This is a genomic window from Streptomyces sp. NPDC004658, assembly GCF_040609555.1.
GTDB lineage: Bacteria > Actinomycetota > Actinomycetes > Streptomycetales > Streptomycetaceae > Streptomyces.
In genome coordinates, this window is the sequence record NZ_JBEXKG010000046.1 from 1 (window position 1) to 53,104 (window position 53,104).

65 protein-coding genes are annotated in these 53,104 nt (G+C 70.0%); 53 read left to right on the top strand and 12 right to left on the bottom strand.

The window, feature by feature from the left end; translation table 11 throughout:
• Window positions 1-1,396 precede the first annotated feature (1,396 nt).
• The 7 genes from ABZV94_RS18085 to ABZV94_RS18115 form a co-directional block, all read right to left on the bottom strand.
• The gene (locus ABZV94_RS18085; protein WP_356341326.1) at window positions 1,397-1,678 is read right to left on the bottom strand and encodes a hypothetical protein; all 282 of its coding nucleotides are present in this window, start codon (window positions 1,676-1,678) and stop codon (window positions 1,397-1,399) included.
• A gap of 142 nt (window positions 1,679-1,820) precedes the next feature.
• On the bottom strand, window positions 1,821-2,399 hold the full coding sequence (locus ABZV94_RS18090; RefSeq protein WP_024127375.1) for a hypothetical protein: 579 nt from the start codon (window positions 2,397-2,399) through the stop codon (window positions 1,821-1,823).
• Between the two features lie 83 nt (window positions 2,400-2,482).
• Complete coding sequence (locus ABZV94_RS18095; protein ID WP_356341327.1) at window positions 2,483-3,025, bottom strand: hypothetical protein; 543 nt, start codon at window positions 3,023-3,025, stop codon at window positions 2,483-2,485.
• 152 nt (window positions 3,026-3,177) lie between these two features.
• Window positions 3,178-3,516, bottom strand: coding sequence for a hypothetical protein (locus ABZV94_RS18100; protein WP_356341328.1), 339 nt, complete (start codon window positions 3,514-3,516; stop codon window positions 3,178-3,180).
• A 160-nt stretch (window positions 3,517-3,676) separates the two neighbouring features.
• Window positions 3,677-4,144, bottom strand: a complete 468-nt coding sequence (locus ABZV94_RS18105) for a hypothetical protein (protein WP_356341329.1) — start codon at window positions 4,142-4,144, stop codon at window positions 3,677-3,679.
• Entirely contained in the window at window positions 4,141-4,869 is a 729-nt protein-coding gene (locus ABZV94_RS18110; protein WP_356341330.1) for a hypothetical protein, read from the bottom strand. The genes ABZV94_RS18105 and ABZV94_RS18110 overlap by 4 nt, the downstream gene beginning before the upstream one ends.
• Window positions 4,870-4,947: 78 nt before the next feature.
• Window positions 4,948-5,157, bottom strand: a complete 210-nt coding sequence (locus ABZV94_RS18115) for a hypothetical protein (protein WP_356341331.1) — start codon at window positions 5,155-5,157, stop codon at window positions 4,948-4,950.
• 325 nt (window positions 5,158-5,482) lie between these two features.
• On the opposite strand from ABZV94_RS18115, the gene ABZV94_RS18120 reads away from it, so the two are divergent.
• The 26 genes from ABZV94_RS18120 to ABZV94_RS18245 all read left to right on the top strand — a co-directional run bounded on the left by ABZV94_RS18120 (window position 5,483) and on the right by ABZV94_RS18245 (window position 22,892).
• Entirely contained in the window at window positions 5,483-6,061 is a 579-nt protein-coding gene (locus ABZV94_RS18120) for an LPD29 domain-containing protein (RefSeq protein WP_356341332.1), read from the top strand.
• 51 nt (window positions 6,062-6,112) lie between these two features.
• Window positions 6,113-6,349 carry a hypothetical protein gene (locus ABZV94_RS18125; protein WP_356341333.1) on the top strand — a complete coding sequence of 79 codons (237 nt, stop codon included), beginning with the start codon at window positions 6,113-6,115 and terminating at the stop codon, window positions 6,347-6,349.
• Window positions 6,350-6,375: 26 nt separating this feature from the next.
• The gene (locus ABZV94_RS18130) at window positions 6,376-7,047 is read left to right on the top strand and encodes a hypothetical protein (RefSeq protein ID WP_024127381.1); all 672 of its coding nucleotides are present in this window, start codon (window positions 6,376-6,378) and stop codon (window positions 7,045-7,047) included.
• Between the two features lie 113 nt (window positions 7,048-7,160).
• Window positions 7,161-7,433, top strand: a complete 273-nt coding sequence (locus ABZV94_RS18135; protein ID WP_356341334.1) for a hypothetical protein — start codon at window positions 7,161-7,163, stop codon at window positions 7,431-7,433.
• Window positions 7,434-7,522: 89 nt separating this feature from the next.
• Window positions 7,523-7,765 carry a hypothetical protein gene (locus ABZV94_RS18140; RefSeq protein ID WP_356341335.1) on the top strand — a complete coding sequence of 81 codons (243 nt, stop codon included), beginning with the start codon at window positions 7,523-7,525 and terminating at the stop codon, window positions 7,763-7,765.
• A 67-nt stretch (window positions 7,766-7,832) separates the two neighbouring features.
• Window positions 7,833-8,066, top strand: a complete 234-nt coding sequence (locus ABZV94_RS18145) for a hypothetical protein (protein WP_356341336.1) — start codon at window positions 7,833-7,835, stop codon at window positions 8,064-8,066.
• Window positions 8,067-8,114: 48 nt separating this feature from the next.
• On the top strand, window positions 8,115-8,324 hold the full coding sequence (locus tag ABZV94_RS18150) for a hypothetical protein (RefSeq protein WP_356341337.1): 210 nt from the start codon (window positions 8,115-8,117) through the stop codon (window positions 8,322-8,324).
• Window positions 8,325-8,381: 57 nt separating this feature from the next.
• Complete coding sequence (locus ABZV94_RS18155; protein WP_356341338.1) at window positions 8,382-9,269, top strand: hypothetical protein; 888 nt, start codon at window positions 8,382-8,384, stop codon at window positions 9,267-9,269.
• 105 nt (window positions 9,270-9,374) lie between these two features.
• Window positions 9,375-9,974 (top strand): hypothetical protein, encoded by a 600-nt coding sequence (locus ABZV94_RS18160; RefSeq protein ID WP_356341339.1) that lies wholly within the window; start codon window positions 9,375-9,377, stop codon window positions 9,972-9,974.
• A 9-nt stretch (window positions 9,975-9,983) separates the two neighbouring features.
• Window positions 9,984-10,286, top strand: coding sequence for a hypothetical protein (locus ABZV94_RS18165; protein ID WP_356341340.1), 303 nt, complete (start codon window positions 9,984-9,986; stop codon window positions 10,284-10,286).
• A 480-nt stretch (window positions 10,287-10,766) separates the two neighbouring features.
• Entirely contained in the window at window positions 10,767-11,474 is a 708-nt protein-coding gene (locus tag ABZV94_RS18170; protein ID WP_356341341.1) for a serine/threonine protein phosphatase, read from the top strand.
• Between the two features lie 132 nt (window positions 11,475-11,606).
• The gene (locus ABZV94_RS18175) at window positions 11,607-12,128 is read left to right on the top strand and encodes a hypothetical protein (RefSeq protein WP_356341342.1); all 522 of its coding nucleotides are present in this window, start codon (window positions 11,607-11,609) and stop codon (window positions 12,126-12,128) included.
• 133 nt (window positions 12,129-12,261) lie between these two features.
• Entirely contained in the window at window positions 12,262-12,516 is a 255-nt protein-coding gene (locus ABZV94_RS18180) for a hypothetical protein (protein ID WP_356341343.1), read from the top strand.
• 88 nt (window positions 12,517-12,604) lie between these two features.
• Window positions 12,605-13,027, top strand: a complete 423-nt coding sequence (locus tag ABZV94_RS18185) for a hypothetical protein (RefSeq protein WP_356341344.1) — start codon at window positions 12,605-12,607, stop codon at window positions 13,025-13,027.
• A 177-nt stretch (window positions 13,028-13,204) separates the two neighbouring features.
• Window positions 13,205-13,651, top strand: a complete 447-nt coding sequence (locus tag ABZV94_RS18190) for a hypothetical protein (RefSeq protein WP_024127393.1) — start codon at window positions 13,205-13,207, stop codon at window positions 13,649-13,651.
• Window positions 13,652-13,742: 91 nt separating this feature from the next.
• On the top strand, window positions 13,743-14,219 hold the full coding sequence (locus ABZV94_RS18195) for a hypothetical protein (RefSeq protein ID WP_356341345.1): 477 nt from the start codon (window positions 13,743-13,745) through the stop codon (window positions 14,217-14,219).
• Between the two features lie 92 nt (window positions 14,220-14,311).
• The gene (locus ABZV94_RS18200) at window positions 14,312-15,178 is read left to right on the top strand and encodes a hypothetical protein (RefSeq protein WP_356341346.1); all 867 of its coding nucleotides are present in this window, start codon (window positions 14,312-14,314) and stop codon (window positions 15,176-15,178) included.
• Between the two features lie 111 nt (window positions 15,179-15,289).
• On the top strand, window positions 15,290-16,147 hold the full coding sequence (locus ABZV94_RS18205) for a hypothetical protein (protein WP_356341347.1): 858 nt from the start codon (window positions 15,290-15,292) through the stop codon (window positions 16,145-16,147).
• 147 nt (window positions 16,148-16,294) lie between these two features.
• Window positions 16,295-17,233 carry a DUF6884 domain-containing protein gene (locus tag ABZV94_RS18210; RefSeq protein WP_356341348.1) on the top strand — a complete coding sequence of 313 codons (939 nt, stop codon included), beginning with the start codon at window positions 16,295-16,297 and terminating at the stop codon, window positions 17,231-17,233.
• 51 nt (window positions 17,234-17,284) lie between these two features.
• A complete protein-coding gene (locus tag ABZV94_RS18215; RefSeq protein WP_356341349.1) occupies window positions 17,285-17,899 on the top strand; it encodes a hypothetical protein in 615 nt (204 codons plus the stop codon).
• Between the two features lie 177 nt (window positions 17,900-18,076).
• A complete protein-coding gene (locus ABZV94_RS18220) occupies window positions 18,077-18,754 on the top strand; it encodes a hypothetical protein (protein WP_356341350.1) in 678 nt (225 codons plus the stop codon).
• 190 nt (window positions 18,755-18,944) lie between these two features.
• Window positions 18,945-19,643 carry a hypothetical protein gene (locus tag ABZV94_RS18225; RefSeq protein WP_356341351.1) on the top strand — a complete coding sequence of 233 codons (699 nt, stop codon included), beginning with the start codon at window positions 18,945-18,947 and terminating at the stop codon, window positions 19,641-19,643.
• A 182-nt stretch (window positions 19,644-19,825) separates the two neighbouring features.
• A complete protein-coding gene (locus ABZV94_RS18230; RefSeq protein ID WP_356341352.1) occupies window positions 19,826-21,295 on the top strand; it encodes a hypothetical protein in 1,470 nt (489 codons plus the stop codon).
• 214 nt (window positions 21,296-21,509) lie between these two features.
• Window positions 21,510-21,773, top strand: coding sequence for a hypothetical protein (locus ABZV94_RS18235; protein ID WP_356341353.1), 264 nt, complete (start codon window positions 21,510-21,512; stop codon window positions 21,771-21,773).
• 147 nt (window positions 21,774-21,920) lie between these two features.
• The gene (locus ABZV94_RS18240) at window positions 21,921-22,340 is read left to right on the top strand and encodes a hypothetical protein (protein ID WP_356341354.1); all 420 of its coding nucleotides are present in this window, start codon (window positions 21,921-21,923) and stop codon (window positions 22,338-22,340) included.
• Window positions 22,341-22,496: 156 nt separating this feature from the next.
• Entirely contained in the window at window positions 22,497-22,892 is a 396-nt protein-coding gene (locus tag ABZV94_RS18245) for a hypothetical protein (protein ID WP_356341355.1), read from the top strand.
• Window positions 22,893-23,057: 165 nt separating this feature from the next.
• Here ABZV94_RS18245 and ABZV94_RS18250 read toward each other — a convergent pair whose 3' ends face one another.
• Both ABZV94_RS18250 and ABZV94_RS18255 read right to left on the bottom strand, forming a co-directional pair.
• A complete protein-coding gene (locus tag ABZV94_RS18250; RefSeq protein WP_356341356.1) occupies window positions 23,058-24,014 on the bottom strand; it encodes an endonuclease domain-containing protein in 957 nt (318 codons plus the stop codon).
• Window positions 24,015-24,060: 46 nt separating this feature from the next.
• The gene (locus ABZV94_RS18255; protein WP_356341357.1) at window positions 24,061-25,251 is read right to left on the bottom strand and encodes an endonuclease domain-containing protein; all 1,191 of its coding nucleotides are present in this window, start codon (window positions 25,249-25,251) and stop codon (window positions 24,061-24,063) included.
• A gap of 323 nt (window positions 25,252-25,574) precedes the next feature.
• On the opposite strand from ABZV94_RS18255, the gene ABZV94_RS18260 reads away from it, so the two are divergent.
• The 7 genes from ABZV94_RS18260 to ABZV94_RS18290 all read left to right on the top strand — a co-directional run bounded on the left by ABZV94_RS18260 (window position 25,575) and on the right by ABZV94_RS18290 (window position 28,562).
• Window positions 25,575-25,898, top strand: a complete 324-nt coding sequence (locus ABZV94_RS18260) for a hypothetical protein (RefSeq protein WP_024127407.1) — start codon at window positions 25,575-25,577, stop codon at window positions 25,896-25,898.
• Complete coding sequence (locus ABZV94_RS18265) at window positions 25,889-26,209, top strand: hypothetical protein (protein ID WP_024127408.1); 321 nt, start codon at window positions 25,889-25,891, stop codon at window positions 26,207-26,209. The genes ABZV94_RS18260 and ABZV94_RS18265 overlap by 10 nt, the downstream gene beginning before the upstream one ends.
• Before the next feature lie 52 nt (window positions 26,210-26,261).
• Window positions 26,262-26,792 (top strand): hypothetical protein, encoded by a 531-nt coding sequence (locus ABZV94_RS18270; RefSeq protein ID WP_024127409.1) that lies wholly within the window; start codon window positions 26,262-26,264, stop codon window positions 26,790-26,792.
• A gap of 73 nt (window positions 26,793-26,865) precedes the next feature.
• Window positions 26,866-27,096, top strand: a complete 231-nt coding sequence (locus ABZV94_RS18275; RefSeq protein WP_024127410.1) for a hypothetical protein — start codon at window positions 26,866-26,868, stop codon at window positions 27,094-27,096.
• A gap of 83 nt (window positions 27,097-27,179) precedes the next feature.
• Complete coding sequence (locus ABZV94_RS18280) at window positions 27,180-27,731, top strand: hypothetical protein (protein ID WP_024127411.1); 552 nt, start codon at window positions 27,180-27,182, stop codon at window positions 27,729-27,731.
• Window positions 27,732-27,787: 56 nt separating this feature from the next.
• A complete protein-coding gene (locus tag ABZV94_RS18285; RefSeq protein ID WP_024127412.1) occupies window positions 27,788-28,249 on the top strand; it encodes a hypothetical protein in 462 nt (153 codons plus the stop codon).
• A gap of 76 nt (window positions 28,250-28,325) precedes the next feature.
• Window positions 28,326-28,562 carry a hypothetical protein gene (locus tag ABZV94_RS18290; protein ID WP_024127413.1) on the top strand — a complete coding sequence of 79 codons (237 nt, stop codon included), beginning with the start codon at window positions 28,326-28,328 and terminating at the stop codon, window positions 28,560-28,562.
• A 39-nt stretch (window positions 28,563-28,601) separates the two neighbouring features.
• On the opposite strand, the gene ABZV94_RS18295 is transcribed toward ABZV94_RS18290, so the two are convergent.
• Complete coding sequence (locus tag ABZV94_RS18295; RefSeq protein ID WP_356341358.1) at window positions 28,602-29,309, bottom strand: hypothetical protein; 708 nt, start codon at window positions 29,307-29,309, stop codon at window positions 28,602-28,604.
• A gap of 379 nt (window positions 29,310-29,688) precedes the next feature.
• Here ABZV94_RS18295 and ABZV94_RS18300 point away from each other — a divergent pair, with 379 nt between their 5' ends.
• From ABZV94_RS18300 to ABZV94_RS18350, 11 genes are all read left to right on the top strand, one after another.
• On the top strand, window positions 29,689-30,561 hold the full coding sequence (locus tag ABZV94_RS18300) for a hypothetical protein (protein ID WP_356341359.1): 873 nt from the start codon (window positions 29,689-29,691) through the stop codon (window positions 30,559-30,561).
• Window positions 30,562-30,590: 29 nt separating this feature from the next.
• Window positions 30,591-31,142 (top strand): hypothetical protein, encoded by a 552-nt coding sequence (locus tag ABZV94_RS18305; protein ID WP_356341360.1) that lies wholly within the window; start codon window positions 30,591-30,593, stop codon window positions 31,140-31,142.
• A 16-nt stretch (window positions 31,143-31,158) separates the two neighbouring features.
• Window positions 31,159-31,488, top strand: a complete 330-nt coding sequence (locus ABZV94_RS18310) for a hypothetical protein (RefSeq protein WP_024127417.1) — start codon at window positions 31,159-31,161, stop codon at window positions 31,486-31,488.
• A 38-nt stretch (window positions 31,489-31,526) separates the two neighbouring features.
• The gene (locus ABZV94_RS18315) at window positions 31,527-32,711 is read left to right on the top strand and encodes a hypothetical protein (RefSeq protein ID WP_356341361.1); all 1,185 of its coding nucleotides are present in this window, start codon (window positions 31,527-31,529) and stop codon (window positions 32,709-32,711) included.
• Window positions 32,712-32,910: 199 nt separating this feature from the next.
• Complete coding sequence (locus ABZV94_RS18320; RefSeq protein ID WP_024127419.1) at window positions 32,911-33,162, top strand: hypothetical protein; 252 nt, start codon at window positions 32,911-32,913, stop codon at window positions 33,160-33,162.
• 78 nt (window positions 33,163-33,240) lie between these two features.
• Window positions 33,241-33,723 carry a hypothetical protein gene (locus ABZV94_RS18325; protein ID WP_024127420.1) on the top strand — a complete coding sequence of 161 codons (483 nt, stop codon included), beginning with the start codon at window positions 33,241-33,243 and terminating at the stop codon, window positions 33,721-33,723.
• 1,723 nt (window positions 33,724-35,446) lie between these two features.
• Window positions 35,447-36,442 (top strand): ParA family protein, encoded by a 996-nt coding sequence (locus tag ABZV94_RS18330; protein WP_024127422.1) that lies wholly within the window; start codon window positions 35,447-35,449, stop codon window positions 36,440-36,442.
• An 817-nt stretch (window positions 36,443-37,259) separates the two neighbouring features.
• Window positions 37,260-37,598 carry a hypothetical protein gene (locus ABZV94_RS18335; protein ID WP_356341363.1) on the top strand — a complete coding sequence of 113 codons (339 nt, stop codon included), beginning with the start codon at window positions 37,260-37,262 and terminating at the stop codon, window positions 37,596-37,598.
• 407 nt (window positions 37,599-38,005) lie between these two features.
• The gene (locus tag ABZV94_RS18340) at window positions 38,006-38,779 is read left to right on the top strand and encodes a hypothetical protein (protein ID WP_024127424.1); all 774 of its coding nucleotides are present in this window, start codon (window positions 38,006-38,008) and stop codon (window positions 38,777-38,779) included.
• A gap of 481 nt (window positions 38,780-39,260) precedes the next feature.
• On the top strand, window positions 39,261-41,744 hold the full coding sequence (locus ABZV94_RS18345) for a hypothetical protein (RefSeq protein ID WP_356341365.1): 2,484 nt from the start codon (window positions 39,261-39,263) through the stop codon (window positions 41,742-41,744).
• Window positions 41,741-43,060: a helix-turn-helix domain-containing protein gene (locus ABZV94_RS18350; RefSeq protein WP_356341366.1), complete on the top strand. Its 1,320-nt coding sequence runs from the start codon at window positions 41,741-41,743 to the stop codon at window positions 43,058-43,060. The genes ABZV94_RS18345 and ABZV94_RS18350 overlap by 4 nt, the downstream gene beginning before the upstream one ends.
• 86 nt (window positions 43,061-43,146) lie before the next feature.
• On the opposite strand, the gene ABZV94_RS18355 is transcribed toward ABZV94_RS18350, so the two are convergent.
• On the bottom strand, window positions 43,147-44,505 hold the full coding sequence (locus ABZV94_RS18355) for a hypothetical protein (RefSeq protein ID WP_356341367.1): 1,359 nt from the start codon (window positions 44,503-44,505) through the stop codon (window positions 43,147-43,149).
• A gap of 210 nt (window positions 44,506-44,715) precedes the next feature.
• On the opposite strand from ABZV94_RS18355, the gene ABZV94_RS18360 reads away from it, so the two are divergent.
• A complete protein-coding gene (locus tag ABZV94_RS18360) occupies window positions 44,716-45,087 on the top strand; it encodes a MazG nucleotide pyrophosphohydrolase domain-containing protein (protein ID WP_356341368.1) in 372 nt (123 codons plus the stop codon).
• A gap of 3 nt (window positions 45,088-45,090) precedes the next feature.
• Here the strand turns inward: ABZV94_RS18360 and ABZV94_RS18365 are convergent, their stop codons facing one another.
• Entirely contained in the window at window positions 45,091-46,320 is a 1,230-nt protein-coding gene (locus ABZV94_RS18365) for a helix-turn-helix transcriptional regulator (RefSeq protein WP_356341370.1), read from the bottom strand.
• A gap of 271 nt (window positions 46,321-46,591) precedes the next feature.
• On the opposite strand from ABZV94_RS18365, the gene ABZV94_RS18370 reads away from it, so the two are divergent.
• From ABZV94_RS18370 to ABZV94_RS18405, 8 genes are all read left to right on the top strand, one after another.
• Window positions 46,592-47,149, top strand: a complete 558-nt coding sequence (locus ABZV94_RS18370; protein ID WP_024127430.1) for a hypothetical protein — start codon at window positions 46,592-46,594, stop codon at window positions 47,147-47,149.
• Complete coding sequence (locus tag ABZV94_RS18375; RefSeq protein WP_356341371.1) at window positions 47,146-47,667, top strand: deoxycytidine deaminase; 522 nt, start codon at window positions 47,146-47,148, stop codon at window positions 47,665-47,667. The genes ABZV94_RS18370 and ABZV94_RS18375 overlap by 4 nt, the downstream gene beginning before the upstream one ends.
• Window positions 47,668-47,708: 41 nt before the next feature.
• Window positions 47,709-48,245 (top strand): dCTP deaminase, encoded by a 537-nt coding sequence (locus ABZV94_RS18380; protein WP_356341372.1) that lies wholly within the window; start codon window positions 47,709-47,711, stop codon window positions 48,243-48,245.
• Window positions 48,242-48,736, top strand: coding sequence for a hypothetical protein (locus ABZV94_RS18385; RefSeq protein ID WP_356341374.1), 495 nt, complete (start codon window positions 48,242-48,244; stop codon window positions 48,734-48,736). Before ABZV94_RS18380 ends, ABZV94_RS18385 begins: the two co-directional genes overlap by 4 nt.
• Before the next feature lie 9 nt (window positions 48,737-48,745).
• Complete coding sequence (locus tag ABZV94_RS18390) at window positions 48,746-49,657, top strand: class I SAM-dependent methyltransferase (protein WP_356341375.1); 912 nt, start codon at window positions 48,746-48,748, stop codon at window positions 49,655-49,657.
• Between the two features lie 114 nt (window positions 49,658-49,771).
• Window positions 49,772-50,716, top strand: coding sequence for a UTP--glucose-1-phosphate uridylyltransferase (locus ABZV94_RS18395; protein WP_181412012.1), 945 nt, complete (start codon window positions 49,772-49,774; stop codon window positions 50,714-50,716).
• Between the two features lie 61 nt (window positions 50,717-50,777).
• Window positions 50,778-51,917, top strand: coding sequence for a hypothetical protein (locus ABZV94_RS18400; RefSeq protein WP_356341377.1), 1,140 nt, complete (start codon window positions 50,778-50,780; stop codon window positions 51,915-51,917).
• Window positions 51,918-51,946: 29 nt separating this feature from the next.
• Window positions 51,947-53,104 (top strand): glycosyltransferase (locus tag ABZV94_RS18405; protein WP_356341378.1); only part of this gene is annotated, 1,158 nt, incomplete at its 3' end.

Genomic DNA, 53,104 nt, shown 5'->3' on the forward strand with positions numbered 1-53,104 from the left:
AGAGCCGACAGATCCCGTTGAGGACCCTGAGTCAGTCAGGCGTTGGGTCAGACCCCGCCGGGGAACGCTCACGTACATCCTCACTGTCAGGCGTGCTTCGGCGGACGTCCGGGGCGGGGGGCCATGTGGTGTAGCACGGTCGCAAGGTGCGCACTCCTCGACCTTGCGATCTACCCGCTCAAGCACGCGGCTGGACTGCTTCATGGGGACGTATGCAACCCCATGAGAAGTGAGCCGCAGTGGCCGGGGGACGCGGCAGAGCAGGAGTTCTGCGGAGCTCCGTCCCGCTGGCACCCCAAACTTCCGTCCACTCGCACAGGGAGGGCTAGGAGGAGCGACACAGGTACCGCAAGAGCAACGGCGCCAAGCAAAAGGCCGAGGAGAATCCCAGCCCGTCTGCTGATCAGTGGCTTGTTCATGAGATCTCCTGCTCATCGCGGTGAAAGCTTCGCGGGTGGTGGCGCCAACGGGAGTCGATCAGCCCTCCGACCCGCCATACCGCGCCGCTTCGACGCTTAAGAATATACTTCACTTTCACTCGACTCGAAACCCTTAAGCGTCATTGAGTGCAGCCGCCCCTCCATCAGGAACGGCCTCCAGAGCCCGAGGGCAGTCGGTGCCACTTGCTGGCACACAAGGGTGCCTCTGCGGTGGGCGCGAGCGGCCGGCACGCGGAAGTGACCGCGAGTTCATTTCGGCCGTCACGCTTCCTCAGGAACAGGAGCTCCCAGGAAGCGCGACGGGATCTCGGCGAGCGCGCCCTGGATGGACCCTCACCCCTGTGCACCGCCTGGCGGTGCGACAGCCGGCCGCCCCCGACTGTGGGCAGGGGAGACCGCGACGGGAGAGCCGGAGCGCCTCTACGCAGACTCGAACCCCGACTTCCGGAACCGGTCCGGCACCCTAATCGCAGGACGACAGGAGGCGGACCAGTTGCATCCCCATGACGGGGCGGCGCCGCAGGCCCCGGGGAGGGGAGGGGGCCTGCGGCAGGGTTCCTCCCGCCCAAGCGGGGGGGAGGGGGCGGGAGAACCCAGTGAGCCGACGGGATTCGAACCCGTTCCTCCCCCAATCGGGGCGTGCACGCCAGTCACTCCAGCTCCAGGAGGTAGCGACCCTCCCTTCAACCCAGACGCTGATCAGGCGCCCAGGTCCGCATGTGGCCAACAGGGAGGGGCTGCATCTGCCTTCCGGCGCGTCACCCCTTATCCCCGATGACGCTTAACACTATACACCCCCGCTGCGCGAACCGCAACCCTTAAGCGTCAAATAGCTGGATGCATGACCGTCCGCGGTCGAGTTGGCTGCGCGCTCAGCCGCGTCCAAGAGCCTCCTCAGCGCCCGCGCCGCGGACACGAGCTGGGCAGGCATGCAGGTCGGTGACCGTGGCCTGGCACTACGCCGCGCCCAGGATCTCTCCGGGGCGCAGAAACCGCCCAGTGTCGATGAAGTGCTGGCGGGAGGCCGATGACAGGGTGTCGTAGTCCCCGTAGGCGCCCGGGGTCGGGTCGCAGCCGCACGTACAGGGGGACATCGCCCCGCCCTGGCCGGATCGGGTGAGGTGGCAGCCACCACAGGCCTCGGTGCCGCTGGTATTGGTGAAAGCACAGGCGCACGTCCAAGGTGCCGGCTGCTGCCCTGCCGCGGTGGTGTGGTCGATCACGTGGACATCCTCCATTGCCGGATGGTTCTCGGTGTAGTGGTAGTCAGTGGGATGCCCCGGTGGGGGCCCGCCCGCAGGCTGCCCGTCGGAAGGTCACGGCCTGTTGGCAGCGGGCGCAGATTGGGTCGGGCCGCGCGCGCCACGCAGGGCCCCGGTGTCAGTCGGCCTCGGTTGTGTCGCACCGGGTGTAGGTGATCTCGATGGGCGGCTGATGCCGCTCACGGATGCTCAGCCGGACAATGCGGCCGTCAGTCGAGGCGAGCCGTCCCTCGCCCACGAGGTGGGTGGTGAGGTCCCGGTACATCTCACCGCTGACGACGGTGGAACGCATGTCCTGCCGGCCGGGCTGCCGGTGGATTTTGCGGAAGAGCGCGCGGTAGTAGGAGCCGTCGTTGGGAAGACCGAGCAGGCCTCCTCCGTCCTGGAGGGTCACCGGGGTGTGGGTGGGGTGGGTCGCAAGCAGTTCGGCCATGAACCGAAGGTGGTCGGCGCACTCGTTGTGGGTGACCGGGACCGGTGGCGGCCCATACATCCGGACCGGCTCGGGCAGCTGCAGGACCAGGCAAGGCTCGCGCTGGTCGCCTTCCGCACTGGCTCGGTCGGGATAGATGGCGCCGTCGCTGCCGCCGTCGTCGAGGCGGATGGCGACCCATCCGGAACGGGAGCTGCGCAGGAAGGCGTGCATCGTTTCGGACATGTGCGCGGCTTGCCGCGCGACCTGCTCACGGGTGTGCATGGGTGGTTCCTGTTGGTGCGGGTTGCCGGCCGGACGGTGAGGGGGCCGCCCGGCCGTCGGCGGATGGATGTTCGTGCCCGTTGCTAGTGCGGGAGCGATGCGGACGGCGGGTGCGGGCCCGCGATCACGATGACCTCGTGCGGGGCGCGCCCGTGGTGGGCGGCGATCTCCTCCTGGGCGGACGTCTCACTGCCGTCCGTCTCGAACAGCCCCTCGCGGATCCCGGAATCCATGGCCGGGATGGCGTAGCGGACGCGGTGGCCGAGAGCGTGGGTGCCCCACACGTCTCCCAGCGCGAGGTGGGTGAACGGGCGGTCCTGCGGAAGGAGATCGCTGCCGTTGCTGGCCCAGAACTTCTCGCGGCCGCCGTCGCCGGGGCGGATGCTCAGCCCGTCCCCCTTGGAGAACGAGGGGATGCCAAGGAAGCGGTAGTGCGCAGCGATCTCGCGATCAGTGCCATCCAACAGCTCCAGATCGCTGTTGAACAGGGTCACGGCGCGCTTGAGCTCTGCTTCGTGGGCACCGTCGTCGGTGGTGTACGAGAAAGTCCGCAGCATCGGGTGGCCCGGCAGGTAGCCATAGAAACGGCCGTCGACGTCCGTGTTGTGCCAGACGGTCAGTCGCATGCGCAGGCTCACTGAACGGTCCTTCCAGGTCGGGCTTCGGCGCGGACCTCGGCCGATTGACGCTTAAGACTATACTCCTTCTCGATATTCGACGCAAGTCTTAAGCGTCAACGGCGGTGAGGTCTCCCGGTCGGCGGGGAAACGGCCGGCCGTCAGCAGCCGCTGTCCGCTGGATCGGGCGGCACGGGCCTGGCCCGAAGGCCAAGGTGGGTGAGGTAGGCGGAGTTCCGGCCTCCGTGATCATGGGGCTGCACCCGCCCCTCAGCGTCGCGGTACTCGGCGAATCCGGCGCCCTGCAGGGCCTGCACGGCGGGCCAGGGGGTCGCTGCCGGGAGCTGGCCCTCGGCGGTCGCCTCCTGCAGGGCCTTCCACTGGGTGGCGGTGAACAGGGCGCGTCGTCCTGCCGAGTTGATGCGGTGGCCGGTGGCGTCCTGAGGGTCGGCCCCGGGTGGAGAGGTGATCCAACCGAGCGTCTTGAGCGAGGCAAGCACGCGCGAGTTGGTATCAGCGGGGAGGCGGCCCTCGTCGTCGGCGAGGGCCCCGGTCAGGGCGAGGCGCTGCGCCCGGGTGGGGGGCTTGGTGGTGTCGGGGGTTATGTCGGTGTCCTTCCGTGTGTGCGAAGCCTGGTGCCCGGCGTGGCCGGCTCCTGCGTCAGGGGAGCCGGGTGCCGGTCTCGGAGGCAATGGCATGGTGGTCGTGGACGACTTCGCGCGGCGGGTAGTTGCAGCTGCTGCCGTGCTCGGTCTCGCGGCAGTGCACGTGTCCGTTGCGGGCGGCGCGCACCACTCGGGCGGGGTACTCCTGGAGGATCCGGCCGTCCGGGGCCTCCTTGCGGATGGCGACGGGCTCGTCCGGCACAAGGACCCTGAGCGGTTCGCGCCCTCGCCAGTCGGCGCTGCGCAGCCGCGCCTTGCCGTCGGGGCCGCAGTCGACGGTGACTGTCCGGGTGGTCACGCTGGTGACGGTTCCGGTGCGCCGGTGTACGCCGCGGCCGCCGAATCCGGTGTCGCGGGTGAGGAAGCGGAGTCGGTCGCCGACGTGGACGTCGCGGAGGTCGACCGTGACGGCGATCTCGTACGCGTGCGGGGAGTTGAACATCGCGTCGAGGTCCTTCGTCATGCGGTCCGTGAGCGTACGGTGCGGTGTGCGAACACGGGGGCCAAGGCGTCGGCGACGGAGGCGGTGAACTGGTGCGCGGCCTCCCGCTCGGCCTCGGCGTAGGCGGCGGCGAACGTGTCCGCATGCTGTTCACCGCGGCTCGCCACCACCCGCAGGGCCTGGGTCAGTTGTGCTTCCGCCTGGCGGACGACCCGCTGCACGGCCTCCTGCTCTCCGTGCCCGGGCTCGTGCTCGACGCCGTCGACGCAGCCGGCGTAGAACTGGGCGCGGAAGACGGCGATGGCGTGCGCCTTGAAACGGCCGGCGGTGGGCAGCCAGGCCGGCCGGGGGCGGTGCTGGACGTCGTGGCTGCCCTCGAGCACGGTGGCAGCCGTGCTGGAGTTCTGGGCCTGGTCGTGCTCGGCCATGGCCCAGATCGCCGATGCGGCCCGGGCGGTGTAGTGGTGGTGCCGCTCCTCCCACGTCAGGGGCTCGGGTGCCTCGAAGGGGACGTTGCGGGCGCAGTCGAAGCGCTCGATGCGGAGTTGGCCGGGGGCGAGCAGGGGCACCAGGTCGCGGTCGCTGGCGCCGTAGAGGCGGGCGACGGCCTCGGCGACCGAGCCGACGGCGAACCGGCGTGCGCGGACGCCGCGGGGAAGGTCGCTGGCTTGGGGGCAGTCGCAGCCGATGGTGTGGACACCGAACCCGCCATCCATGGGGACGAGCGCAATGGGGAACTCCGGCATGCGCATGGTTCCTTTCTGATGAGTCGAAGCGCGGACCGAGGTCGATGGAGCGCGCTCAGTCCCGCCGCAGTGCGCCGGTCAGGTGGTCAGCGGGAGGTCGAGGCCAGCGTCCTCTTCGGCCACCTCGGCCCACGTGACGACCTCGTGCCGGTGCCCCGGCACGCACGCAGGCGCTTCCTCGCCGGGGGCGAGGTCGAAATACGGCTCGGTCTCTCCCGGTGAGGCGGGGCTGACCAAGGCACGTCCGCAGAACTGACAGAAGGGCAGGGTGACGGCGGGGGACGACACAGCGGGGTCTTTCGTGGCGGGAACTGGGTGCAGGCGACCGACACTGACCGGTCCGTCGACTGCGGCGGTGCAGGTGCGTTGAGTGCTCACGTTCAGGGGCTCCCGGGCGGGTCGTGGTGCGGTGCCGGCACTGTCGCCGACCCTCTCGTCTGACGCTTAAGATCTTACGTGACCCGAAGCCTGAGTGCAAGCCTTAAGCGTCAGAAGGCTCACACGGAGCGGGTTACCGCATTGACGCTTAAGGCTTGCATTGCACATCACCCTGCCTGTATAGTCTTAAGCGTCGCCACGGCGGGGGTCCCGCCACTGCACCAAAGGAGGAACCGTGTCTGTCGCCGCCTTCGCCACCAAGCCCCTGACCGCCGCCTACCTGGCGCTCCGGCTGCCTGCTGGCACCGAGGTGACGTACCACGGGACCGCCACCGAAGACCACGGCAGGTGGACCGTGCGACCCTGCTCCTGCGGCCGCTGCGTCCTGGCAGTCCTGCGTGGCCTTCCGGCCACCCGGTACGAGCTGTGGGCCAAGGGGGCCCAGCGCCCCGGCGTGACGCACGTGCGGCACACCTCCGTACGCCCGGTGGTCGGCGAGGACGAGCTGAACGAGACCGTGTGGGCCACCCTGCCGACCAAGTACGTCTCCGCACACCTGCGCACCGTGCTGCGCCAGACCTTCCCTGGCGTGAAGTTCTCCGTGCGCACGGGCCAGGGCAAGCACGCCCACGAGATCACCGTCAGCTGGAGCGGCGGGCCGGGCCGCACGGCCGTCAGCACGGTGACCGCTCCGCTCCTGGCGACCTACGGCGCCGGTCAGCGGCGCCGCCCGCGCGCCGTAACCGTGACCGTGGGCGGCCGCACCCGCAGCGGCATGCCGGTGGCGGCCGCCATCCACCTCAACCGCGCCTGAACGTCAGCCCGCGCACCGCAACCAGTGGACTACCGAAAGGGAACGCCCTTGATGAACCTCGGCTTCACCGGCCTGGCCCTGTACATCTCGATGTACGACACCGGCGCGCTCGTAACGCCGCACGAGGCCGACCGGGTGCGCGCCGAGGCCATCGCCCGCTACGGGTTCGACGGCCTGCGCGGCGAGGCCTTCAAGCGGGCGCTGTTCTGCTCCGCCGCTGAACCGGAGAACCACTGCGCCCGCTTCGCGTGGGCCCAGGCGGCAGCGTCGTTCGTCGACGTGGCCTGAAACACCACAGACAGGGAGTCGATGCCATGAACCGCAGCCTCACCCGCCAGATCCTCCGCGCAGCGCGGCAGACACCAGCCAGCGCCGAGCCGTTCCGGCACCTGGTCGAGGTGGACCTGGTCTTCAGCGAGGCGGCATTCGCGAGCGCTCCCGAGCCGTGGTCCCCGGGGGCCGGCTTCGTCGAGGTGATGGGCGGCGTATGGCTGAGGGACAACGCCGACGCCACACAGACGGCCGTGGTCGCGGGGGTGGGACCGAAGGAACTTCCGGCGGCCGACGGCGGCCTGTGGACCGAGGAGGAGGTATGGACGGTTACGTCCGCGGACCCGGATGTCTTCGCCTACCTGGATGACAAGCCGCACCGAGTTACGTGGGCGCTCGGGCGACCGGACGTGAAGATCGTGCGCGAATCGTACGCGACACACCCGCAGGCTGCGGTGGATGCGTACTGGGAGGGGTTCCACAGGAAGTGGCGGTTCCTGCCCGAGCTGCGCGAGGACGGCCGGTATGCGGTCACGCTGGGGTGCGCGCCGAACGATTCCTGGGAGCACGGCCCGTGGCCGCTTGCGAGGGCTTGCGGGCGCCTCATGGGTGCCCTCGGCGGGCGTGCCACGGTCCGCAAGACGGTGAATCCGGATGCGCACCGGTGGGTGGTGCCGGAGTGCGTGACGCGGATGGGCAGCGTCCCGGTTGGGTGACCCCTCCGAGCTATGACGCTTAAGGCTTGCACGCAGGACTCCTTGCGTGTATAGTCTTAAGCGTCAATAGGGCGGGGAACACCCCGCCCGCCACCTCTAGGAAAGGGCAGATCGTGCAGGAGCTGCGCCTCATCGACGACAACGGCTACCTCGTCATCGTCCCCGGTCACGACACCGTCATCGTCCTGGACGACGACGCCGACACCACCGAGGCCGAGGCGCAGCTGCGCAAGATCGCCGAGATCGACGCGGACATCTGGCGCGGCGTGGCCCGCGAGCACGCCATGACCCTGGGCGGTGAGAACACCGTCAACGGCCGCCTCGCCCTGGCCAAGGTCCGCCAGTACGACGCGCGCAAGTACACCATCCGCCGCACCACCGTCTGACCGGACCGGCCCCGCGCTCCGGCGCGGGGCCCCGGCCCGCCGCCCCCACGGCGGCTGCTCCACTCCGAATGACGCAAGGAAGGACGCAGATGAGCCCCGACGAGCGCCGCAAGACCATCCGCGAACTGGCCGCGAAGGCCAGCCGGGACCAGCTGCTCACGGCAGTCCTGGACGCGCTCGCGGACACCGAGTCGGCGCAGCGGGCCCTCGACTACGACGATTTCGGCATCGGCGGCTGTCGAGACGGCAGGGTCGTCGAGGCCGAGTACGCGGCGCGCTCGGGCGTCGGCGACGACGTCGAGCGGAGCATTCTGACCGCGCTCAGGGGATGAGGCGCGGGCTGCACACCGCGCCCCTCCCCCCTTGACCGCACTGCCGGTTTCGACCGTACGGAGCACCATGAACGCCCAGGACGCGACCGCGTACCGGCACATCATCGCCACCTCGCCCATCACCGTGGATCTCGGCAACGGGTACCAGGGACTCACCAATCCCGCCTGGTGCGGCTGGTACGGCAAGGGCATCACCGGAGCCCACCCGTACGGCGGCTACCGCAAGGTCGTGACCTGCCCGGACTGCCTTCACCTCGACGACTGCGCGGACTCCGGCTGCCCCGACCCCGCTCACGACTAGTCCCCAACCTCGCGCATCCCAGCGCCGCACCCGGAAGAGACAACCGCCTTGTCCAACGACCCGATGGCCCAGAACGTGCCCTGGGACGACTATCCGATGCGCCGCTCGGCCGACCCGGCCAAGAGGGACATGGAGCTGATCCATGACGCGTGCGGCGAGCACCTGTGCGATGTCGAGCACGGCGACACCCTGCCTGTGCTCGCGGGCGTGGTGACCGACCACGACGCGGCGTGCCCGCACAGCCGAACCATGCGATGACCGGTACGGCACCAGAGCCCGCCCACCCCTACGCCCTGCCCACCCCCGAGGAGTCCGTTGACAACCGCTCACACCACCGCCGCCGACCGGGTCGCCGCACTGCGTAAGTACGCGGCCGCCACCGGCGAGCCGCTCGACCACCTGTCCGACCTCGAGGTCCTCAACGCCGGATTCGACATGCTGCAGGCCGACCACATCGCCACACGCGACCGGTACATGGGCCTGCTCACCTCCCTGCGTCAGCACGACGAGGCCGTCCGTGACGCCGTCACCCGCGAATTGACGGACCGTGCCGACCTGGTCGTGGCGCAGGCCGTCCGGCACACGAGCTACGAGCTCACGCGGATCCTGGACGCCGTCGAGGCGCTGCCCGAAAGGCCCGGCACCGACCACGTCGCACGGGTGAAGCAGATCGCCGCGAGCGCCCGGCACATGATCCGCCTGCTGCGCGAGCAGGACGAGGCGGACGGACGGCCGTGGAAGCCCGACAGCAACCGCGACCTCGTGCACAACGCCCGCAACGTGCTCGGCGTGCTCGCCGAGCGGGACGGCATCCCGGCCGACGAGGTGATCCGGCTCGTCGGCGAGGCGTTGAGCCCGAACGGCAACCTCCGGGACCTGTTCACCGTCGCCGACCAGGGCACCACCGGGACCCGAAGGCGTGAGCCGGAGTTCATGGGCGAGGGGTGGCACGACCGCCGCAGCTACTACGCGTACGAGCCGGGGGGAGACGTCCGGGTGGTGGCCTACAGCCTCGGTGATGCCTGGCACCTGGACCTGTACGAGGGCGCGGGGCGGCTGTTGGCGTACGGCGTCGTCCCGGAGAACAAGGTCGCGGCGCTCGCCCCGGTGCTGGTGTCCCGGGCCCCCGCGTGGTCGGCCGAGAACTCCGGCTACCCCTGGCGCCGCTTCGCCGACACCGTGACCGCCCTCGGCGCTGCCTGATCCGGTCGCAGGCGCGGCCGTCGAAGCCGCCGCGCTGCCCGCCTGTCCCAAGCTGTACGCTGCCCGGCCTGCGCGCCGGGCAGCCCCGCCCCGGAAAGAAGCCCCATGAACCACCGCCCCGGCGTCGGCGTGACACCCGCAGCCACCCGGGCCGCTGCCCCTGAGCCGGCCGTCTGCTCCCGCGCTCCGCTCGTCCCCGGCGACGTCGTCACGCTCACCGCCCGTCCCCTCGCACAGCCTCCGGTGCCACGCCTGGATGCCGCGTTCTTCGCCGTCCCGGAGCGTGTACGGGCAATGGTCGCCCACTGGAGCCGCAGTGAACTGTGCATGGTCGGGAACGTGCTGATGTGCGAGGCGGCCCGGTTGATCGAGGTCGAACTGCTGGCTGTGCTGCGCACTATGTGCGCGCGCGAGCCCGGCGAACCGTCCGTGACACACGTGGAGTTCGTAACCAACCCGAATTACGACGACCAGGTGTACTGGGACGACGAGTCGGTCTACCTCCACGTCAAGGGGCGTGACAAGCCGGTGCCGATCGAGTTCGCGGACGTGAAGGACGGATCGAAGGAGGCCGCGCTGGATGCGCGCTTCTGTGCCCTGCTGGCCGACTACGCCCGCAGCGATCCCCCGAACCACGGTGACCACTTGGTGGTGAACCTCGCCACCGGCGCGTTCGAGCGGTCCGGCAAGTGGTCGCATCTCTGAGGGGGCGCCGTGACTGACCGCAAGGTGTGCGGCGCCCCCGGCCGCGATGAAGAAGAAGGCATCGACGTCTCGTGCGGCCTTCTGCCGCACGGTCCTGAGACGGACCACTACGCCGTGATCATCGGCCGGTACCTGCGCGAGCCGATCGGCGAGATGTGGTGGGCCGCTGCTCCGGCTGAGCCGCATGAGCGCATCCTGCAGATCATCGCCGACACGGTGAACGAGGCGAAGGACTCCGGCGGCATCGGCCTGAACGACGTGGTGGCCCGCCTGTCCGCCGAAGGATTCACGCGGCCGTCCGACGGTCCCTGACCACTGGGCGCACGGCCGCGCTCCTGCGGCGGGCGGGACGCTCCCCTGCCGAAATCCGGTGGCGCGGGTGCCCTGCCGGTCCGCGCACTGGCAGGGGCGTAGGACAGGCGGCGCCGTCGCAACCACCTGCGTCTGCGGAATGTCTCGAGGGTTGGCCGGCGCACACCGGCAACGGTGGCTCCGAATGCCGGACCCAGGTGGACCCAGGTGGACCCAGGACCCAGATGAACGTGTTCACCTGGGGAAACGGCCGGTTGAGGACCCAGGGACCCAGCTTGTACCCCTGCCGGCCGGGGCCGCCGCCCAGACTGCGGGCTATCACACCACCCACCATTCTGACGCTTAAGAGTTGCATCAACGCCAGCCCGCAAGTATTATTTTAAGCGTCACCAAGCCGAGGGGTGGACCGCCGGCTTCCCGTCACGCGGGCCGAGCCCCCCGTGCGTCAGACGACTTCCTCACAACTTGATCCGGAGAACCGTGACCACCTCGTACGCCACCGCACAGCGCATCGGTACCCGTAGCCACCAGTGCGACGCGACCGCCACCGCCACCGACGGCGGCAACCGCGCCTTCGTCCTGCTGGACGGGATCGGCTCGACGGCCAAGGTGCGCGCCTGGACCCGGGACAAGGCCCGCCTGCTTGCCCGGATCGCGGCGCAGACCGGCAGCCCGGCGGCCGCGCTCGCCGCGGTGCGCGCCGTCGTCGACCATGAGGGCCCCGAGCAGCGGCACGACCCCGACAGCGACGACGAGCCGAGCGCGGTGGCGGTCGTGGCGGTGTGGCTGCCCGGCGGGGTGCTGCGCGTCGCCTGGACCGGCGACGCCCGCGCGTACTGGAACGGCAAGCCGCTGACCGTGGACCACAACTGGGCCGAGATCGCGCGCGCCGAGGGCCGCAAGGCGCCGCGGTGGTACCGCAACCTGGTCGCCTCGCACCTCGGCCGCCACCCCGACGACGGCACGCACGGACCCTTGGGGGAGGCGGAGCCGGTCAAGGGCCCCGGACGGCTGGTGCTGCTCTCCGACGGCGTCTACTCCCCCTTCGAGGACCACAGCTGGGACCTGACCGGGGCACTGAGGGACGGGCAGCCGCGCGAGACCGCGGCGCGGCTCGTCAACCGGGCGGTTCGCTCGCCGGATCCCCGTCACGACAACGCCACGGCGCTCGTCGCTGACCTCGGCTGACCCGCTGGGGCGGGGTGCCTGCGCTCCGTACGGCACCCCACCCGCTCGCCGACGCCGGCCACACACGCCGGCGTCCGCTTGTGCTCGTCCGCCGCCTGCCTGCGGCTCTCCCCTCAGTTTGGAAGGTTCTGCATGTCCGTCCTGTTCACCGCCGAGCACCGTCAGGCTTTGGCATATGTGGTGACATGCGGCTGCGCACCGGCCACGGAACAGGCCGCCGTGCTCGGCAGCTACGGCGCGGCCGTACGGGCCGCCGAGGATGCCGAGCGCGCCGGGACGCGCAGGCCCCTGCCGGGCTGCGTCCTGCCGGACATCTGCCCGTACTCCCCACTCCTGGTCGAGCCGCTCGACCCTGACGGCCGCGCCCCGGAGGTCGAGGCGAACAGCGCCAACGCCCAGCTCCTGCTGTCAGCGCTCGGCCTGGACAGCGGCAAGGGTCAGGACGCGTGGGGCCAGATGGCGGCCGACCTCTTCCTCGGGCGCGTACTGATCGCCCTGGCGCTGACGCCCGAGGATCCAGGCGTGCCGTGGACGCAGTCCGGGCGTCACTACGACGGCGGCCGCTCAGCCGGATACCTCCGGCGGCGGCTGCTCGACCTGCACGCCCTGGCCGAGTGGTGCGCGGCTCACGGCCGGGAGGTCTCCTGGGCCTGACCGCCCGGTCCTGCCCCCACTCCCTAGCAATGACGCTTAAGACTTGCATCCGAGCAGCACCGCAAGTAATATCTTAAGCGTCAGCAGGCGGCACGGGGAGCGGCCGCCGGAACCATCCGCAGGGAGTGATCTCATGACCGCCGTCATCGCCGAGCAGACCAACATCCGGATGACGGTGACCGAGTTCGACTTCATCACCTGCGACCAGTGCGGCAAGCGCTCGCCGTTCTTCGACGACGGCGACGACGGCACTCACGACGCCCACGACGCGGGCTGGCACGTGTTCACCAGCGAGTGCGGCTGCCCCAACCTGTGCGGCGACTGCGCCGAGGAGATCTGCGGCGCAGTCGACACCAGCCCCCGCCTGTTCGGAATGCGGGTCATCTGACCCACCCGGGCGGGCCATGCGGCCCGCCCACCCTCGTCGGCCACCTGATCGACCGGCGCCTCGCCAACCAGTCTTAGGAGAACGCACCGTGCCCAGCAGCACCGTCACGACGCCCGCCGTCCCGCGACCGGCCGCACGCCCGTGCGTCACCCGTCACCGCTCACGCGCGTGCCGCCACGCGCTGCACCGTGCCGCACAGGCGTCCGCGCTGGCCGGGGCGGCGCTGTCTCTGGCGACGCCGGGCGCATGGCCGGTGCTGATCCTGGCGGGACTCGTCGTACTCGCGGCGCGCATGCTCCGCTTCGGCCTCAACCCCCGCGCCCGGCGCGGCGAAGCGACCCGCACCGGGTTCGGCTGGTCGGCTGCCGCGACGGTGGGCGATGTGGCGCTGGTCTTCGTGCTGGTGCCGCTCCTGATCGGTTCCCTTGCCTTCCAGGGCGGGCATTTGCCGCTGTCGGCGGTGGTCTGGGCGCTGGTGGTCTACGGCCTGCGCTCGGCCGCGCACCACTGAGCTCCCGCCAGGCCGCGCGGTCCGCCTCTCGGCGGGCGCGCGGCCACGGCTTTCCGGCGGGCCGCCGCGCCCCGGCCACTCCACCCCCGCATGACGCTTAAGACTTGCATACCACGTCGCGTTGAAGTACAGTCTTAAGCGTCAACATGGCAGGAAGTCGCCACCAAGGAGCACGCTTTGACCGCCACGCCGATCCCGCTGTACCGCGTCCACGTCACGGCGCCCGTCTCCTACATCCCCACCGGCCCGACCACCGGCGTGAAGGTCGGTACTCCTACCCCGGGCAGCTTCGACCCGGCCGCGGTTCGGGTCGTCCCGGCCGCGGACATCCGCCCCGGCGACGTGGTGCTGGGCACCTGCCAGCCCCACCACGACCGGCGGACCCTCGCCCCCCTTGACCAGCGCGCCCAGTGGGTCAGCTACTTCACCGGCACGCCCAAGGTCCAGCAGCACGGAGCCCGCCCGTTTGACGCCGGTCACTGCGACTGGTGCGCGCACAACGCCTTCTACATGGGCATCACCCCCGGCAGTGGCCACGTCGTGGTGGACGGCTGCACCGTCTACCCGCCCGGCGCCCTGCTGCTCGCGATCCCCCGCACGCCCGGATGCGCCCGGGCGTCCTGACTGCCGGGCCGCCCGCCCCGCCTGCGGCTGATCCTTCCCCGCCCGGCGGCACGGCCGCCGTCCACCCCCCGCCCCCTGCCGAAAGGAAGCCATGGCCGAGTCGCCCCTGCAGGTCTACATCTACGCCGCCGACGTCACCGACCAAAGGACGGCTCTGCAGATCCTGTCCGAGGCGGGCCTGGAGTTCGGATTCGACCGCACCGACACCCCAGCGACGCTCGCACTGGGCGAGCTCTACGGCACCTACGAGGAGTGGGACGGGCAGTGGGACGAGGTCGCCCGGCGACTGATCGAGCGAGCACCGAGCGCCGTGTTCGAGCTGTGGCAGGACCCATCGGAGGACCGGGACGGCTCTTACGTCGCCCACGTGCCGGCCGTCGGCACCGTGGAGACCGGGTGCGACCTCAACGGCATCCCGCACGTGAACCTGCCCGAGCTCCTCGACCGCTTGTCTGCGCTGCCCGAAGGCACGACGGTCGCCGACTGGCTGAGCGGGGACGGCTCCACCTTCCTCGGGTCGGCCGTACTGCACGCGCTGAAGCCGTACAAGGCCGTCGCCGGCCGCTGAAGCCGCCACAGCGCCGTCTCCTTCGCGTCCTTCCGTCCGCCACCGCCGAGCCAACCCCCAGCCCTGTCTTTGTGGAGATCACCGTGTCGCCCTTGTTCCTTCCCCAGCCCGACCCGTATCCCAGTGGTCCGGACGGCCAGGGGTGGAACCGTCTGTCGCTGAACGCGCACATGGACGTCCGCAACCAGTGCGGGCTGCTGCCGATCCGGTTCGCCTCGCTCTTCGAGAGCCGCACTGGGCGGCAGCGCTGGGGCGGCTACGAGCGCTGCCGTATGGGGCGCGCCTCGTGCAGCACCTGCCCCGTGCAGGAGGCGGCGCGAAAGCACGAGCCGATCGAGTGGCCAGCCGGCTCGCCGCTGTGCCTGGGCCGTATCCGACCGTGGCCGCTGACACCGGGGGCCCTACTGACAGATCCCGCGCAGGGGCGCAGCTACGTGGAGCTGCTGACGTGGCAGAACATGAGCACGGGCGTTTCGGTGAACTGGCCGGACCTGCGTGACGACTTCAGGGTCCAGTTCAGCTGGACGTTTGTCGATGCCGAGGGCGAGGCGTTCTGGTTGGTGCGCAGCGACCCCGACGCCCAGGACGTGCCCGTTCACACGAGCCGTTCGGGCGGCGTCACCGAGCACGCTGTGCACGGCCGGGCCGGGGGCCCGCCTGTGGCCACGCTGCGGTGCCACGACCTGTGCGCTCACGACGACTGGCGCCTCCGGTACCTGGCCGCGGACATCGCCGACGCCGCAGGCAACGCCCCCTCGGTGGAGACGGCCGAGCTTCCCGAGCGCCTTCCCGGCATCCCGCACACGGAGTTCAGCCACGAGGGTCAGCGCACGGTGCTCCGGCATGAGGACACGCGCTACCACCCCGCCTCAACCCTGGAGGTCACCTGGCACCAGCCCGTCACCCAGGCGTGCCTGACCGCACTGCTGGCGCACGTGGTCCGTCTCGTCATCTGGTGATCCGGCCCACGCGTCCCACGCCAAACGCCGCACCCGGCGTCCGTTCCCCACGCGGTGCCGCCAGCTCCCGGCCCCCGCCGGCTTCCCCCATCGTCCGACGAAAGGAATTGTGTGTCCTCTGCCTCCCTCCAGCTCCTCATCTACGCGATCAACGACGCGGAGCGGCCGGCCGCGCTGAAGGCCATCACCGAGGCCGATCTGCGGCTGGAGTACGGCCGCAGGCAGCCGACAACGCTGCAGCTCAGCGAGCTTTACGGAACCGACGACGCCAGCGTCGGCAAGTCGGCGGAGCTGGCCGACACACTGCGCCGCGACGCGCCCAGCGCCGCCTTTGAGATCTGGCAGGACCCCCACGCCACGGTCGGCCACTACGTCGCCCACGTGCCCGGCATCGGCAGCTACGACTCGGCCTGCGACGAGGACGGCACGCCCCTGGTCGATGTCCTGGACGTAGCGCAGCGCCTGACCGAGCTGCCGTCCGGCACGACCGTGGAGAGGTGGCTGGCCGCCGAGGGCAACAGCCTGCTCGGCCGGCTGGTGCTCGGCGCCCTGGACGCCTGCCGGAACATGCTGCAGGACGGTCCGCCGGCCGACGCTGACGGTGCCGAGGCCTGCCGTCCCGCACCCGCGCCGCGGCTGCGCACGCAGGTCGGAGCGTTCCATCTGCTCGATCACAGCGCCCTCGAGGAGTACGCGCGGGAGCACTACGGCCGCCCGTACTCCGCCGTGGTAGCGCTGGACGGCAGCAACGGCTGCTTGTACGAGGTCACCGCATCGCTCACCCACACCCGGGCGGACGGCGACGGCCGGCTCGTCGAGCAGCCCGGCCTGACTCCCAACGACCGCCAGGACCTCGACCTGTGGCTGTCGGGGGACGGCAGCGACCCGCACCCCGGCGTGATCCTCAGTGACCTCGCCCAGAAGGGCGTCGCCCCGGCCGGCTCCTACCTCGTGCGCGTCGCCTGGTAGGGGCGCGCCCGTCACGGCGGCCGACGCCACACCCGCGCCGCAGTCAGCCGGGCCCGGCTCACCACCGCTCCCCTTTTGCCCTTCATATCCCAGCCCGGTCGGCGCTCGCGCTGGTGTCGGCCGGGCCCCCCACGCGGAAGGAAACAGATGACGCTCAGCCCCACCGGCGCGCGCATCCTCGCCGAAAACGAGGACGGCATCGTCCGGGGCCACCCGGCCGCGCTGGCCCGCCTCCATAGCGACCGCCTGATCCGCTACAACGGCGGCACGCCCATCATGACCCCGGCCGGCCACCAGGCCCTGGCGGACTGGATCGCCCAGCACGGCCGACCCGCCCCGGCCGCGCCGGGCATCGCGCCCAAGCTGCCCGCCCGCCAGCACGAGGCGGTCCTGACCGCCGCACGCCGCCCCGACCAGCTGGTGCCCTCACGGGAGACCGCTGGGAACGGTGAGGAGTGGTTCAACGCCCGGACACTGGAGGGCATCCGGCGGACCGGCTTTGTCACCGCCTACCCGGGCGACCCGCGCTCGCTCTACCTCACCGCCGAGGGCCGGGCGTACGCCCGTCAGCGCGGCGGGATCGACGTGCGGCGCCGAAAGTTCGTGCTGGTCGCCTGCGGCCAGAACAAGCAGCCCGACCCCGATCGCTGGTATCCGGCCGGCGAGCTGTACACGGGCGGATATCACCTCTCCCTGCGCGGCGCGGCCGACGCCCTGACCTCCCCGCCACTGATCCGGATCGTCTCGGCGCTGCACGGGCTCGTCCCCCTGACGCGCAAGCTGCGCCGCTACGACGTGCGGCCGGGCGACCCGGAGGCGATCACCGCAGACGGTCTGAGTGTGCAGACGGCCGCGCTCGGCCTGGACGACGCGGACGTGATCTTTCTCGGCGGCCAGGACTACATCGACCTCCTCGTCCCGTCCGTCCCCCACCTGTTCACCCCGCTCACCGGCGGGATGGGCCAGCACAAGGGCCAGTGCCGGCAGGCCCGCGAGGACGCCTCGCTGCGCGAGCGGTGGTGGACACAGGCCGCCGCGCTCTTCGACCGCCACCACACCCCCGACGCCCAGCAGGTCTCGCCCTGAACCGGCACGCCCCACCGGCGCCCATCTCCCCTTCGTCACCGAAAGACCCAGATGACTCCGGCACTTCTCACGCCTGTCGACAAGCCCCTTCCCGCCCGGCCCCTGCGGTTCTGGGACCGAGACCGGATGTACTCCACGACCAGCGAGAAGGTGTGGCACCGCTGGAACGGGCAGTGGATCAACTACCTGTACGCCCAGGGCCTCGGGCCCTATACCGACGCCCAGGCACGCGCCGCTCTGGGACGACGGCGCGAGGACGGGCGCGCAGCGATGCGGTTCGTCCCCTGGCATCCTCCGCTCGACAGCGCCCTGCCGGGCTCGCCCGTGCGGGCGGTGGACGTCTCCCGCCTGGTGCTCGCGCCCGCCCACTGCGCACTACCGTTCCTGCGTCTGCCGCCCCGCGGCCCCAACCCTCGCTACGAGTTCGCCTCCCTGCGCGACCTCGCGCGGCAGCTGTCGCGTCAGGAGCTGCAGCGAGAGGAGGACTACCCGCCCGTCCTGACGGTGGACGAGGTCCGAGCCGCGCTGCTGACCATCCTGCGCGACGGTGACAGCGAGGCGTCCTACCACCGTGCCGCCGGGAGGCTGTTCGCCCGGCAGACCACCGAGCTGGGCACCACCTCGTTCGTCTGGGTCCTGGGCTCGAACTGCGGCAACACGGCCTGACAGCACCCCAATACGCCGCTTAAGACTTGCATTCGCCACACCCAATGCGTATACTCTTAAGCGTCAGAAGGTGAGGGTGTCGAGAACCCAGCCGAAAGGAAGCATGCCGCGCACCCCACCTTGCCCGCGTCCGTCCTGGAAGCCCTCGCTGCGGAATTCTGCGTTGGCGAGGGCGACTTGGACGAGGAGGTCGAGGAATACGCCCACGCCCGGGCCGCGAGCGCGTTCAACAACGGCGCCCGCCCCGAGCTGGACTTCTGGGCCGCACACGACGCGGTGCACGACGAGGCCGCCGAACTCGCCTCACGCATCAATGCCAAGGACGTCGCCGCTCAGCTGGCCTTTCTGACCGAGGGCTGCACACCCGACCAGGCACGGGCCTGGTTGCGCGGCGATCCCGCCTGCCCGTCCGTACAACGCAACACGTACGCAACCCGAACGACCGGAGCCTGTATGCCCCTTCCCGATCTGCTGCCGCTGGCCCAGCACTCCCTGCCGTCCGGCCTTCCCGAGCACGTCTACGAGGACCACAACCGTCGGCGCAAGGCGACGGCGATCGCGTTCGAGCTGGTCACGAGCTACAACGGGCGCATCCTGCCGTCCGACGTCGACCGCATCACCGCGGCCGACATGGATGCGGCAGCCGACCGCGCCGGGGTCAACCGCCCCGAGATCAGGCCCGAGGAGACGCGTCGGATCGTGCGCGACCTGCTGCGCGTGTATGCCGGAGCCCCCGCCTCCTCGCCGGACACGTCGGCGGCCGCGGTCGGCAACGGGTCGGCTGGCGAGCAGCTCATGAGCCTGCTGGTCGGCTTCTTCGAGCAGATCGCAAGCAACGCGGCCAAGCGCCAGTAGCAGCCATGCCCCGACCGGCGGCACAGAGCCGGTCGGGCCCTCCCAGCGGGCCCGGGGAGCGACACCTCCCCGGGCCCGCACTGCACCTCACCTGGTGTGGCGCCCCACGCCGCCCGTCATCTGGAGTCCAGTCGCTTGGCCAGGGTTTGGTCCGCAGGCCGGCCCGGTGACAGACACTGAGAGGAATCCCATGTCACCAACCTCCGGCGAGGCCCGCTTCCTCGTCACGTGCGCGAGCGTTCTCGCCAGTCCCGGCTACCGCGAGGACCGCATCTCGATTCGCCGACGCGGCGAGACGGACGCCTTCGCGCTGATCGCCCTGCCGCACGGGATCGCGAGCATGCGCGATGCTCTGGCCGCCTTCGGCTGGCGTCTGCTCGGGAGCCTGGAGTATGTCGCCGGCCCCAACGAGACGCGCGGTGAGGCCGAGCCGGCGCAGCCCGCCGCCGGTTCGGCGATGGAGGACCTGCGCGACATGGTCCGCAGCGAGATCCTCGCCCGCATGCTCGCCCTCCTGTGCGACTCCCGCTCCCGCCACTTCCAGGCCGTGCTGTCCGGAGGCGGCGACTCCCGAGTGCCGATCGGCTGGACGTTCCGCAACGGCCTCGGCCCCGCCGTCGCCTACGGCTGGGTTACTGCGAAGGGCCGCGTCAACAACGTGGTCGGCGTCCCGCACCGTGACGAGGCCGCGGACACCGTGCGCCAGTGGCACGCCAGCGGTGCGGATGCCCCGTCTCACGCCGAGCCCGCGCACGGCATCCTGCGCGAGCAGCCGCCCGCCGACCTCGCGCGGTTGCTGTCCATCCTCCGCCGCGACAGTGCCGCGCTCGCGGCGGACGGCGAGCGCCCCGCGCGCGAGTGTTCCCGGTCGGCGCGCTCGCCCCGATGAAGCGCCGCAAGCTCGCCGCCAGCGGTGCCGGCACCACTTCTCCTCCACACCGGCCACCCGGATACCTGCCGCCCCTCCCGCTGACACGCGGTCGTCCTGGACACGGCCCGACTCACCTGCAGGGGCCTGCCCCGCGTAGGGGGCCGACCGGCGCCTCCGAGATCTCTGAAGGAGCTGCTTCGGTGGCTGTGATGCCCCAGCCCAAGTCCCCCGCCGTCGCCATAGCCCGTGTCCTGCGCCGACTGGGCCTGTCCCAGGGGCGTGGCAAGGACTTCCGCGTCAAGGGTTTCTACCGGGGCGGCGAGCGGCTTCACACCTTCGTGGTCCTGTACACCCGCGGCGCGCACGAGACCGTCGCCGCTCAGGCCGACGCAATCGAGCAGGCCCCTGAACTGGGCGGATTCGCTTTCACGGTCTCCGTACGCTACTCGGGCGGCCGCCCGGTGACGTCCATTCGCAACGGGGCATGCGAGCGCGTCCGTGAGCAGCCGCCCGCACCGGCCGACGCAGGGGAGGGCGCTGATACCGCCGAGCCCGCCGATGGCACCGGGTCCCTCGAGACGGCACCTGTCACCAGCTGGCGTGAGCGGTGGCGCCGCGAAGAGCAGGCGAAGGAGCTGGGCTGGTCGGCCCAGCACGCCGAGGCCGTCCGCCGGGCCGCGGCCGGCGAGCTCGTCCGGGACGCCGACGGCATCGCGCGCCGCATCACCCGTCCCGGCCGGGCCGGGGCTCGGGTGGCCGCTGGCCGGATCAGCGCACTGGAAGGCGCGGGCTTCCTCGCCACGGTGGCGGCCGCCGACGGCTCCTGCCGCATCGAGGCGACCGCCGACGGGCTGCGTGCCCTGCTTGTGTGGGACTCGGAGCAGCCCGCGCCTGTGGCGTACTCCCGCAAGCAGGAGCGCATGCCCCTGCGCCCGCTGCTGTATGGGCAGGAGTGGCGCCGGCGCCGAGATGAGTTCCTGGCCGAAGAGAAGCGCCGCCGCATCGAGCGGGAGAAGTGGTGGGCCGAGTGGGAGGTACGTCGCGCCGAGGAGGAGCGTGAGGAGCGGCGCTGGAAGGCGTGGGCCGCCGTCGAGGGCGTCCGCTACACGTGGCGCAAGCGCCCGCGCGGCTGGGTACCCACCGACGAGCAGGTCCGCCTTCACGCCCTTGACCCGGACGTCGTCGCCGAGCTGCGTGCCGAGGCCGCTCAGCTGGCCGCCGAGGAGGCCGAGGCCGCCGTGGAACCAGCCGGCGCCGATACGGAGCCCGAAGAGGACGCGGACGAGGAGCTTGCGAGCGACGAGGAGGATGACGGGGGCGGGGAGTTGTGGGACGGGGTGCCAGGCATCATCGCCGGGCCGGGCGTCGTCCTGCCGGGCATGCACGTCGAGTTCCTGCCCGAGCACCGGCCCGGCCCCCGGACCCGCCACGCGTTCGCCGGCGAGATCGTCTCCGTTGGGGCGACACATGTGCGCTGGCGCCCCTACGCCTGGCATCAGGACCTGCGAACCCCACTGGAGCAGATGCGGATCAACGCCGTCATGCACGTCAATCAGGCCGAGGACGTGCGACGCAGCAACGCAGCGCTGGCTGCCGGTCGTGCGCTCCCGCAGTGGCCCGAGTGGTGCAGGTGGAGCCTGGCACGCCACCTTCGGCACGCCGCGCGGTGAACGCGTACGGCAGGCCCCGGCGCTCCCGCACGGCGGCCTTCCGCCAAGCCTCCGGCGGCAGCCCGACCAACACCTCACCTCTGACGCTTAAGCCTTGCAACCCCCACTCACTGGAGGTATATTCTTAAGCGTCAGTCGGGTTCGGCTCCGGCCACGCGCTTCCCGCGACCGCGCACAGCGCGGCCCCCAACCCCACTTCCCCATTGGAGGTTCCATGTTCTTCCCGGCCGAAGGCGACCGGATCATGGTCACCCGGACGATGAAGGGCAGCGCGCGGTCCACCAGCTGGGTCGGCACCGCCACCCAGGTCCTGCCGTTCCACAAGAGCGACTCTGGCGTGTGGATCGGAGGCTGGCGCCTGACCGGCCACAACCTCACCACCGGCGAGCCGGTGGACTCCCACTTCGCCTGCTCGCAGTCGCTCGCCCGTTACGGCCACGGCGAGCAGACGGTCCGGCTGGCCACCGAGCGCGACTGACCCTCCCCCCACGGGGCGGTGCGCCACCGCCAGGCGCACCCCCGCCCGGCCGCCTCCAGACCGGCCGAGCCCCTTGCCGGCCGGCGGCCCCTCGGTGACAGGGTCCGGCATCCGACCCGCCTGTCATCCGCTCACCAGGAACGTGACGTGATCGCGTACGCCCTCGAAGGATCCATCGAGTTCCGCCCGCCCGTCCCTCTCGCCCGACTGTGGGAACTCGCAGCAAGCGGCCGGTTCTCCCTCGCCCCGGCCGGTCTCAGCGACGCGGCCCTGAACACCTTCGTCGAGCAGAACATGTGGGTACTCGTTCCCGACCACGATGGCGGCACGGACGAACAGGAGCGCCCCAGGGGGGTCCAGAGCCTTCGCGTGGTCGACATGGAGATCCCCTCCTACGCCGTCAAGGACCGGCTTGCCGAACTGTCCGCGTGGATCGGCCACGATCACGAGCTCGTCGGCTTCCTGGAGTTCTGGGGTCGACGACGAGGGCGACCACGGCGTCGTCGTGCCTGTCCCCGGCGGAGGCTGTCCCACGTGGCGGCCGGCCGGGGGCCACCCAGCCGATGACGGGACTCCGGCACTCCCGACAGGTGACCCCGCCCGCTGAGCTCACACATCCGGCCCTGGCCGCAGCACGGCCGACCCGCCCGGCTGTCGCCTGCCCGCTGTAGCGGACTGCCGACCTGACATTTCTTGACCGCGCATCAGAGGAAAGACGCCCCGTTGAGCGATCCCTTCTACGCCACCGTCAACCACCGCGCCGTGCTCAGCCAGTTCGGCCTGCTCCGTCGCGTCGAATCCAGCGCCCTGGTCACCGGCGACCGCGAGGTGCTCCGCGTCGACGATCTCGTCTTCCACATCTCGCTCGCTCAGTCGGTCGTCCGCGATGAGTACTCGGGCCTGCACCTGACCACGATCAACCCGAAGGTCGGGCGCCTTGACGTGACGACCCTGCGCTTCGATGAGCTCACCGTCATCATCGGTCCACCAGGCCTGCGCCAGCGGCTGACCGTGCACGATGCGGACCTGATCCGAGCCGGTGTGCGCAGCCCGGCGATGGAGCACGCCGTCCGGGATCACCTCCGCTTCTACACCGGCCGCCCCTACCCGATCGGCTAGCCCCTGCCACTGGCGCTCCCGTGGCCAGCCATGGTGCGGTGATCCCCGCGGCACCCGCCCGGCAGCAGCCGCTGTCTGTGCAGTCCTGCAGCGCCATGCCCGAGGCGAAGCCGCCCATTCAGTGTGACCGAACCCCCGCGTTGTACGGCGCAGCCGCCGGAGTGCTCAGCGCCCACTGGTGAGGGCGTGAAGGGACCCTCGGATCCGGGCACTCGCCTGGTCCAGCCCTCTACGCTCAGCTGGTGTCCAGGGCCGCTGCGGGTCTTTGCGGGCCGGGAGGTAGAGCATGGTGGACAGGGTGATCAGGCCGACGGTGTCCGAGGTGATCTCGAGTGCCTCCGCGCGGCCGCGGCGGGTCCAGCAGAGGCTGAGAGCCACCTCGTTGAGGACATCTGGCGCGGCTTCCTGCAGGCGGCGCGCGTAAGCCCCCGGAAGCACTACGGTGGCCGCCTCGCGGGGCCGCGCCGCCGCCGGCACACCGGCCGGGTTGTCGAGCCAGAAAACGTCTGTCGGTTCGGCCGGCCATCGCGGCCGGCCGGAGGTGTAGGTCTGTCCGGGCAGTTCCCTTCCGGTCAGCAGCCTGAGCTGGTCCAGCCGCTCGAAGCGGGCGCGGTCGACCCACACCGTCCACCGGGCACCACAGTCGCGGTGCGCGCACTGCGCCTCGGCGCTCGCGTAGCCGGCGGACAGCTGGGCGAACACGCGCTCCCAGACGCCGACGCCGTCGGCCCATACGGCGTGCCCGTACAGCGGATGCCGCGCGGGATCGTAGTGGTGCAGGAGCAGTTGCATGGTCGGCAGGATCCGGACGACGCGGTTGCGTATCGGCGGGTGGCCGGCACTTCGGCAGTCGGGGCAGCGCATCAGGTGCTCCACGCCGTGGCGGCTGTGGACCCAGAAGCCCTCGCTCCCGTTGCAGCTTCGGCACAGCGGGCCCCGGATCAGGCCGTGGTCGTGGCAGTGGTCCCAGAACGCGGCCGGCTCCGGGCACAGGTCGCACCGGTAGGCGCGGGCAGGCGGGCGGTAGCGCGGGTGGTAGGCGGCACCGGCGTGCTCACCGGTGTGCTGTGTCAGCACCAGTGCGCTGTGGGCCGGGAGTTCGGATGTGGGCTGGTGGGTCACTCGCACAGCCTGGCGTACGCCACTGACAGCGCCGCTCGTGATCACATCAGGAGGCGGTTGCGGGGCCGGCTGTGACGAAGGCGGCGACGACGACGGCGATCTCGGCGGCGGTCATACTTCGGCTCCACACGGTGTCGTGCGCGGCGCAGCCGAGGGTGAAGGTCAACCCGGAGTCAGTGGGGGTGGTGTCCTGGACCCTCGGGCGAATAGGACAGCGGCCGTGCCGTTCGAGACCGCGCACGTGCTCAGTGGCGACGTCGACGCGGAAGCGTTCCGGCAGGGTCTGCTCCCGCTCGCAGGCCGGGCAGTCCAGCAGAAGGGCGAGGGCGCCCGGTCGCTCGAGGAAGCGGACGCCCTTGCCTTCGTAGGTGTTGCAGCTGGCGCAGAGCGGGCCGCGGACCAGGCCGTGGTCGTGGCAGTGGTCCCAGGTGAACGCCCGGCTGAGTCCGCACAGCCGGCACAGGAAGCGGGCGGGCCGGGTGGTGCGCGGCACGCAGGTGTAAGCGACGCCGGCGAGTTGCCCGGTGTACGGCTGGCAGACCGCGACCGAGCACGCGGGGCACAGCGTGACGTAGCCGCGCGGGGTGGGTGCGCGCCATGCGCCGTAACGCGGACCAAGGCTTCCGCAGCCGCGGCAGACGCGGGCCTTCTCCAGCAGCTCGCTGTCGCGGGCCTGCCAGCGGTCCATCAGCTCGACGTACTCGCGGGGCATCAGCCAGGACGTCCCGGACCAGGTCATGTGATCCAGCGGATAGGTGCCGGCGCGGACCATCGTGCCGAACCGTGCGCGGAAGGCCTCCATCGTCAGCGATCCGGGCAGTCCGTGGGGGTTGACGGCGTGGACGAGATTCCAGTCGCTGTCGGGGTCCTGCTCGTAGAGGGCGGCGTTGCCCATCCAGCTGATGATCTCGCTGCGCCAGTTGGTGTCCGGGCCGAGCCAGTCGTTGCCTTTGTCACCGCGGACCTCGCCCGGCTGCCGGACGGGTAAGTGGACCTCGACCAGGTCACCGGGCTCCAGCCGCAGGCCGGCCAGCGTGCGGCCGGCCTGCTCCACCTCGTCGGCGACGAACCACCAGCGGTTCCTCTCCTTGCGCCCCTCCAGAGCGGTGTCGCCGAAGAAGACGTGGCCGTGGTGATGGAACCGGCGGGTGTCGAGGGCAGCTGTGGCCAGGCGCATCGGGCACGGGCGGGTCAGCTCGGCGAGCAGATCCCGGGCGCGCTGCGGGCTGATGAGCATGACCGCAGGATGACAGCTCCCACTGACAATGGCGCCGGCCGTTGCGTCCGGGGTACGCCGAAACAGTGCATGCCGAGCGCCGCAGAGGCCTGCGGCCGGCGATTCACCCCAGACACGGTTGACGCTTAAGAGTTGCGCACCAAGTCCGCACCGCGTATATTCTTAAGCGTCAGGAGGGTGACGGATGGAGGGAGTGAGACGTGGCGGAACAGCAGGCTCTGGTCGACTGGTGCCGCCCCGACTCTCGGGCACACAGCGGCCCGAACGCCTATCTGCGGGACGACGGGGCGACGGCGACTTCACCCCCTACGTGGTGCGGCCCTGTGACTGAGGCCGTGGCCGACCGGGCCGATCCTCAGATGGAGACCGTGCGCCTGCAGCGCGACCGGCTCGCCGACTTCGTGCGTCTCCTGCTCGTCGGCAACCCGCGTAGTACGGCACTGGATGCCCGGCTGCAGGCCAAGGCCCTGGTCCTGCTCGACAGCCTGCCCGTTCCCGAACGGTGCCCGGGCGCCGCCCCGCACGACGAGGGCGACGGCCACGCGTGGTTCCTGCCCACCGAGGCCGGACCGCGCTGCTGGTACTGCCGCTCCCTCAAGCCCGAGACCCCCGCCCCGAACAAGGAGGACACCCCGCCGTGCGCGTAGAGGTCACCATCGATCTCGGCCTGGTCATCGACGGCGTCGAGCACACCGCCGAATTCACCTGGGACATGGGCAACCGGCCTGTCCCCGTCCGCAAGGACCGCATCGCCTTCGGCGAGTACACCGCACGCGTCACGCGGCGCCAGTACAAGTGCGCCGACTCCGGGACCCTCACCGACACGCCGGTCGAGCTGGAGCTGTGGGCGGCGCCCACCAAGGCCACCCGCCGCTGCCGCTTCACCCCGCAGGAGGTCCGCGAAGTCCTCGCCGCCCTGCCGTGTGTCAGCGACCTGCACGTCACGGCAACCCGCTGACCGCTCCCCCTCCGGGCCGACCGCCCCTGCCCCGCCGACCGAGAGGACCAACATGCACCACACCACCTTCGTCCCCGACCGCATGGACGCTTCCAGCAACTCCGCCTGGCAGCTGGCGGTCGACGTCGCCAGGTCCGCCAGCCGTGCCGCCGCCTATGCCGGAGCCACCCTGCTCGCCGAGGCCGTCGGCGTCGAGGGCACCGTCCACGTGCCGGAGCGGCCCTCCGGTTCCTGGTGCCGCCTGACGGCCGGTCCGCTGACGGCCGACTTCCTCGCCACCAGCCACGGCGACCGCGCCCGCATGAAGCTCACCCAGGTCACCCCGGAGGGCTACGAGCGCGTCCGCGCCTGGGTCACCGAGCGCGAGACGTGCCGCCACGGCGAGGACTGCGAGATCTGCCATGACGACCCGTGGCCCAGCTACGAGGAACTGACCAGCGAGGACGGCGACTTCGACATCGTCCACCTCGACGAGAGCGAGCGGGGCACCGCGCGGGCCGCCTTCGGGCGGGTCACCCTCGCCCTCAACGACGAGCCGGTCACCACCCTCGCCAAGATCATCCGTCTCGCGCGGGCCGCCTGACTCCGCTCTCCATCCCGGCGCGGCCCGCTCCCGTTAGGGGCCGCGCCCGCTCAGGAAGGAACGCACCAAACTCGTGTCCCAGTCCCTTCGCCACCGGGCAGCCGCCAAGCCAGTGCACTCCGACGGCGAGCCCTGCACCCACCGCAAGGGCGAGCCCTGCCCGGGACGGCAGTACCGGGCCGTGTGCAAGCGGCCGGGCTGCTCTTTCGACGAGCAGCAGACCATCAAGGCCGCGCTGGAGTACGTCCGCGACACCAGCTCATGCCCGCTCATCGCCTCGCCCGCGAGCCAGCCGTCCGCCTAGCACAACGAGCGGCCGACCGCTTCGCCCACCGCCTTCACTCTCCATCGTCGCCCGGCGTGCCCGCCCCCAGACAAGGAATCCGTTTGCGCACCATCGCCCGCACCAGCACCCGCATCATCACCGCCCTCCAGCGGGATCTCACCTACGCCTCGGTACATCAGGGAGCCAACGACGCCACCGGCCGTCCCATCGACGTAGCCGAGGCGTGGGAGGCCCTGTCCCACGCGGGGGCACGGCTGCGGGAGCTGGACCGGGTCACGGGCATCTATGAGATCCGCGTCAGCAGCAGCCTGCACTACCTGCTGCGCCGCACCCCGCCCGGCGCCCCAGGCCGGATCGACGTCGTCGTCGACCGCGACCCCGACGCCTTCACCGAGGTGACGGTGTTCGTGGACGGCCGCGAGATGAGCGGCCCCGCCATCGCGGTCCATGTCGTCGACCCCGGTGCCAGCGGCGCCGATCACGAGTGGCTGGAGTCGGTCACCCAGCACGCCGACGACGTCCCCGAGGCAGTGCGGGACCTGTTCGACGAGACCGCCCGCCGCTACCACCATGGCGTCACCTGCCACGACGAGCGGTGCAACCCGGCCGACGACACCACCAGCGCGTACGCGCACGGAGCCGGGGTGGCCTGAGCGCCGCCGCAACTCCCCTTCCCCTTCAGTCCCTTTCCCCGAGAGACCGGATCACTATGGAGGACTCCTACACCCGGCTGGACATCGTGCGCTGTGCTTCCGGCCCGACCGTCCAGGCCGTGCGCGAGCTGATCGCCGGACCGTTTCTGGACGGCGACGCCCGCGACGTCACGGACGACGACCTGGTGGGCGGCTTCGCCTCCTACGCCCTGGACGTCGACGAGGTCCAGGAGCTGTTCGATCGACTGGCCGCCGTGGGCGGCGACCTCGCGCTGCAGCTGCGCACCGAGCACGAGACGGGCGAGCCGGGCATGCTGTTCGCCTACACCTCCGGGACCGGACGCTTCCAGGCACCGTGCGATCGCGCCGGACAGGTGCTCGTTCCCGCCGACCGCCTCGCCGTCCTCGCCGCCTGCCGCAGTCCGAAGCGCCGTGCCGCCCTGGCCGAGGAGCTGACCGGCCGCCGCGTCCTGGACGCGCTCCGCGATGAGCCGGCGCGAGCAAGGAGGAAGAACTGAGCGGTACGAGCACGCCCCGCGCGGAGCAGCAGGCCCGCATGCGCCAACGCCTGGCCGGGCCGGAAGCCGACCTGCTGTGCTGATCGACGAGGCCACAGGCGCCGAGATCCGGCCGGGCGAGGAGCTTGCGGACCCCTACGGCGAGGGCACCATCGTCTACCTGGGGCCGACCATGAGCTCCGACGTCGAGCAAGGCCTGTCGAGCCTGAAGCCCTGCCGCGTCGCCCGGGTGTACTACTACGAGCCCGAAACCGAGTGGGCCTGCCGGCCCGCCGAGCTCGGCACCCGATACGAGGAGCGCCGGCCTACCTGATGCGGCGTGGACGCCGCCGCCGCGCCGGGGTTCCCCGTGCTACGGCTCCAGCCGGCCGGCGGCGCGGGCGTTCTCGTAGGGCGGGGTGATGCCGAGGCCGCTGTAGAAGGCATCGGCAAACGCCAGCGCCGTCTTCCACGCCCAGGTCGTGCAGCCATGACCCAGACACTTCTGCGGAAAGTAGGGGTTGCTGGAGTCGGCGAAGAAGGCGCTCGGCGCAAAGCCGCGCTGGCGCAACTGCTCGACCATCTTCCTCCTGTCCACCACCCCGCCGGATTCTCCGGTGTCCGCGGGAAGCAGGCGCGGTGTGTAGTGGACCAGCTCATTGCGCAGGCGGCGCAGCAGGTCTGCGTCGGCGTACACCTGGGTCCCACGGTAGAGCAGCGGCCGGCGCAGCACCGTCAGCGCGAGCCGGAAGAGCTCGAGCGTCGGCACCTTCTCCACGGCATCGGCGACCTGGGCGATGACTCCCAGGTCACCGGCCTCCAGACCGCCGCACCCGCCGGCCGACTGTAGGTCCTCACGACCTGCGGCGGCGTAGAACTCGTTGATCGACGCCTCTAGGAAGCAGAAAGAGGCGATCACCGAGCCAGTGGCGTAGGCCATGTGCTCGGCGGGACTGCCCTTCTTCCCCGCGGTCGCGGTGTACTCGGCTTCGAGGCGGCCGCAGTTCCGCGACAACGTGCATGCCGTCATCGCGTGGTCGTACGAGAAGGGGTGCCAGACGTAGATCTGCACGTCGTCCATCACCCCAACGTAGTGCCGGCGTGACGGGCCCCGCAGTGCGGCCAGCCTCCCCCGCCCTCGAGCAGCCGGACGGTCCGCCGCTGGCTGCGGCGCGGCGGCGGCAGTTGCGAGGCGTGCGCCGGCCGCACCGCCTCAATCCGCCGGCCGCACCCCGGGCGACCCCGCATGCCGGCTGGCCGCTCGCCTGCCATGAAGGGGAGCTGAGCTTCTCGGCCGCGCGCCCAACCCCGCCCCAATAACGCTTAAGACTTGCACCGGCCACCCGGCCCGCGTATAGTCTTAAGCGTCACAAGGGGGCGCCCACTCCCGGCAGCAAAACGCGCCGGCGACGATGCCAGCGCGCCCCAACCCCAGCCGCGACCTGCGCAGGAGCACCGCCTTGGGCGCTGACATCAGCATCACCGGCCACATCACCTTCGACACCGCGGTCCCACTGGAAGCCATCAGCCAGGACCTGGAGCAATTGCGCCGCCTGGAGGACGACCGCCAGTTCGCCCTCACCTACGTCACCGCCGAGGGCGGAAACGCTTTCGCACTAGCGGGACTCGAGGCCGGCCCGCAGAACATGGCGGGCAGCCATAGCGTGTGGGACGGCACGCTGACCGCACTCTCCGACATCGCCCGCCGCCAGCGGCGCACCCTGCACGCCGAGGCGACCTGGGTCTCCCACCCCGGCCCCTACAGGGGCAGCCTCGTCGTCGACGCGGGCAACCGCTTCCACTACGTGCCCGACGACGAGGACACAGCAGCACACCACGAGCGCTCCTGCGACTGCTTCGGATCGGTCCCGGGGCGCGTACGGCCCGAGGACGTCACCGACGATCCCTCCGTCCGGATCGACGAGGCGAGCGCCGGACCGTTCACCGACCACATCGTCGTGTGCAGCCTCCACGGCGAGGTTGCCGCCCTCACCTCACGCAGCGGGGCGGTCGACGCACGGGAGGCGCACCTGCTGGAGAAGCACATCCCCCAGCCCGTCCCGCTGGGCCAGCAGGCCGCCCTGGACCTGCTGCCCATGGACCTGCGCTACCACATCGTCCAGGCGGCCAAGCAGCTCGGCCGCGTCAGCTGCCACCTGCCCGGTGCGCTGGCCCTGCGAATCGAGGCGCGCTCCCACGCCCGCAGCGCCCGCCAGATCATCGCCTCGCTCACCGACCAGGCCTCCGCCGACGTGGTCGGCCGGCTCGTGGACGCGCTCATCGAGCAGCTGGTCCCCATTCCTGGCCTCGACACCCACGGCAGCCGGCGGTGAGGCGCCCGAGCCGAGCCGCCCCATCACCGGTGCAGCTGCTGCCAGGTGCGCCCGGCAGCGCCCGCTACCCGGGCCGGGAACGGCTCGGGCCACGGGAAGCGAAGCCGGTCGCGGCCGCTCCGGCGGGCACCTACTCGCCGGCCGACGTGGCGCCCGATGGCGATCGGCTGCACCGCCCGGCCCGCGACGGCGACGTGATCCGCCTGCGGTCCGGCACCGAGGTCCGGTTCGCTTTCAGCGAGCCCGGACCGACCCCGAGCATCCGCCGGGTGCACTACTACGCCCTGGTCGGCGGCCGGTGGGGCATCTACAGCGAGTTGTACTTCAACCAGCCTGCTGTGCGTGCCCGTTACAGCCCGCCGCACGAGGTGCGGGCCTGGCGCGTGCGCGTGGAGCTCAGCAACGCGCTGGCCGAACTCGACGCCTGCCGCCAGAAGCCGGATACACCCCGCTTCGCCGCAGCGGCCGACCGTCTTGAACGCCTCGCCCAGGTCATCGAGCGCGGCGCGGCTCCCGGCGGAAGCCGGATTCGGCCGGCCGCACAGCCCTGCACCGCCATCCGACCGCTTCAGTCCCGATAGCCCACCGAGGACCCACATGGCCACCCGTTTCAAGGCCCACCGCTACACCGACGGATCCATCCGCATCGAGCTTCCCGTCGTGCACCAGCTCAACGCCTTCGCCATCGCCGCCGTCCTGTGCTCCAAGCACCGTTCCGACGACACCGACGACCTGCCCACCCTCACCTACACCCAGGTCGTCGAGACGCTCCGTACGGAGCTGCGCCAGCGCGGCCTCGAGCACGCGTACTACTGGCGCGACGACTTCGACGACGACGAAGAGGACGAGGCAGACACCCTCCTGGCATGGGCACAGGGCGAGGTCAGCCGTCTGTTCCCCGAACTCGGCCCGCCCACTGCTCCTTGAGCCCACCCCGGCCGTCCAACCCGCCCCTTGGAGCTCTCGTGCAGTCCCTCCCCCTCTTCCCCTCCTTCCGGCTCGGCGCCGACGACGGCGCCGGCCACCGCCCAGTCACCGGACCCGGCAACATGCTCGCCGGGCACGTCACCGACGACGACGGCCTGCGCGCCCACACCCCCGCCGGCACCGGGCCCCGGCGCACCGACCCCCTCCAGGCGGCAAGCGACGCCGTCGTGCTCCACCTGTACGAACACGGCACCGGCACCCTCGACATCGCCCATCTCCCCTACGACACCGTGCTGCAGGCTCGCAAGGACCTGGCCCATCTGGTCGGCCTCCGCGACGAGCTGGTCAACGCCGCCGCCCGCGCCTTCCTCTTCGAAGCCGGCCGCCAGCCCCACGTCACCGCCATCCTCGCCGGCCTGGACCTGCTCATCCCCGAAATGACGACAGCCACCCCCGCGGCCTGCCGGCGGACCGCCCGGTTGCTGGCCGAGCTTCCGGTCCCCGCCCGCACGCTGCTCAACACCCACACAGGCGAGGCACGCGAGTGGATGCTCTTTCCGCTCGCCGAGCTGATCGTGCACGCCGAACTGGCCCGGGCCCGCCTCACCACCACCGCACACGGCCCGACAACGGAGTTCACCGGCCCCTTCGCCGCGCGATACCTGGCCCAGGAGGCCATCGCCGCCGTCCGGCGCGCGCACCACGACCTGACCGACAGCGCCCGCAGCCTGAACCGCTCCGCCGAGCTCACCACCGCTCTGCGAACCCTCGCGCAGGCCTGCAACCACCTTCCCTGGCGCGACGCGGCCCGTACGGCCGACAGCTGCCAAACCACCACAAGCCAGCTACGCGCCACCCACACCGCAGCCGACGCCCTGCCCACAGCGACCGCCCGACGACCCGGCGACGCCCACCTGTTCATGGTTTGCGCCACCGAGCTTTCCCTGCTCGCGGCCGACGCCGCCGACCGGCTGGAGGCGACCGCCGCGGTCCTGCGCGACGCCGGCCGACTCGGCACGGTGCCCGCCATCCTCGCCACCGCCGCCCAGGCCACCACGATCAAGCAGACCGACGGCTCCATCGCAGTCCTCGTCCAGGGACGACATCTCGGCACGATCCGCCCCACGCACAACGGACTATGGACTGCCGCCGCCCTCACTCAGCCGTGCCACTCCCCCGAGGGCGCCATCACAGCCCTGGCCCACACCTCGGCCCCGGACTGACTTCGCCGGCCGGTACGCCACCGCCGCCCCTCCGCATCGGAACTGACCGGCGCCGCTGAACAGGACGGCGCTGCCGACAGTCCCCCATTGGGTAGCACCCAGACACAACAGATTGACGCTTAAGCCTTGCATCCTCCACGCCCTCTCGGTATAGTCTTAAGCGTCAAACCGAGAGGTAAGGGCAACAGGGGAGAGCACGGTGAACAAGGAAGTCCAGAAGCTGAAGAAGGCACTTGAGCAGCAGGGCTTCACGGTCAAGCAGAGCAAGGGGACGAACCACTACCACGTCTTCAAAGGCAAGACGTTCGTCACCGGGATGCCCTGCACCCCCTCCGACTCCCACGGACTGAAGAACGCCAAGGCATACTGCCGCAAGGCCGGGTTCCAGGACCGGGACAACGGCCAGGCCAAGGGCAAGGCCAAGAAGAAGGCCGGGAACAAGAGGCGGTAGCGACCATCCGGGGCCGCCGGGCACCGACCCGGCGGCCACCCGCCACTGACCCAGACCAGACACGAGGAGATTCGACACGTGAACTCGTTCAGCGTGTACGTGGAGTTCGCTCAGCAGGCGGACCTCGACACGTACGACCGCCTCCTGCAGGCCCTGCCGGAGCGGTACCGGCCTGCCGTGGGCCCGGCGGAGAACGGCAACATCTCCGTGCGCCTCCTCATCGACACCGACAGCGTCACCAACGCCTTCACCCTCGGCATCGAGGCCGCACAGGGCGCAGGCATCACCGCTGACATCACCCCCGACACCGTCATCCACGCCGAGGTGATGACCGAGGCCGAGTTCGACCGTCGGGAGGCCCAGCTGCCAGTTGCCGCCATTCCTCCTCTCGCCGGGATCCGCGAAGCCGCCGACATCCTGGGCGTAACAGAGGCCGAGGTGGCCGAGCTGGCCCCCCAGCTGGAGCCCTACATCGTCCAGAACCTCGCCGCCGGCCCCGTCTACCTCTCCGCCGGCGTCATCGAGGTTGCAGCCCGCCACGCACTCTCCCCCGGCGAGTAGGCCCTCCTCGGCACCCTTCCCACCCCCCCTTGCCACGGAGAATCAAGCTCTGCGCGCAGCGGCCTCCGTGGGGTGCGGCACGTTCTCAGTGAAGGAGCGTGCACGTCCGCCTAGCCGAGCAGCTCCCCCCGGTTGAGCCTCACCAACTCGACAAGCACACTCTGGTCGCCTTCAGCACCGCTGCTCGACGTGACACCCAGAGGTCGTGTTCGGTCGTTTTGTAAATGCGCAACGCGGTGCGTGAGGAGCGCGCTCCACCCGTGCAGCCTGTCCCCAAGAAGGCGTCCGAGTTTGGCAAGTGGCGATTTTGACTTCGATTCGAGCTTCCGGCTGGATGATGAGGTTCTCTGCCCACTCGCCGCCGGCACCGTTCTCGGACCCAAATGCCTCGTTGGCCCGTCGTCCCCGGCGACGCTCCCATGTGGCTGGTGAACATGTGCTTCGAAGTAGGGTGCGTCCGAGCGTAGCCTTCCAGTGCAGCGCCTACCGCCTTGCAGGATCGGATGCGTCTCGGCGACGGCTGCTGAGGGCGCGTTAGAGCCTGCCAGCCTGTCTCCGGTGACGAGTTGGGACGAGCCGTGCTTCCAATGCGGAGTGCGGTTACCTTTTTGCATCACATGGCGACTAATGCACCCCCGCTTGCTACGTAGAACTTCGGAAGCACATTCGCATTCTGTTTTCCTTGTAACCAAATCTTAATTTACTCTTCGGCGCAACACTGGTATTTACGAGCGTAGCTCGCTTCCGATGCCTATCCGTAAGAATTTTGACTAGGTGCGCATCACTCTGAAGCCTTGCTACGGTGATGAGGAGGCTTGCTTTCCTCTTCCTCGCTCGGTCGAATTCTCACCACCACATTCAGTGAGTTGTGTACAGCGTAGGTCGGTTATAAACCTGCTGTTCGACTGTGCGCCTGCGCTCAAATCTCACTCGCTAATCGCTCACTGACTGCCTCTGTCACAGCATGTTTCGTGGAGCCTCTCTTGCACGAGTGCAATGAGCATCCGACTTGACGACCTCACTTCGAAGAGGTCTTTGTAGGTATGCCAGTAGCTATCTCAGTAGGTACGTAGGGATCTCTGTAGGGATCTCTGTAGGGATGTTCACATCTCTGTAGGGATCGCCTGATGTAGCTAGGTTGATGTGCCCCTTCGCGCCATTGGACACCTGCACTGCGTGTCCCTGCGCCTCACATCGACTCTCCGCTTGTCACAGATCAGCGGTTTGCCGCGCGCCCGCTCAGATGACCCAACACCGTCCCGCCAGTACGCCGTATCGAGCCCCCCTGCCGATGGCGCGACCTTCCCCAGCCTTCTCGCTGCCAGGTGATCTGCTCACCTCGTCACGGCCAAGCCGAGCAATGCTCCGTCGCGGCCATGGCGCCACCTGCCTCCTCAGGAGGCAATTCAACACGCCACCCCCCGCACTGGGCGTCAACGCCCCTCAACGCAACAGCGACGACACGCCGCTTGCTTTCCCACAGCTCCAGCATTGGTCGCGTGTTCCTGTTATCGTCACCCGTGTCGCGTCGTGACACGGGTGACAGGCATCCAGTACACGAAGCACGCCCTCAATGTCCGTTATACCCAGCACAGAGCGCCCTCGTGATGCAGCAACTGGCATATACCGCCACCCAGATACTTCCCTCACTCGTGACGCGACGCGACAGCCACCTCGTTGTCTCCCGCAGCCACCCTCTCCACCAGCACTGGAGGCCTTCGCGATGACCACAGACCTTGCGAGCGCCATCGACCTCGCCAATGAGGCATCGCTCCCGGTGCCGGTGGTTATTGCCATCGCCACCCAGAAGGGTGGTGTAGGCAAGACCACCACCACTGTGAACCTTGGGGCCCGGCTTGCCATGGCCGGCTACAACGTCCTCATCGTTGACCTTGAGCCCCAGGCTCAGGCGGGCACCGCGCTGGGCATCACCCTCGGTGGCCATGAGGATGAAGCTGCGAACGAAGCAGAGCTGCAGCGGTCTCTCGGCTACATCCTCCAGATGGCGCTTCAGAAGTTCCCTCGTCCACGCCTCAAGCAGGCGATGTTCGATCGAACGGCCGACGTGCTGGAAGACTTCGAAGGCCACGGCCAGCTCTGCGTCCTTGCCTCGGAAGAGGCCTCGATGTCGGCGGCGCAGAACGCGTTCGTGACGAAGCCTTACAAGGAGATCGTCACCCTTCGGCACCTTCTCCTCCAGGAGGCGCGGGGCTTTCACTTCGTCCTCATCGACACCCCGCCGGCCGTGTCCCATCTCAATGCGGTGGCGCTGGCGGCAGCTGACTACGTAGTCACCGTATGCATCCCGGAGTACCAGTCCATCAAGGGCGCCCTGGTCCTGAGCGCCGCGACTCATGCGATCGCCACGAACACTGCTGGCGAGTGCGAGCCCCAGCTACTTGGAGCTCTGCTCAACCGCTCCAACCCCGAGTCGGCGTGGACAACTCAGGACGTTGACATCCGCAACGCGATGATCGGCGACGGAATCAACGCGGAGCCTGGGCGGGGCCTGTTCCCGTTCGTCACTGATGTACGCCGAGACGTCCGCATTTCGGAGTCCTACATCTATGGGCGGCCGGCCGTAGTCCGGTTCCCGAACCATTCGTGTGGCAAGCAGTACACGAGCGTTGTCGAGGAGATCCTGGACCGCATCCAGTTGCCACGCCAGAAGTGGACCATCGCCGATCCGGTCCTCGTCGAGGAGAACGCCGATGCCTGAGGAAGCCGAGACCTCCGGAGCGGAGCGGAAGCCGAGGAAGAAGACAGCCAAGAAGGTGGCAGGCCTCCGGCCTCGTCCCGACCTGCTCAGCAATCCCGCCCTGTCGGGGGCCGCGAACGTTGCGGCACGCTCTGTGCTCGGCCAGGGTGCTGGAGTTCAGCCAGTCATGGCCGCCACTGCTCCGGACGCCACGACGGAGTCCGTAAGTGTGCCTGCGCCCAGCACATCTCCGGATGCGCCGGACGCGGTTGCCACACAATCGCTCCCTGCGCAGGCCGAGGAACCGCAGTTGAACGGAGAGGAGTCGAGTCGACGGGCAGCCGGGACAGAGACACCTTCGGACCTCGACGGACATCTGACTCCCTCTGAGAGCAGCTCAACGCCTATCGTCAGTACTCCTCCTTCTGAAGCGGTTTCAACCGGACTACCGTCCTCCGACCATGCACCTGCTCCGTCTGCGGGAGCAGCGCTCGAGCAGACCGAGCAGGGCACCGAGGTTGTTCCCGTCCCGGGGGGCACCACCGACGAACAAGACCCGGAAGACGCCGCCGACCAACAAGAGGGAGCTCATGGTGCCGACCATGACGGTGAGCTAGGGGAGAGGACGACCACCTCCAACTCGGCTAGTGGTGGGTCGCACGGTGAGCGGTCTGCATCGACGGGATCGCGCCGAAGGCGCAGTGTCTCCCCCCGGCAGGGGTCTAAGGTGGGGCCCGCTCACCAGGCGCTGCTCAGCTCCTGGCGCAGCAGCAGGGTGGACCTTAAGCTCCGGCGTGATACCTGGCAGACTCATCCCTTCCGGTTCGCAGCGGACCTGGTGACTCAGCTCAGCAAGCGAGTGGCGCAAGACTGCTCGTCGTCGGGCAAGGCTCTTACCGCTGCGCAATACGTTGACGCAGCAATGGGTCTCTATCTGCCCTCAACGATAGAGGAGCAGTTGGAACTCGCGGAGGAGTTCCTCCTCTCCCGCGAGACCGATGTGGGCACGGGGAAGCAAGCCAGCCACCGGGTCAGCCCTGAGGTGTATGCCATCGCGGCGCCCCTTGCCAATGATCTCCGCGAAGCGGGACACGCGCGGATCGCTGTCCACGTCTACTCAGGCGCCCTGGACAGATTCCTGCGCGATCTCGAAGCAGAAGGGCCGCTCGGGAAGTAGACACGGGTACCTGAACAGGTTCCGCGGGAGCGCCGACCACTGTCGTGGTCGGCGCTCCCGCGTTCGCGCAGGTCCTCCCGGGCCGAAGCTGTATGCCCTTCAGTAGGTTGCTCAGTAGCTGCACCTGTAGGCCCATTGGTATCTCCGTAGGGATGCCTGTAGGGATCTATGTAGGCATCTATGTAGGGATCTTGGCACCTTCCCACGTTCGCATCGTTTGGCTCTCTTGAGCGCCTCGACTATGACGCGACGCGACACACAATCCCCTCAGGAAAACCCGACAACTAGGGCGAAAGCCCAGGTGAGGCCGAACAATTGACGGGGTGTCCGTGTCGCGTCGCGACACGGAAATGGGCGACAATGCGATACGGTGATCCACAGCCTTAAGGACACACACTGGAGACGCCTTGTCCGCCTACGTGCAGCCGGCCGTCCTTGCGAACACGGCCAACGTCAATCGCTCCTGGGTGACCAAGGCCGCTCAACTCGGCCTCGTCAACCCAAGCGCTCTCGACGGTGAGGACGTCATTGTCGTGCGCGTGTTCGCGTTCGTGGATCAGCTGGTCTGGCCAGGCAAGAAGCGGTCGAGGAGCGAGGCCCGGGCGATGGAACCCTGGCAGTCGCTCGCCGTCAACGCGGCTCGAGACGCTGCACGTGACACGGCTACCAGGATGGACTCGATTCTGTGGATCACTCCTGAGGGCGTCGAGGTCACCAACGATTTCGGTTCCCACTCCGCATTTGTCCTTGAGCATCAGCGGACGAACTTCGTCGCTGTCCCAATCGGCGAGTGGATCGCTGAGCTACCGCCGAACCTCGAAACCATCTTCCACTGGCCGCGCAAGATCATGGACACCACGATCACCGTCCATGACACGGCTATCGCTCTCCTGGCGTTCAGCACCATTCCCCAACAGCTCACTGTGTTTGCCACGTCACCCGCAGGATTCGACGACACCACGTATCAGAAGGTGAAGCAGCACGCGTCGTCGCAGCATCCAGACGTGGCAGTCCGAGTCATCGAGCGCCAAACAAGCGGGGCACAGTTGCGTTGGTTCGAGCTCTATGACCTCCCGGACGGAGGCGTCGTTCGACGTCCAGTGGACGACACCAGCCTGCTCAACGAGTACGGACCTCAGCTCAAGCACTTCGGCCGACGTCGGGACCAGGAGGCCACGTGACTCGCCGAGCATCCCGTCTAGAAGCCAGCAGCCCGAGTCGAGCGCTGGGCACTGGTTTCCACAGTGGTCTTCCCCTGCAATCGCGCAGTTCACAGATGGACGCCTTGCAGGGGCTGATGTAGCAGGACGGCCCGGGATCTGCGGTCCCGGGCCACTGCTGTTGTCGAGGAGGTGAGGCACGGCCGACATCCCTAGCTGAATCACGTCGCATGCCCGGCTGTCCTGCTACGCCCTAGCGGGCCGGGTGGCGATGACGGACGTCCTTTTACCTCCTCGACTGGAGCAGATCATAGCTACCCGGACGAGGGCTGGCTCAGTCATGCCTCAAACAGGCGGGAGCAATCAGCCCGATTCAACTCAACTCCCCCCATCGTTGGCGCATCCTCCTCGTGCAGCCCGGGGCCGCGCATTCCACGACACGTACGAGTCGAGGTCCCTCACCCGGCGGCGGCGCAGTCACCCGCTGCATCTCGGGCTAGTGATGCGGACGCGGCTTTCTGCAGCGGTCAGGGCGCTGATCTCTGATCCGCGGCTGGCGAACTGCACGCACACGCAGCTTTTGGCCGCGGTGGTGCTGATGGGGAAGACCCACCATGGCTCCCGTCGGGTGCAGACGACGGCTCGGGAGCTCGGCCGATGGCTGGGGGTCGCGGCGTCGAGTGTCGACCACGACGTGCTCCCTGCCTTGGTGGCAGCGAAGGCCGTGACGACGGAGGTCGTCACGGCAACGAGCGGTCGGGTCGAGGGGGTGTCGTGCCGGGTTGAGCCGGTGTGGGAGGTGCGGGGCGATTACGGGGCTCCCCTCGCGCTGACGAAGGCGGAGTTCGCGGTCCTCCTGGGGTTGCTGGAAGCGCTGTTCGCGCCGGGGTGGGCGGGCGTTGAGACGCCTGCGGGGTTGCTCGCCGCACGTGACGGCAAGGGTGCGGCGACCGATCGGCTGGCGTTGCTGCTGCTGGTGCTGCACGCACGCGAGGACGGCACGGTTCCGCTGGTGGGAGGGACGGTCAAGGAGGGACGCGGGCGGTGCGCGGCGACGCTGGCCAAGCTGCTGGGCTGTTCGGTGTCGGGCGCGAGCAAGGTCCTGACGCGGCTGCGGCGTTGGAGGGTCGTGGAGACCCCGTCGCGTCGTACGGGGTCGGGGATGCGGGGCAAGCAGCTGCTGCTGGTGCCGGCAGTCGCCGCAGCGTCCAAAGGTGGACCTGTTGGTGCCGGCCCGAGGGCGGGTCTTCCTGCCGCACAGGATGGGCCGGTCTCGGCTGTTGCTGCTGCGTCACCTGGTTGTACGGCGTGCGCGGCCGCCGCCGAGTCGGCTGCAGAAGACGACGAGGCGTCGCCTCTGGCGGGGGAGGGCTGGTCGCAGCAGTCGTTCGAGGACCTGCTGGGAGAGCGCCCCGATGCTGCATCCGGAGATCTTGAAGCTGTCGAAGCTGGCCCGGACGCCAAAGCCGCAGGTCAGCATGCTGTTTCGGAGACTGTCGAGGGTCTGAGAGGCGAGGTTTCAGAGCGCCCCGATGCCGCGTCCCTACACGCGGTCCACGCTGGGGTGGCTGACGTTGAAGAAGAGGGTGCGGGTGATCGGTGCTTTTCCGGCTCTGCCGTCGGGGACGGAGGTAGTCGGCGGGAGCGCGTGCGCGTGCGCGAGGACGCGGCGGGTGCATCGTCGCCTGCCCAGGATGGGGCTGCGGGTGGCCCGCTTCGCGGGGAAAAGCCTGTCCAGATCGGGTCGAGTAGAGGCGAGTTCGGCAAGGCGCGTCGGGTGTTCGGCCCTGCTGCGTCCGTTCCGGTAGAGCTTGACGAGGCGCTGGCACCGGTGGCCTGGTTGTGGTCGCAGCTGGGCCGGTCGAGTACGAGGCGGTGGCTGGCGGGCCTGGTGCGCGCTGAGGTCGGCCGGCTGCGGGGGCTGGTGGGTCCGGAACTGGCGCAGGGAGTTCTGGCCGATCGGCTGGAGCGGCGGCTGGATGCGCAAGGGACGCGTCCGGTGGGGGACCTGGTGGGCTGGCTGGTCAAGCGGGGGTTGCCGCAGCGGCCTGGGTGCTGGTCTGCGGTGTGTGACGAGGGCCTGCGGATGGACACGCGGGGGGCCTGTGAGAGCTGCCAGGTGCTGGTGGGGGACCGGCGTGCCCTGCGGCAGCGGGTGGCAGACCAGGTCCTGGACGAGCGGCTGTCCGGGCGTTTGGTGCTGGCCGAGCGGGAGGTGGGCCGGGAGGTCGAGCGGCGGCTGCAGGAGGCCGTTCGCCAGGAGCTGGTCCGCAAGGCGGCGGCGCGCAAGCGGGCGTCGGCCGAGCAGGTGGTGCGGAAGGCGTCGTACGAGCTGAAGCGGCAGGCGCTGGCCGAGGCGGAGCAGGCGCGGGCGGCGGCGCCGTGTGCGGACTGCGGTCTGCCGGATGCGGCCGGGCTGTGCCTGCGGTGCACCGAGCAGCGCGGGGTCGAGATGGCCCTGCGGGATGCCGTCCGGTACGCACTGGTCCTGCGGTTCGACCCCGGCGATGTGACCGGCACCCGGGCGTTGTGGCAGGACTGTGAGCAGGCGACCAGAGCGGTGCTGGCCGAGCGCCTCGACCAGCTGCGCGAACAAGGCCACGACGAGGCGGCCGTGGCGTTCACGGGACGCCGGCTGATCGAGGACCTGCGCGATCGGCGCCGTCGTGCGGCGCTCGTGCGGCTCGGCCAGCACGAGGAGGCCGAGCACGCCGCACGGATGGCGGCCGCGGCCGCGCGCCGCAAGCAGCGCCAGCCGCACACGGTCGAGGCCCGCGATGCCGTACGGGCGGCGGGGGAGGCGGCCCGGGGCAGGGTTGCCGAGCGGTGGCTGGGCGAGCTGCTGGCCCAACTTCGGGTGACGTACTCGCTCGGCAAGGCGGCGCCGGTCGTCCGGACCGGCTCGCACCAGGTGCTGCCCGCCTCTGCGGTGCCGCCCCTGCCGCAGGACGCCGACGGTGCAGTGCGGGAGCTGGTGAACACATGACGAGCCAGTCCGTACAGGAGCGGTCACCCGCGCGCGGTGGCCGGCGCGCGCTGCCGGTGTGGGAGCGGCGCGGGTTGTCGGCCCGGATGCGGCGACTGCTGCTGGAGGGCGACGTCACCGGCCGCTACGGCGGCAGCAGCGACTCCGATGCCGGATACCGCCTCACCATGGCGCTGGCAGTGGGCTGCTCCCAGCCGGGCCGGGCCTGGATGCCGGCGGACTTCTTCCAGGTCCTGCTGTACACGCCGACGGCCGGCGGGGCCTGGGCCCGTCACCTGCGCGAGCGTAAGGGCACCGACTACGCCGAGGCGAAACTGGCGGCGATGCTCGACAAGGCGCGCCGGCTCGTTGCGGGCGCCCCGGTGATCACGTGCCGGCAGGACGCACTGGAGGCGATCGAGGCCGTGCGCCAGGTCGTCGAGGAGCAGCAGTGGTCGGCGGCCGGCGGTGCGGGCAGCGACCTGAAGAACCTGATCGCCCGGCTTATGCTGTGCGAGCGGGCCGGTGGGCTGGAGCACACGGCGTCGGTGCGTCAGCTGGCCGAGGCGATGGGCTGCGCGCGGGCCACCGTGGAGGCGAGCAACCGCCGCCTCGTCGAGGACGGCTGGCTGGTGTTGCTCAGGAGCGGCTCGGGCAAGCTGCACGGCTCGATGTGGCGGCTGAAGGTCCCCGACCGGCTTCGCCCCCACGGGGCCGCACAGACACATGGTGCAGGAGTAGGACGGTCGCCAACCGCGGGGTACCGGGGGGCAGGAACTGTCCCAGCCGCGCACAGCACCGACACCCGGGCGATCGGCTCGCTGATGCACCACGACGCCTTCCACCACCACGGACACGGCCTGTCCGGCGCGCGGATCCTGGCCTGCCTCGACCCCCTCGACGGCCTCGACGTGAAGGCTCTGCGGGAGGCGACCGGCCTGCACCGCAGCACCATCCAGCGCCGCCTGGCCCGCCTCGTCGCCGACGGCCTGGTCGCCGAACTCGAGGGCCGCTACTACCTGGCCTCCGCACTCGCCGGGCCCGCCCGCCTGCATCCCGAGGAGGAACTCCTCAACGACAGCGCCCGCCGGAGAGCGACGAGAGGCCGCGGCCGCGCCCGCCGAGAGCGGCACCAAGTGGAACGCGCCCGCTATCAGCGGTGGCTGGAGGAGCGGCAGAGGCGCCGAAATTGCCGGCGAGCGCTTGTCCTGGTGCCCGAGGGGGTCGTCGACCCGGCTACGGGCGAGGTCCACGACGAACGATGGCGCGGCTGGGACCTGTCCGATACCCGCCACCCGACCTTCCCCTACACCCCCACAACCGGCCAGGTGGCGTGATGGTGCAGCACCGTGAAGGCCAGTCCTGCTGCGCCCCGCCTCGCGGCCGCGCCGTATGCGCCGCCCATCACCGGGCCGGTGAGGAGTCAGTCGGCCTGCACGTCCAACAGACCGGTCCCGGCGGCGAGCTGGTTGAAGAGCACCTTGAACTCCCGCAGTTCCTCCAAAAACTCCCGCCACACCGCATCGCGCTGCTCGCCCAGATGCGACGTCGCGGTGTACAGCTCGATCAGGTAGCCGGGCATCGCCCGTCCGAAGCACTGGTCGTTGTCCCACCATGCGCGCAGCACGGCTCGCAGGTCGGAAAGGCTCAGCACGCCCGCACACGGCAGCACCGCGGTCCGGGCGACGAACTGGCCGTGATCGAAGTTGCCCACCTCCTCCAGCACGCCCGGCAGATGGGCGGCGAAGTAGGCGTCGGGGCGTTGCTCGATCACGCGGCAGCGGTCGCTGACATGCAGCGCGGCGAACGCCCCTTCCAGCGCGGGCAGGCTTGCGCGGACCTCCGCGTTCGCGACCAGGGCAAGCACCTTCGTTTCGTCGGCCGGCAGCGCGCCGGTGCGTTCGGCCTTGCCGATGCCCTCGATCCGGGTGTTGAACTGGGCGATCAAAGCCTCAGGCAGGGAGGCCCAGAACGCCGGCAGATCGCCGAGCCGGGCCAGCGCGGCCAGCTGTACGGCCGGCTCGGCCTTCACCAGGCGGTCAGCGTGCCGGGCCACACAGTCCGTGGCGAGCGCAGCATCACGCTCGGCGAAGTGCCGCAGGCACATAGCCATCCGGTCGGCGAGCATCCCGGACGGGATGGTGACGTGAGGGTCGTCGATCTGCAGCAGCGCGAACTTCGCGGCAAACTGAACCACCTTGGCCCGGGCCGAGGGACGGACGCGATCGAAGAAGGCGTAGCTGAGGTACTGCGCATCGAAGGTGAACGCCGGGTCGGCGACCTGGACCATGAAACTCTCCAGGATCTTGCGGCCCTGGCTGGGCGGGTGGACGAGCACCGCCTCAAGCGCGACGGCGAGGTGGGCCCGCGCATACTCGACCGTCGGCTCGAACAGCTCACCGAGCGGGCGCAGCGAGGGATGAGCGCACAGATGCCGGTCCTCGCGCAGCCGCTCCAACTGCATCTTCTGCGTCCGGTCGATCAACTCGAGCTTCTCGGCGATGTCCAGGATGCTGCGCTCGACGCCGAGCATGATGTTCACCGCGTCGGCCTGCCCCGGCTGCTGGGCCCGTTCGACGTCCTCGACCAGGCCCCGGGCGTCGCTCTCCCCGTCCTCCTTGAGGATCTCCGCCTTATGGATCAGATCCGCGCACACCGCCGTCCAGGTCAGCACGATCGCTGCGCGGGCGGCACCGGAGGCGTAGCAGCGGTACGCCTCCCGCACCAGCGGCCGCACGTCCGGGTTGAACACCCGCGAGACCCGCTCTTCCAGGTCGAGCATCAGCTCTCCTTCTCCCTCACCAGCCCAGTCGGGCCCGCTGGGCGCCACCGGCGGCGCCCAGCCTGCTGTCACACGATCTCAGCCCGGCACGGGAACGACTCCACGAGAGGCAGCCCCACGTGCCAGGGCACCGTGCGAGCGGACCCTGAGCACGCTGCCGCGCAGGGCAGGTGAGGCGGCTTTGTCGTTCCGCCGGTGAGAATGGGCGCCGTGGAGCTTGCAGAGATGCTGCGTTTGGCCGTGGCGATTCACGATAAGTACGACGAGTTGAATCTCCGCCGACGCGGCCGCGTCTGGGCCCGTTCTGACTACGTGAACGGGTTCATGGGCGACGTCGGTGATCTGGCGAAGATCGTCATGGCGGAGGAGGGCTTGCGGCCGGGCGCCAGCCGTGCAGCTCTGGAACATGAGCTGGCGGATTGCTTGTGGTCGGTGCTGATCCTTGCGTACCGGTACGGCGTAGACCTGGAGTCCGCGTTTCGCCGCACGATGGCGGAGCTGGATACGGCAATCACCGCTCAGCTGGACAGTGATGACCAGCCGCCAGGGCAGGGCGAGGCCGGCGCCGGTGCCGGTGCGTGAGGGTCAGGTTCCGGTGAGAACGGTCGCGCGGGTGTGCAGTGCTGCTTGCAGATTCCGTGCCGAGCCGGTCGTCGCTGCGATGGAGATGGCTTGCTCGATCAGGCTCTTGGCCTGTTCATGGTCGTGATAGGCGATGGACATGCGGGCGCTGGCGGTGAGGACTTCCGCTGAGCCGCGGACCATGGCAGCGGGCCAGGCCGCGCGCGCGGCATCGAGGGCTCGCTGGCCGGTGCGCAGGGCGGTGCGGTCGGAGACGGCGAGCGCGACGGCGGTGTGGCCGGTCCACTTGTTCAGCTCGGCCTCGCTCAAGTAGCCGATGTAAGGCGGCTTCTCGCCGTCCTCGGCGTGGCTGAACAGATGCCAGGCGGCGTCGAGATCACCGTGTGCGGAGGCGCGGTCGGTCAGGCGGGCGTGGTGGTGTGCTCGGACGGCATGGAGCCAGCACCGCACGGCAGGGTGGGCTCGGGTGCCGGCCAGGTGCAGAGCCCGGTCGGCGACGAGGAGGGCTTGGTCGTAGTGGCCGAGGTCAGCCAGGACGCGACTGGTCTGCCCGAGCAGGTTGCAGCAGGAGGAAATGTCTGACGCGCGGCTGGCGTGCGTCGCGGCGTCACGGTAATGGCTGATGGCGAGTTCGCACTGGCCGAGATCGTAGGTGAGGAAACCGACGAAGCCGCCGGTGTCGGAGGCCAGGGCGTGCAGTCGCTGACGCTCAGTGTCGCTGCTGGTGGTGGCGAGCCATGCGCAGATCCGGTCGTGGTGGTCTCTGGCGGCTGCGTACACGGCTTGGGCGCCGCGCAGGTTGTCGAGGCGGCCGTGGACAGCTCGTAAGTCCTGGTGGGCCACCAGCAGGTCGTGGCTGGTCCCCTCCAGTGGATTGCCGGCGGTGGGTCCAAGGCCGGCCAGGGCGGCTGTTGCCGCGCTGGCCTTCAGGAGCGTCCTGCGCAGCACGTCGTCATCCCATCCCGGCAGAAGGTCCTCCGCGGCGTCGGGAGGCGATGCCGCGGAGGACTTCCCGCGCGCGCTCTTCTGGTTCTGCTCGGCTTCGGCTAGCGCTACCAGTGTGCCGTCACCACCAAGTGCCATGTCCAGAGCCTGCGCGAGGCGGACGGTCGGGGAGCGGCGGCCGCTGAGCAGGTCGCCGATGGTGCTCTTGCCGCAGTGCGTCCGCTGCGCGACCTTGCGCAGCGATAAATCCCCCATCAAGCGGCGCAGTTCGTCTGCGAAGGACGTCATCCCAACCTCCACGGCATGAAGGCGTCCGCAGGGTGGTGCGGACACGGAGCGGACGGCGCTGACTAGCGTAGATGGCTCTGCTGGGGGCCGGGACTGGGCTGCAGGGGGTTGAGGACACCTGCGGACAGCCGATCCCTTCCGAGCGGGTGGCGCGGCTCGCCACTATCACCGCAACGGACAACCACCGTGGGCCGCAGCAGCCACAAGGTACAGCGGTTCGGGCGCCTGCGGTGGCACGACCGACCCCTTGGCCGAAAGGAGGGACCTTGTCATGCCGAGAATCGCCTTGTACGGCAGGCCGGGCGCGGGCAAGAGCACGTTCGCCACGGCGCTGTGTGACGAGGGCAGGCGAGCCGGAGTGCAGGTGCAGCGGCTCAAGCTCGCGGCACCGCTGTATGAGGTGCAGGCGCTGGTGTACGCGCTGGCGGGACGGCCGCTGCTGGAGAGCGGCGCCCAGGACGGGCTGCTGCTGAACGCTCTGGGCGAGGCCATGCGGCGGATCAACCCCGAGGCCCTGACCGGGCCGTTCGCCGCGCGTGTCCAGCAGGCTGAGGCCCGCTTCCCGAACGCCGTGCTGATCTGCGACGACATGCGCGCCCCGGACGTGGATGCGCTCGCCGGACTGGGGTTTCGGCTGGTGGAGGTCACGGCCCCGGAAGAGCTGAGGGTGCGGCGCAAGCAGCAGCGGGCCGACCTCGCGGCGGGGGACGACCACCACTGCACCGAGGCCGCGATCAGCCTGGAGCCCTGGCAGCGGGTGCACAACGCCGGCTCGCTGGCGGCCCTGCGCGAGCAGGCCGCCCGCATGGTCCGCGAGGTGCTGCGGTGATCCTCACCGGGCGGGAGATCGCCCGTCAGCGACAGCTCGGCGCCGTCACGATCGCGCCGTTCGAACCCAGCCAGCTCAACCCGCAGTCCTACAACTACCGGCTCGGTCAGACCGTGCGGGTGCACCGCACGCAGGTGGCCGACACCCATGCCGAACACGAGCTGGAAGAGATCCGCATCCCGGCCGAAGGACTCGTGCTGCAGCCGGGCACCGTGTACCTGGGCACCACGGCGGAGGTCATCGGCAGCGACCGGTTCGCGATGCGGCTGATCGGCCGCTCCTCACTCGGCCGGCTTGGCCTGTTCCTGCAGTACAGCGCCGACCTCGGGCACCGCGGCTCCCGGCACCGCTGGACGCTGGAGCTGGAGGCGACGCAGCCCATCCGGGTCTACCCCGGCATGAAGATCGGCCAGGTCAGCTTCTGGCGCACCGCCGGGCCGCCCCTTCCCTATGCCGGCACCTTCGGGCACCGCTCGCACGCGAGCGTGCCCCCGCCGCACCTCCTCGCCGCCAGCTGAACGCCCCCGCGCCATCCCTTCACCGAAGAAGGAGAACCGCCGTGATCCTGACCGGACCGGAGATCCACCGGGAACGGAACGAGGGCCGCCTGACACTCGACCCGTTCGACAAAGAGCACCTGTCGACGAACTCCTACGACCTGACCCTGGGCCCCCACCTGCTGCACTACACCGGCGCCGTGCTGGACACGCGCCGGCCCAACCCGTACCAGGTGGCGGAGATCCCGGCCGGCGGCTTCGTCTTGCAGCCCGACCGGATCTACCTCGGTTCGAGCGTCGAGACCGTCGGCAGCACGCACTACGTGCCGCTCATCCACTCCCGCTCCGGCGCCGCCCGGCTCGGCCTGTACGTGCACTGCACGGCCGACCTCATCGACATCGGCTCTCTCGGGCAGGTCACGTTCCAGCTCCGTGCGGTCCAGCCCGTCCGGGTCTATGCCGGCGACCTGCTCGGCCAGGTCACCTTCTGGCACACCCAGGGGGAGATCACCTTGTACGACGGCAAGTACCAGGGATCACACGGCCCTCAGCCCTCCCAGATCCACCAGGACACCGACGTGCCGGAGGTGGTCCGGTGAGCGGCCGCGTGGTGCCCGCCCCGGCCACCGGCCGCGGCGACCCTGCCGTCCAGCGGCTGGTACAGGCCGCCTTCGAGACGATCCGCAGCCGTTACGTCCTGGCCCGCCACCAGATCGCGGCCGCGATCCTGGACGCGGACGGCACCGTGCACGTGGGCCTGCACGTGGACGCCATGATCGGCCGGGCGGCCGTGTGCGCCGAGGCCTGCGCCCTGTCCGCCGCGCGGCTGTCCACCGACGCCGCCCTCGTCGCTGTCGCTGCCGTCCGCTACCCCAAGCCGACCGAGCCGCCCGAGGCGCGCCTGGTGCCCCCGTGCGGCCTGTGCCGTGAACTCCTCCTCGACCACGCCCCTGACCTGACCGTCGCCATCAACGGCTCCAAGGGCATCGAGCTGATGCCGCTCAAGGGCCTGCTCCCGCACAAGTACGTCGGCACCAAGTGGGCGGCCTGCGCCGCCCCCGAAGCGACACCCACACAAACCCGTCTTTGAGGAGATGCCATGACCGAGCCCGACTTCCGCACCCCCGAACTCGACGCCCTGGCCGCACGCGTCATCCCCGGTCGCCACTTCGAATTCTCCGCGGCCACCGCCCGCGACCGGTTCTTCAAGGACACCGGCATGCTCGACATCAAGCAGTGGGTGCACAACGCCTTCCGCACCAACCCCCGCTCGATGGTCGACCACATGATCGCCAACCTGCAGCTGACCGGCACCGAGGACCTGCTCGACCTCGGCTGCGGCAACGGCTTCATCCTGCAGCACCTGCGTCCGCACCTGGCCGACGGCAGCATCACCGGCCTGGACATCGCCCCCGCAGTACTGGACGCCGCCCGGCAGCGGCTCCACGGCACCGCCACCCCCTGCACATGGATCGAGGCAAGCGCGGACGACCTGTCCATGCTCGCCGACAACGCCTTCGACCGCGTCATGGCCAACTACATGATCCACTACGTGCCCGACCTCGACCGCTGCTTCACCGAAGTCCGACGCGTCATGCGGGCTGAGGGCCTGTTCCACCTCACCACCGACCGGCTCGACAGCATGCTCGAGATGTACGACGTCCACTTCAGCGCGCTGAAAGAGATGGGCGCCCCCGACGACCTCTTCAAGGCCACCCCGAAGGGCCGGCTGTCGCTGGACAACGGCGCCGACATCCTGAGCCGCTACTTCGACCAGGTGGAGCGGCGCACCTGGCAGGACCAGCTCCGCTTCACCGACCCCGAACCGTTCATGCAGTTCTACGAGATCGGCCACAACCACTGCTGCGCCTCCTCCGAGCCCGACGAGCGTCTGGGCGAGAGCTTCTTCAGCGAGCTGCGCGAGCGGGTGCGCGCCCAGGTGGCTGCGGCCATCACCGACAAGGGCTACTTCGCGGTCACGAAATTCACCGGCACCTTCCTGTGCCGGTGATCACCCGGGCAGGCGGGGGAGTCCTAGAACCGCCCCCGCCCAGGCGGGCCGTTGGTAGCGTCGGCGGTCGTCGTGTCGGCCGGCACGACGAGCCGATCGACCGAGAGAGACCTGATGTCCCCGACGATCCGCAGGGCCGTGATCCCCGCCGCAGGACTCGGCTCCCGTCTGCTGCCCCTGACCAAGGCCATCCCCAAGGAGATGCTCCCCGTCGGCGACAAGCCGGTCATCGAGCACACCGTGCGGGAACTGGTGGACTCCGGTATCACGGACATCACCATCGTCGTCAGCGGAGGAAAGTCCCTCATCCAGGACCACTTCCGCCCCAACCCCTCGCTCGTCGCCCAGCTGCGCGCCGACGGCAAGACCGCCTACGCCGAGGCGGTGGAGGAGGTCGCCGAGCTGGCCCGGCGCGGCCACATCACCTACCTCGACCAGCACGGCCCCTACGGCAACGGCACACCGGTCCTCAACGCAGCCCGCAGCTTCGGCGACGAGCCCGTGCTGGTCCTGTGGCCGGATGACGTGTTCGTCGCCGAGGTCCCGCGGGCCCAGCAGCTGATCCGCGCCTACGAGCAAACCGGCTGCCCGGTCCTGGCCCTGCTGCCGATGGATCCCGCCGACTCCCGCCGGTACGGCGTGCCGATCGTCAAGGAGGACCTCGGGGAGGGGCAGCTGCGCATCACCGGCCTGGTCGAAAAGCCGGCACCCGAAGACGCCCCCTCTTCCTACGCCGCCATCGGCGGCTACGTCATCACCCCGGGCATCGTCGACGAGCTGCGCGAGCAGACCCGCCTGTGGCACGAGGCCTCCAAAAGGGGGCAGCCGGTCGGCGAGGTCTACCTGACCGACGCGATCAACGCCTACGCCGCCCACCGGGCGGTCTACGGACAGGTCATCCAAGGCACCTGGTACGACACCGGCAATCCGGCCGACTACCTCGTGGCGCAGTTCGCCCACGCACTGGCCCACCCCGACTACGGACCCGCCCTGCGCGACCTGGTCCACCAGCTCGACGACACGGACAGCGCCACGCCAGCACCCGACACCGCTCCCTGAGCCGCTCCTGTTCTTGGGGCCGCCCCAGGGCAGGAGCGGCCCCAAGAACAGGAGACCCCCTTTGTCACCCGCCCCCCTCTTCGAACCCGTCATCGACCAGCACGACACCTGGGCCGTGGTGAACCCCGTCCAGGGCTGCAACCGCGACTGCGGCTACTGCTACCTCCAGGACCTGCACCTCACCCGGGTCAAACCCACCATCCTGGCCAGCCCCGAGGACACCGTCGCCCAGCTGCTGGCCCACCGCTACTACCACCCCAACCTGGTTCTGGCCCTCTACACCTGCACCGACGCCTTCGCCACCCGCGCCAACACCGCCCACCTGACCGCGCTGCTGCAGACGCTGGCCTCCTCCCAGGTCCGCAATCCGGTGTGCCTGATCACCAAATGCCACATCCCGGACGACGCCATCGACTGCATCAGGCGGGTCCGTGATACCGGGCTGCCGGTCCTGGTCTACCTCAGCTACTCCGGACTCGGGCCCGACATCGAACGCGGCATCCAGCACGACGCCCTGCGCGCGAACTTCCCCCGGCTGCACTCCGCCGGCATCCCCGTCGTCCACTACTGGCGGCCCTTCCTCCCGCAGAACAGCCACCCGGACGTCCTGGAAAACGTCCTCGATCTGGCCAGCCGGTACGCCGAGTGCTCTGTCACCGTCGGCACCAAGATCAAGCCCAGCGCCCTGGACCAGATCACCGCCCTGTGGCCCGACATCGCAGCGCCCCACCTGGACCCCCAGGGTGCCGACTCCGTATGGCCGCGCACCGCGTGGGAGTGGCTGCGCCATCTCCCCGACCGCTACCGCGACCATCCCGTCTACCAGACGAACTCCTGCGCCCTCGCCTACGTGCTCGGCCGCCACGACCGTGCCGGCGTCCACGACACACCTACGTGCCTGAACGCCAACCGCTGCCCGGCCCGCCAGCGCGAGCGCTGCCGCCGCGCCGTCTCGCTGCAGCAGCCCCTGACCCGCCTGGACATCGACCGGCACCTGGACCGCCTGCACCACGGCGGCGTGCACTACACCGTCCACGAGGACACCCGCACGATCGTCTTCACCACGCCGCTGCCGCTGCGCGACCGCCACAACCTCGCCCAGGTCCTCGCCGCGACGGTGCGCGCCCCCCAGCACCCCGACGAGCGGTACTGGGCCGGCCGCCTCTCCGGTGCCCAGCCGCTCATCATCGACACCCCCTGACCGCCGCCCCGCAATCAGGAGTGACCACCATGGCCCTGTCCGTGGACACCGCCGTCCTGTTCTACCCGCGCGGCGGCAGCGCCCAGGTCGTCCGCTATTTACTGCACGAGCTGAACGCCCTCGGCCACACCACCCGCCTGCACGCCGGCTCCCTGGGCAAAAGCGGCGACTACTCCCACGCCGCCACCTTCTACCAGGGCCTGAACCTGCACCCCTTCGACTACAACGCCGCCCACACGGCGTGGAAGCGCGGAGACAACCCCCAGCTCTGCGACCACCCCTTCCATCCCTCCTACGAGGACCGCGGCACCTGCCCGGACCCCCTGTTCACCGCGGTCCCGCAACAGGCCGCCGACCACCTCACGCGCACCTGGACGCGGCACCTGAGCGAACACCGCAGCTCCGACCCCGACGTGCTGCACCTGCACCACCTCAGCCACCTGCAGACCAGCGCCGCCACCGCCTACCGGCACACGCCACGCGTCACCACCCTGCACGGCACCGAACTGAAGATCATCCAAGGGATGAGGCAGCGCCTGAGCCTCGCCCGCCGCACCGGCCACTCGCCCAGCGACCTGGCCCACCTCCTGCACAGCAGCAACCCCCGCCGGGAAGCCGAAGCCAGCCGGCTGGCCAGGGCAGCCAGCCTCAGCGACGCCGACACCGCCGTGCTGACGTCCACGGCCTGGGAGAAGTGGGCGCACAGCGGCTACTGGCTCCAGCGCCTTCACCGCGCCGCGCGGCAGGCCGGCCAGCTCGCCGCCGTCTCCGAACACGACCAGGCCCTCGCCTCCCGGCTCCTGCACCTGCGCGAAGAGATCCCCGTCGTGCCCAATGGAGTCGACACCCACACTTTCCGCCCGCTGAACCTGGACCACACCACGCGCCTGCAGCACCTGCGCCGCTGGCTCGTCGACGAACCCCGCGGCTGGGCCCCCGGCGGCGCCGCCGGCAGCATCCGCTACACCGACGCCGACCTCAAACGCCTGCACACACCCGACGGCAGCCTGCGCCCCCTGCTGCTGTGGGTCGGCCGCTTCCTCGACTTCAAGCGCGTCCCCGTGCTCCTGCAGGCCTTCGCCTCCGCCCGGACACGCCTGACAGTGAGGATGTACGTGAGCGTTCCCCGGCGGGGTCTGACCCAACGCCTGACTGACTCAGGGTCCTCAACGGGATCTGTCGGCTCT

Coding starts and splice junctions, on each gene's coding strand:
- ABZV94_RS18130 (WP_024127381.1), top strand. CDS start 6,376: ATGAACCGCAGCCTCACCCGCCAGATCCTCCGCGCAGCGCGGCAGACA.
- ABZV94_RS18255 (WP_356341357.1), bottom strand. CDS start 25,251: ATGCTCATCAGCCCGCAGCGCGCCCGGGATCTGCTCGCCGAGCTGACC.
- ABZV94_RS18145 (WP_356341336.1), top strand. CDS start 7,833: ATGAACGCCCAGGACGCGACCGCGTACCGGCACATCATCGCCACCTCG.
- ABZV94_RS18355 (WP_356341367.1), bottom strand. CDS start 44,505: ATGCTCGACCTGGAAGAGCGGGTCTCGCGGGTGTTCAACCCGGACGTG.
- ABZV94_RS18105 (WP_356341329.1), bottom strand. CDS start 4,144: ATGACGAAGGACCTCGACGCGATGTTCAACTCCCCGCACGCGTACGAG.
- ABZV94_RS18215 (WP_356341349.1), top strand. CDS start 17,285: ATGACTCCGGCACTTCTCACGCCTGTCGACAAGCCCCTTCCCGCCCGG.
- ABZV94_RS18330 (WP_024127422.1), top strand. CDS start 35,447: ATGACCACAGACCTTGCGAGCGCCATCGACCTCGCCAATGAGGCATCG.
- ABZV94_RS18110 (WP_356341330.1), bottom strand. CDS start 4,869: ATGCCGGAGTTCCCCATTGCGCTCGTCCCCATGGATGGCGGGTTCGGT.
- ABZV94_RS18295 (WP_356341358.1), bottom strand. CDS start 29,309: ATGGACGACGTGCAGATCTACGTCTGGCACCCCTTCTCGTACGACCAC.
- ABZV94_RS18345 (WP_356341365.1), top strand. CDS start 39,261: ATGCGGACGCGGCTTTCTGCAGCGGTCAGGGCGCTGATCTCTGATCCG.
- ABZV94_RS18085 (WP_356341326.1), bottom strand. CDS start 1,678: ATGGAGGATGTCCACGTGATCGACCACACCACCGCGGCAGGGCAGCAG.
- ABZV94_RS18235 (WP_356341353.1), top strand. CDS start 21,510: ATGTTCTTCCCGGCCGAAGGCGACCGGATCATGGTCACCCGGACGATG.
- ABZV94_RS18370 (WP_024127430.1), top strand. CDS start 46,592: ATGCCGAGAATCGCCTTGTACGGCAGGCCGGGCGCGGGCAAGAGCACG.
- ABZV94_RS18195 (WP_356341345.1), top strand. CDS start 13,743: ATGGCCGAGTCGCCCCTGCAGGTCTACATCTACGCCGCCGACGTCACC.
- ABZV94_RS18310 (WP_024127417.1), top strand. CDS start 31,159: ATGGCCACCCGTTTCAAGGCCCACCGCTACACCGACGGATCCATCCGC.
- ABZV94_RS18210 (WP_356341348.1), top strand. CDS start 16,295: ATGACGCTCAGCCCCACCGGCGCGCGCATCCTCGCCGAAAACGAGGAC.
- ABZV94_RS18160 (WP_356341339.1), top strand. CDS start 9,375: ATGAACCACCGCCCCGGCGTCGGCGTGACACCCGCAGCCACCCGGGCC.
- ABZV94_RS18225 (WP_356341351.1), top strand. CDS start 18,945: ATGTCACCAACCTCCGGCGAGGCCCGCTTCCTCGTCACGTGCGCGAGC.
- ABZV94_RS18095 (WP_356341327.1), bottom strand. CDS start 3,025: ATGCGACTGACCGTCTGGCACAACACGGACGTCGACGGCCGTTTCTAT.
- ABZV94_RS18090 (WP_024127375.1), bottom strand. CDS start 2,399: ATGCACACCCGTGAGCAGGTCGCGCGGCAAGCCGCGCACATGTCCGAA.
- ABZV94_RS18270 (WP_024127409.1), top strand. CDS start 26,262: ATGCACCACACCACCTTCGTCCCCGACCGCATGGACGCTTCCAGCAAC.
- ABZV94_RS18350 (WP_356341366.1), top strand. CDS start 41,741: ATGACGAGCCAGTCCGTACAGGAGCGGTCACCCGCGCGCGGTGGCCGG.
- ABZV94_RS18175 (WP_356341342.1), top strand. CDS start 11,607: ATGTCCGTCCTGTTCACCGCCGAGCACCGTCAGGCTTTGGCATATGTG.
- ABZV94_RS18390 (WP_356341375.1), top strand. CDS start 48,746: ATGACCGAGCCCGACTTCCGCACCCCCGAACTCGACGCCCTGGCCGCA.
- ABZV94_RS18140 (WP_356341335.1), top strand. CDS start 7,523: ATGAGCCCCGACGAGCGCCGCAAGACCATCCGCGAACTGGCCGCGAAG.
- ABZV94_RS18180 (WP_356341343.1), top strand. CDS start 12,262: ATGACCGCCGTCATCGCCGAGCAGACCAACATCCGGATGACGGTGACC.
- ABZV94_RS18365 (WP_356341370.1), bottom strand. CDS start 46,320: ATGACGTCCTTCGCAGACGAACTGCGCCGCTTGATGGGGGATTTATCG.
- ABZV94_RS18395 (WP_181412012.1), top strand. CDS start 49,772: ATGTCCCCGACGATCCGCAGGGCCGTGATCCCCGCCGCAGGACTCGGC.
- ABZV94_RS18285 (WP_024127412.1), top strand. CDS start 27,788: ATGGAGGACTCCTACACCCGGCTGGACATCGTGCGCTGTGCTTCCGGC.
- ABZV94_RS18125 (WP_356341333.1), top strand. CDS start 6,113: ATGAACCTCGGCTTCACCGGCCTGGCCCTGTACATCTCGATGTACGAC.